The sequence below is a fragment of the Asticcacaulis aquihabitans genome, from assembly GCF_032490435.1.
Classification (GTDB): Bacteria; Pseudomonadota; Alphaproteobacteria; order Caulobacterales; family Caulobacteraceae; genus Asticcacaulis.
In genome coordinates, this window is record NZ_JAVGWM010000001.1 from 1,138,283 (window position 1) to 1,194,925 (window position 56,643).

The following is a 56,643-nucleotide window of genomic DNA, read 5'->3' on the forward strand; positions in this document are numbered from 1 at the left end:
TTGGCGATCGATGCGCTGTAACCGCTGGCCGATGCGTAGAAGCTGGTAGCGAAGGTGCGGTCGAGCGCGAACTGGGTCGTCTTGATCTTGTTGGTATAGGCGGTCGCCGTCGACAGGCCGGTATAGACCTCGACGTGGATATGCGGCATCCGGCCGGAATAACAACCAGGAATTACGGTCACGAAGGTGACGTAGCCGTCCGCGTCGGTCACCTGAACCCCGCGCAAATAGTTCTGGTTGGTCACGGTGTAAAGGGAGTAGCGGCCGTCGTCGGTGCAGTGCCACAGGTAGATGGCATAGCCGGTAAGCGGCGTGCACCCCAGATTGGTGTTCACCAGGCGAATCTTCAGCGTCAACTGTGTGCCTGACGCGGTGCCGGAATAGCTGCCGATAGAGGTGCGGATGTCGCTGCGCACGATGCCGCTGAGGGTCAGGACGTTGACGATGGACCCCGATGCGGAATTCGACCCGTCGCCCGGATAGGGGCCGGCCGTTTCTTCCGGCAATGTGGTGCAGGTGCCGCTGGCCGAAGAACTGGATGAACTGCTCGACGACGAACTGCTGGACGAAGAACTGCCGGACGAAGAACTGGATGAAGATGAAGACGAACTCGATGACGTTCCGGTCGATACCGTCGCCGATACGCTTGACGATGATCCGTCACCGCCGCACGCCGACAGGGCGCTAGCCGATAGGGCGGACGCCCCCAGAAACCAAAGTGTCTTGCGCCGTGACGGCAGGGCCGAAACGATGAAATCCTGGAGTGAGCCCTCGTCCTTGTGGGCAGGTTCATTATCGTGATGATGCATGGTGTAGTCCCCGGAATTGCAATTGACACGCAATCGATAACCAGGGATTGCGGCAAAAAAGCCGTGAGCTTTGTGTCAGCTCCGTCACCCCTTTTCGGTCATGACATACTCTTTTTGCCGACGAGCCTACGTCCCGCACGGCAGGGCGACTTGGCAATCGAGCCCCAATTTTTCTTATACCAAACCCCAAATCTTATCGTTTGCGTTAATGGAATTTTCCCCGCTAAACCGTCTCCACCAAGGAGAACGCCATGAAAAAATATATAGCTTTTGGCGCCACTGTGCTGGTGCTGACAACGATGACGCCTGGCTTGGCGCAGGCGCAAACGGACCCCGACTGGACCGCGCCGGTCGCGCCGTTCCGCATTGCGGACAATGTCTATTATGTCGGCACCAAGGGGATCGGCGTCTATCTGATCGCTGCCAACCATGAGGCCATCCTGCTCGACGGGGGTCCGGAAGCCGCCGCGCCGCTGATCGAACAGAACATAAAAGCGCTGGGCTTCAAACTGAGCGACATCAAGATCATCATCAACACACACGCCCATCTCGACCATGCCGGCGGCATCGCCCGGCTCAAACGCGATACGGGTGCCACGGTCTACGCCTCGCCTGGCGATCGCTGGGCGCTGGAACACGGCACGCATGACGGAGACACCAACTATCCGACCGGCCATTTCCCGCCGGTGCATGTCGATCATGTGCTCAAGGATGGCCAAAGCGTCGCCCTCGGCGGGGTGCGCATGATGGCTACCTTCACACCCGGCCACACCCGGGGCTGCACCACTTGGTCGACGCAGGTGATCGCGCCGAACCGGGTGCTGAACGTCGTCTTTCCGTGCAGCCTGACGATCGGCGGCAATATTCTGGTTGGGAACAGGCGCTATCCCGGTATTGCCGGGGATTATGAACGCAGCTTCGCCCTTACCCGCGCGATGAAGGCCGATATTGTGCTGACCAACCACCCCGAAATGGCCGACGTGCTGGACCGCGAAGCCCGTGCGAAAGCCGGCCAGGCCAACGCCTTTGTCGATCCGCAACAACTGGGCCGGATCGCCGCTAACGCCCGCGCGGCCTTCGAAAAGGAGCGCGCCAAGGAGATGCGGCGCAAACGGTAGATTGCACCTTCCCTTGTGCCTTGGCTCATGTGTGTCATGCCCGTCATCGCTTTTCGGCCACGACATACCGTTTTTATTGACAAGGCGGGTTATGCGGGCATTCCTAAGGCATGACCTATTTAGACATCGCCGCGCGCGGCAAGAACACCCTGTGGCGATATATTGTGGCCTGGCCACTGGCGCTCGTATTCTGGCTGATTTTCGTTCTGCTGTTGCTGATGCCGGTCACGCTGATGCACCTGATCCGGCCGGAACAGTTGCAGGCTGAATCGGCGGGCGATCATCCCATCCTGTTCTTCGCCCTCCAGGGAGTCGTGTTCGCAGGGCTGATCGCCGGCTTCACCCTGGCGGCCCTGCTTATGCACCGCAAACGCTTTGCCGATCTATGTGGCAACTGGTCATGGCGCCAGGTCGGAATTGGCGCCGCCGTGTGGCTGGTCATGCTTATCGTCGGGACGATCATCGACTGGGGACTGGCGCCGAAGGGATTTACCTTTACCGCCGGCGGGCTAACGCCCGCCCTGGTCCTCACCACGGTCGTCTGCCTGGCGGTCCAAACCTTCGCGGAAGAATTTATCTTCCGCGGCTACCTGACCCAGAGTCTGCTGCTGGCAAGCAAGCAGCCGGTCATAGCGGCGGCAATCAGCGCGCTTGTCTTCGGCGCGCTGCATATTCCCAACGGCACGCCGCAGGCGGTAAACGCCACGGTCATGGGGTTCGTCCTCGCCCTCATCGCCATTCGCACCGGCAGCCTAGCGCTCGGCTGGGGCCTGCACTTCGTGAACAACCTCTTCGGCGCCGTCGTCGTCGTTTCAGCAAACGATGTGTTCAAGGGCACGCCTGCCCTCATTACCCAAAACACGCCGGACCTGTTGTGGGTGGATACCGCCTTCGGTCTGATTGCCCTGGCGGTGGTGGCTCTGCTGGTTTTCAAAGGCGACCGGCTTATCGCACCGGCAAATCAATATCCGAAATAAGCCGCTCGCCACCGTGGCGTGACAACTGCACCACCACGTCGATGAGCGAGGCGCAATAGCTCAGCGTCTCCAGGCGCGACAACTGCGTCCCCGACTGCATGACCATCAGCGCGATCTGTTCCAGCGCACCGGCGGGTGTATTGGCGTGGACCGTGGTGAACGAACCGGGGTGGCCGGTATTGATGGCGCGCAGGAAGGTGGTCGCTTCCTCGCCCCGAATTTCGCCGACGATGATACGGTCCGGCCGCAGGCGCAACGACGCCTGCATGAGGTCATTGATCGTGACGCGCGCCTCACCCATCTCGCCCTTGACGGCCACCAGACGCAGGCTGTTGGCATGGTTATCGGCAATTTCAGGCGTGTCTTCGACCAGGATAATGCGTTCATGCGCCGGAATGGTCTTGAGCATCGCGTTCAGGAACGTCGTCTTGCCGGAGGACGTGCCCCCCGAAATCAGGATCGTCTTGCGCGCCTGCACCGCCTCTTTCAGGAAGGCGATGGGGTGTTTGCGTGCATAGGTCAGATCGTCGTGCTTGCCCTTTCCGGCGATGTCGGGAATCGGTCCGCGGTCATAGGCGTCCAAAGACAAATCGACCATGCGATGGCGGCGAATGGCCATTGCCCAATGCTTGGCGGCGGGCGGCCCGACAAGCTGCACCCGTTCGCCACTGGGCAAGGACGCCGACAGAAGCGGGTTTTCGCGGTTGATGCCCTGATGCGCCACACGCGCGATCTGGGCCGCCAGACGTGCCAGAAGCACGTCATCGACCTCCGGCAGCAGGATGCGTTCCATATGGGGCCGGCCCGATATTTCGATCCATACCTCGCCCGGCTGGTTGACGAGAATTTCCGTCACATCGTCGCGCTCGAGGTACGGCAGGAACGGCCGCAAATAGGTCCGCAGATAGACACCGTCACCAAGGGGGGTGAAGTTGTTTTCGGGACTGTCTGCGGTCTTCACGGCTGCCATGGGACGCCTTACTGGTTGAAGTCGAGATCGCGCGCGGCGAAGACCTGGATCGGCGCGCCCTGAGGCACCTTGATCGTCGGCGGAATCTTGATGTCGTTTTGCAGGGCCTCGCCCATAATCCCCTGGGCGTCCTTCGACGTGCCAATGACGATGGTATTGTTCTTGTTGCCGCTGAGCGCGCTGGACAATCCATTGACGACGGACAGCAGCATGGCCGAACCGAACCGCTTGGCAAAATGGGTATCCACCTTGCCGGTCGCGCCCGCCTGCCCCAGATCGTCGGTGGCCGGCGACGCCAGTTGCACCGACAGTCCGTCGGGACGGATCAGGCGGTTCCAGATGATGAAGGCGCGGGTTTCCCCGCTGGTCAGTCCGGACTTATATTGACCGACCAGACGCGATCCACGAGGGATCAGGATGGTCGTGCCGTCGAAGGAGCGGATATCGCGCGACACGATGGCGCGCGTATAGCCCGGCAGATCGGAATTGATGGCGGTTTCCAGTACGGCCGGAATAACCGCGCCCTGTGGCACGACCTTGGACGGATCGCCGATCTTCCACGCCCGTTGCGACACGTCAGCGGTTTGCGATGCCATAAAGGCGTCGTTGGCATTGGCGGGCGGCTTCGCCGCGGCGGCGGCCTGGGCCTGAGCGGCGGCCTGGGCACCCGGGACGGAATTATCGACGATGAGAGCCGGCGCACGGGTAGCGTTCGGATCGACGGCCACCGGCGCAGGTGATTGTTGTGGGATCATCTGCGGCTGAGTCAGCAGGGCCGGTTGTTGCGGCTGGGGCTCGATGATGGGATTGACCGTTGGATCGATCGGCGGCAGGACGCTCGGCGCCGGCGGCTGTACCGGTTGCTGAACTGGCGGGGGCGGCATCTGGCGCTGAGGCGGCGGGCTCGACAGGCCAAGCCAGGTAATAGCGCCCAAACCCAGGACGCCGATGACTCCGGCAATGAGTACCAGACCGTCGTTCATGCTGCCCGTGCGCGCCACCTGCGGCATGGCCTGGGTGTTGGCGGCATCCAGTTCGTCGGCATCGATCTTCAGGCGCGGGTCATTGCCCGGCGGCAGGCGGGAACCGGCAACCATCTACTTGGCGCCTCCTTTGCGCGGCTTGGGTGACAGGGCATCGAGCCCCTGCACCACATAGGTATCGTTGTAAAGCACGGCCTTCATGTCGCCACGCCGCAAGACAAACCCCCGCGCCACCTGTTCGATGACGAAGTAGTCCCCGCGCGAGGCATAGTTGATAAGGCTTTCCGTATCGTCCGAATTCAGGGCGTAGACGGCGGGCGTCGTCACACCGGCCGCCCACTTCATGTAGGTCGAGGTGCCGTCATCGAAGACGCGCACGGGCACCAACTCGGTCGCGCCGGAATAGGTATAGGCCGCATTGCGCTTTTCCGGCACGGGCAGGAAGGCATTGGGGTCGGCCGCCGCCTTCGGACCCGCGTCGGGTGCGGCTGGCGCGGGCGGATAGCGGAAGCGCAGTTCGTAGGTCAGGCGTCCAGCGGCGCAGTCGGCCTTGGCCGCGGTGCGTAGCTCAAAATTGTAGTTCCGCTTGTCCGACACGACGGTCATGTTGGTATAGCCGCGTTCCGCCACCGCCTTGACGAACAACAGATTGCCCCGCTTGTTCGGCATGACCTGCCAGGCAGCGCTGTCGCCCACGCCGACATTTTCGACGCGTTCGTCGGGCGCCAGGGTGATCATGGTCTGGAAGTTCTGGCACCCTTCCAGTTTGACCACCGCTTTCGGATCGTAATCGAGGGTACGCAGGCGCGTGTCGGCCTCGTACTGCTGAGCGGACGCCATTGCCGGCACGAGCGCCAGAATCAGGGGAAAAGCAAATATCTTCATGGATTACTGACCCCTTTTGGGGTGGTGGGTGTCATGTTGACGACCGGCTGGCTGCGGAAGCGCTGGCCCAGGCCCTGAACGCGCGCAAAGCGGTCGGGGCTGGTCTGGCGGGCCTGCGGATCGTAGAGGCCAAGCGCCTCGGAACGGTTGATGGTCACATTGCCACCGGCCTGGGCGGCGATATCGGCGCTGCGGCTCATGGCCGACATCATCGGGGCGGTACGTTCGTAGGCGTCGGAAATGCTCCCGCCGCCCTGACGCGCCACAAGGGCGGCCGCGGCCTGCGATCCCTGAGGCGGATAGAGGCTGGCCGGAACCGGCGTATCCGTGGCTGATTTTTCGCGCAACGCTGCCTGCCAGTCGCGCACCAGCGAGGCCGCCACCCACATGAGGACGAACAGGAAGGCGGCATAGATCAGCGAGCCGATGAACAGAATGACCATTGGCTGCACCGCGACCACGGCGGCTTGCGGATCATTCCCGATGGCTTCGATCAACGGTGTGAACAGCATGAGCGCCGCCGTGCCGCCGAGTACCGTCAGCAGCGGGGCCAGGGCAAAGACCAGCGTCGTGCGCAGCCAGCCGTTGAACAGACCGCGCGTCTGCGGGAACAGGGCCAGGACGATGAAGATCGGCCCCAGGATCAATAGCAGATAGAGAACCAGCCGTGTCAGGATCAGAATGCCGAGCGTCGAGACAAGCAGGCACAGGCCTGACAGCCAGAACAGCTTTACCGGCATGGATTGCGGCAGGGTCATGACAACCTGTTGCGCGGCCGTGGTGGCGACCTTACCCGCATTGGCGCTATAGGCCGGGTCCAGCCGTTTGGCGATGTCCGCGAACTTGACGAACAGGCCGTCGAGGTTCTGGGCGAAGTTCATAACCGCACTGCCTTTTTGCCCAAGCAATGCCGCCGCCACCTCATCCGGGCCACCCATCATCAGGCCATAGAAGACGGCGTGATAGGCCGGCCAGAAGGTCACGAAGGTGAGGACCAGCACCATGGTCATGACACGCGGCGACAGCATGACCAGGGTCAGCCGCGTCCGTCCGGTCAGGAAGCCAATGGCAATCAGCGCAACATAGATGATGAGCAGCGCCTGCAAGGCCAGGCCAAATGCGCCACCGCTACCGAACAGACGGTCGTACCCGGTCTGGACCGCCGAATTGATATGGCAGTCCATGGCATAGAGCGACCCCGATACCGACGTCTCTCCGACCAGGGATATGGCGGGGCAATAGCTGGCCTGCAACATCAGTTCGCCCCCTCCTGCCGGCCCCTGCGGCCGATACCTTCAGGATAGGGCTGGCCAAGCAGATGCGGCCACCAGGCCTCCGGCGCGTCGCCGTACTGGGCGCGCAGATCGTCCAGTTGCCGCACGCTGGTCTCGCGCCCCGACAACAGGGTCAGGATATCGGGCATGGCCGACAGGTCGAGCCGCGCCACGACCGAATGGTTGCCGTGCTTGACCAGGAAGGCGCGCGCCTGGGGCGGCAAGGCGCGGATCAGGTCCAGTTCGTGTTCGGTCAGGCCAAATCCGTCGCAATAATCTTCGGCCTGGGCGCGCGGATTGGGCATGAATATCTGGGTAGCCGCCTGTTCGATGATGGCCGATGAAATGCGACTGTCCAGCGCATCGCGCGCCGACTGGGTGCCGAAGCCCAGTATGGCATTGCGCTTTCTCAGGGTCTTCATCCAGTTGCGGATGGCGGCGGCGAATACCTCGTCGTCCAGCGCCTTCCAGCCCTCATCGATGATGAGGATGGTCGGCGTGCCATCCAGCCGTTCTTCGACGCGCTGGAACAGGTACATCATGGTCGGCGTCCGCAAGACCGGCTCATTGAGCAGCTGGGTCATGTCGAAGCCGAGGGTCCGGGCTTCCATGTCCAGTTCGTCGTCGGCATTGTCGAACAGCCAGGCGTGCTCGCCCTCCCCCACCCACGGATTGAGACGCGCGGCCAGGTCGCCGTGCGTGGGACGGCGGACCCCGCCCAGCAGTTCGCGGAAGAAGCGCAGGCGACGATATTGCGGTTCCTGTTCGAAATTGGCGTCCACCGCCTCGGAGATGATTGCCTCTTCCTCGGAATTGAGCGGCAGGTCCGGGCGGTGCAGCAACTGGGCAATCAGGCTGCGCAAAAAGGCACGGTTGCCGGGGTTATCGGCCAGTTGCAGCGGATTGAAGCCCGTCGGTTCGCCGGGCCGCAGGGTGGCATAATGCCCGTCAATGGCGCGAATGAAGATTTCCGCGCCGCGATCCTTGTCGAACAAAACGGTGCGCGGACGAAACTTCTGCGCCTGGGCCGCCAGGAAGTTGAGCACCACCGTCTTGCCGGAGCCCGATGGCCCGATGACGGTGAAATTGCCCAGATCGGCCTTGTGGAAGTTGAAATAATAGGGCGTGCCGGACGAGGTTTCGAACACCGTGACCGCCTGCCCCCAATGGTTGCCTTCCGGCTGGCCGATGGGGAAACCGTGCAGCGAGGCGAACGACGCGTAAGCCCCGGTGCTGATGAGCGCCTTGCGCGCAATATAGCCTTCGTTGCCCGGGAACTGCGCCCAGAAGGCGGGCTCCAGATTGATGTCTTCACGCACCGCCACGGCGCCCAGATCGGCCAGCGCCGCCAGGCATTGCGCCGCCGCCGGATCAAGGGCGTCAATCGATTTGGCGCGCACCAGCAGGCTCATATGGTGCTCGCCCAAGCCCATGGCCCCGGTCGACAGATCGTCCTTGGCCGCCATCAGCCCCTGACGCAGCGACATCGCTTCTTCGTCGGCGGCGCGCATACGGCGCAGTGCCAGATTGATGCGTTCCAGGCCGATCTGACGATCGACAAAACCGAAGCTTTCGGTCAGGGTCATTTCGAACGGCAGGCGCAGGATGGCGTCGCACATGCCGGGCGTCGCCTGGGGCGGATAATCCTTGAGCGACAGGATCGCCGCGAAGTCCTTGCCATGGCCCAGGCTCGACTGCTCCATCGCCTCCAGCCCGAAGCTGATGCGGCGGTAAGGCAGGTAATTGCCCAGGTCCGTCGCCGGACGCAGCACCGGGCGCATCTCGCCGTTATAGATGGCCGACAACAGTTCCAGCGGTTCGGAACAGCGCCCGTTGGCGGTTTCGTATCCGCCCAGCACGCGCGGGCCATAGGCCTGCAACGCTGCGGTCAGGGCTTCGGTCGCTGCCTGCAATTCCTTGTGGTCGCGCGCCATGCCGGCGGCCTGGCTGTTTTCGCCCATGCCGCGCCCGAAGAGGTTGGCAAGGTTTTCGGCAACGCCGACCTTGCCCTTGGGGTTGCGGCGCACGATGGTGATGAACAGGTCGTTGACGAACAACTGGCGCGACGCCAGCTTGTCCTGCCACTTCTGTTGGATCAGGTTGCACACCGGATCGTCGAAGGTCGAATGCAGACCGACGCTGACCCGACGGCGAATGATGTGATGATAGAGGACGAAACGCGACGAGCCGATGGCGCGCAACGCGGCCGCCCGCACGATCTGGCGGTGATTGACCTCTTCGGTATCGGCCGTTTCGAAGGCAAATCCTTCGAGGTAGAGGGATTGCATCAACGCGCCATCGCGCAGCACGATCGTCCGGTCGTCGAGCAGCCGGTCATAGGGCAGCCGGTCGCCGACGCGCTGTTCCTTATCGAACCAGCGGGCGAAACCGCTCAATGTCTTGGGGCCATCGGCCATGGGCGAAACACTCAGGAGAAACAGACGTCAGGATGATGAAGGTTACGGGTGATAGGAGTTGCAGCGCCACAGGCGGTAATTGCGAACCCGCGGGCAACGCGACACCTTGGTCAGCCACAGGTCGAAGATGCGCGGCTCACGCAAGCACGCCAGGTAGCCTACGACGTGCACAATGGCCGCTACGGCGAAGGCCCAGAAGCTGCGCGTGATCAGAAAGGCTTCCGTCGTCACCACCGCATTGATGATGAAGTAGGAATAGGTCACGCCGGCGAACATCTGCGGCTGGGTCAGCGCCTTGAACACCGGCGATTTGATCAGATCGGTCATGATGTCGGACGCTTAATGGGCCACCGCCTGGATTCCACCGACAATGGTCGCTGCGCCGAACAGGATGAAACAGCCGATGATGACCGTGGCCCCGAACCGCCAGTTCATACGGCCGGTCAGCATCATGAAACCGACCGCCGCGACGGCGATAACGGCGACGGTCGTCGCCACCTTGCCCATCAGCGTGCCCTGTATCCAGTCCAGCGCATTCGAAATCGGTGACGATCCCTGCGGGTTCGCCATAGCCTGCGCGTGCGCCTGGGTGGCGAGGCCCGTCAGGGTAGCGGCTACCGCCATCAATGTGTGAGACAAACCGGACTTCATAAATAACTTCCCCATATATGGCGATCTGAGTTGGCGTCGCGACGCGGCCGTGCCGACGAATTTCTCCAGACGCGCGATTGGCGCTACTCTTGCCTAAACCCACGCGTTGATCAAGGTTCCGCATGACACAGACGCGTGATTCCGCATGCGCTTTTTATGGAATACGCATAATCACGCCGCTTAAAAGGCTTGACGATATCACGATGGATACAATTTCGCCGCCTCACGGCAACGGCGAGATCGAATATCCAGGTTACGCGCCGGCGAAAACGACGGTCACGCCCTTTTTCTTGAAATAGGACTGCATCAGCTTGCGGCCCTGACGATTATTTTGCGCCAGACGTCCCGGTTCGACCACGGCTTCTTTTTTGCCCTCGGCCGCCAGCGCCACCTTCAGATCCTTGATGGCGTCGTCCAGGCCGGCATTGTCGGCAGCGAGGGACTCGTAGATTTTTTCAAGGGCTTCGGCAGCGGTCACATCAGGTCTCCAGATTTCGAGCCCTGTTACCAGCTTTCGCCCCCACTGTTCAAGGCTTCTTGATATTGTTCAGTGTCGCCTGCTGGCCTTTGGTGAAACCGGCGGATACGACCTCAACCTTCACCGGCGCCTTTTTAGGCTTGCGGATTTCCTTGCTGCTCTTCTTTTGACCCTTGGCCATTGTCGTTCCTTAAGCACCGGAAGGGTGCCAAACGACTATGACAGGTATCGCCCGACATAGCCCGTTAAATCGGGATCAGCTATGGATATCGATGTTGAGCGCCGTCAGGATAGCCTCGTCAATGGTCTGATCCGTGGACAGAAAATCCGCCCACGGATCCCCCTTTACCTGTGCCAGACGTTCGGCCATGGTGCCAATATTATAGTCGGACGGTTTCAACCTGGCCGACAATTCGTCCCAGAACAAAGGCGTCGCCACGCCCGCCCCTTCGCGCGCCCGAACTGAAAACGGCGCCACGGCAGTCGCGGTCAGATCGTTACGCAGATAGTCGACAAAAATCTTGCCCTTGCGCGCCGCCTTGGTCGCAACCGCGATATAGCGGTCGGGCGCGTCATGCGCCATGGATTGGGCAATCGCCTTGGTGAACGGCTTTATGGTCGCCCAGGTGTGTTTAGGCGTCAGGGGCACCACGATATGCAGCCCCTTGCCGCCCGTGGTTTTCAGGAAAGACACCAGGCCAAATTCATCCAGGCGAGTTTTGACGTCGCGCACACCCTGGATAACGGCCTCCCATGAGGTTTCCGGATCGGGATCGAGGTCGAATATGATCTGATTGGGTGTATCCGGCGTCGCCGCCATGGCGCCCCACGGGTGAACCTCGATGACGCCCCATTGCACCATGCTGATCAGGCCCGATACGTCCTTGATCATCACATAGTCTTCATCGCGCCCCTTTACCTTCACGCCGGTATCGTAGAGGTGCTTCATCTCGCCACGACCGATATGGCGTTGGAAGAAGCAGGTATCGGACACCCCTTCCGGACACCGCAGCATGGAGATAGGGCGATTGATCACATAGGGCAGCATGTGGTCAGCCACGCTGTGGTAATATTCCGCCAACTGAAGCTTGGTTGCGCCCAGCGCCGGAAATATGATCCGGTCAGGGTGCGAAATGCGAATACCGGCAACCTCCGGGTCTTTGGTCTTTTTAGCCGACGTCGATCGACCGGTGGCTTTCGGCTCGGGCATGGGTTTGTCATCCCCAGGTTTGGCTTCGATAGCGGCCTTTGTAACATGCAAAGCTTGATCGCGCCCGATCTCCTGCGCCGGCTTGTCTTCACGTATACCCTGAAAGGACGGATGCCGTAGCCGCCCGTCAGGCGTCCATTCGGTAAATTCGACCTCGCAGACGATACGGGGCTCGACGAAATGGGCGCCACGCCGCGCATCTGCGGGCAATGTGTCGTCATAGGCGCTCTTGGTCACTTCTATGGCGTCTAGCCTCTTACGCAAGGCAACCGATGTGTCGCGGTCGAAGCCCGTGCCGCATTTGCCGGCATACACCAATTTTTCTTCGTTATAATAGCCGAGCAACAGCGCCCCGATTCCGCGTTCGGCATGGGTAGGCTCTGAAAAGCCGCCAATAACGAATTCCTGGCGCTTGTGGCACTTGACCTTCAGCCACGCCTTGCCGCGCCCGCTGGTATAGGGGGCATCGGCGCGTTTGCAGATAATGCCTTCCATTTCCAGCTTGCAGATGCTGTTCAAAAATCCCTTGTCGGCTTCGACGAAATGATCACTGAAGATGACGCGCCCGCCTAAGTCGCGATCCTTGAGCAGCGTCGCCAACCGCGCCTTGCGCTCGACCAGCGATAAACGGCGCAAATCCTCACCATTCAAATACAACAGGTCGAAGACGTAATATTGCAGATCGGCGGATTTTCCCGCCGACAGGGCATCCTGCAAGGTTTTGAAACTCGACCGTCCCTCCGGTGTCGTGGCGACCATTTCGCCATCGATGATCGCCGAGTCGACACCCAGATCGCGCAAAAGATCGGCGGTATGACGAAACTTAGGCGTCCAATCCAGGCCGGTCCGCGTCATCATGCGCACATCGTCGCCGTCGATATAGGCCAGGGTTCGGTAGCCGTCGAACTTGACCTCGTGCAGCCAGTCCTTGCCCGTCGGCATGGCGTCGGCCAGGGTCGCCAGTTGCGGTTCGATAAAGGCCAGTCGGGAGCCTTGCGATGCTTTAGTCGGGGTCTTCGGAGCGGACTTTTCTGCCCGGCCTTTGCGCCAGACCGTCTCACCGCCCTCACCCGCCGCGATCTGCGCCATTGTGCGGCCGGTCTTGATGCTGGTGGTGTTGTCATTAAGGACATGGTCGGCATCACCCTCGACCTCAAAAGCGTCGTGGTGCTTGATCAGCAGCCAGTTATTCTGGCCGCGGTCTTGAGGACGCGGCTTCATACGGACCAGAACCCATTCGCCTTCCAGCCGCTTGCCGTGCAGACGAAATTTGAAATCGCCCTTTTCCAGACTCTTGTGGGGATCACCGATGGGCTCCCATGTGCCTTCGTCCCACAACATGACCGTGCCGCCACCATATTGCCCCTTTGGGATGGTGCCTTCGAAATCGCCGTAAGACACCGGGTGATCTTCAACCTCCACGGCCAGGCGTTTGTCGGCGGGATCGAGGCTTGGCCCCTTGGTCACTGCCCACGATTTCAACGTGCCGTCCAATTCCAGGCGAAAATCGTAGTGCAGACGTGTCGCGTCATGCTTCTGGATCAGATAGCGATTGCCGGTCGTGGCCTTGACCTCACCTTTCGGTTCGGCGGTTCGTTCGAAATTGCGCTTCTGGCGATATTTGTCGAGAGTGTCGGGCATCAACTGGCCTTTCAGGCGGTCGCCTTCTTTGGCCTGGCAGGCGTTTTCTCGCTAACCGTTGCCGACTTGCCAGAGGATGATTTGCCAGACGACGACTTATCAGACGAAGACGGGGGCTTGGCCTTGCGCGTGCGTTTTTGCGGCGCGGTCCGCGTGCGCGACGGCTTCGCCTCGTCGGCCGGCGCCTCGCTCTCCTTGCTGCGCAGCGACTGACGCAGCGCATCCATGAGATTGACCACATTGGCCGTGGGTCGCTCTTCCACTACCTCACGTGGCGCACGGTTTTCGACGCGGGCATTGATCAGTTCCTGCAAGGCATCGCGATAGTGGTCATGAAACTTGCCCGGATCGAACGTCTTCGTCTTGCGCTTGATCAGTTCCTGCGCCAGTTCGACCTCTTCTGAGTCCGGCTTTCGGTCACGGATATCGTCGAAATACGGGTCGTCTTCGCGAATTTCCTCTTCGTAGCGAAGGGTTTCCAGTACCATGCCGCTACCGAACGGTCGGATCAGGCACAGTCGCTCGCGCCCGGCTATGGCCAACTGGCCGACCGCCACCTTCCGCGATGACCTAAGGGCGTCGCGAATGACCGCGAAGGTCGCATCATTGCCCTTGCCGTCCGGCGCGATGTAATAGGGGGTTTCCAGATAGACATCGTCCACCTCATCCCGGGCGACGAATTCCACGATGTCCAGAACCTTGCTGGACGGTATTTTCAGCGCCTTGATTTCGTCAGGCTCTATCAGGACATATTCGCCTTTTTCGACCTCGTACCCCTTTACGATATCGTCGCGATCTATCTCCTTGCCGTCAGCGACCAAGTGATGCTCGACGCGTTCACCCGTGGGACGATAGATTTCATGGAAGGCGACGGTCTTCTGGCGGTTGATGGCGAGATACATATTTACAGGCAGAGAGACCAGCGACAGGCGGATCGTGCCGCTCCAGTAGGGACGCAGGGCCATGTAAGTCCTCCTTGTTTCGCCGCTCAGCCTACGCGCGCACAGGTAAGGATCGCAGCGTGAACATCAATAAGGCCGATAAAATTAAGGTAAGGCCGATCGGTTGATATGGATGCCGACATTTATCTTCCGACTATTATTCACTCAGGCCTTCCCTATTTTCTTTCCCGATCCAAAGCCGCAGGTTCGGTATCATGAAAACAGCCGCGCTCTTAAATCTGGAAACAGTCGAACAGCCCCTTGAAGGACCGATTGGCAAGACAGAGGACTGCATCGCCCAGGCAAAGGCGCAGGGCCTGCGTTACGTCACGGACGCCAAACCGGGCTTCACGCGCAAGAAGCGCGGCAAACACTTCATCTTCTTCGATACCCACGGCGAACGGATTCGCGACGAAGCGACCATCCAGCGTATCCGCAAACTGGCTATTCCGCCCGCCTATACCCAGGTGTGGATTTGCCCGCATGCCAACGGACACATGCAGGCGACCGGGTTCGACGCGCGCGGTCGCAAGCAATACCGTTATCACCCCGAGTGGCGCAATTTCCGCGAGGCGAACAAGTTCAGCCATATCCTCGCCTTCGGTGACGTCCTGCCCCGCCTGCGCGCCGTGACCGCGCAACATATGTCGCAACGCGGCCTGTCGCGTGAGAAGGTTCTGGCCACCGTGGTTAGCCTGCTGGAAAAGACGCTTATCCGTATCGGCAATGACGAATATGCCCGCACCAACCAATCCTACGGCCTGACCACCCTGCGTCACAAACATGTCGATGTCAGTGGTGCTACGATCCGCTTCCGGTTCAAGGGCAAGTCCGGCAAGGAATGGAATCTCAAGCTGAACGATCGCCGCATCGCGCGCGTTGTTAAAGCCTGCGCCGACATTCCGGGCCAAGAGCTGTTCAAATATGTCGATGAAAATGGCGCCGTACGCGACGTCACCTCCGGCGACGTCAACGACTACCTCAAAAGCGTTACCGGCGAGGTGTTCACCGCGAAGGATTTTCGCACCTGGACAGGTACGGTGCTGGCCGCCATCGCCTTGCAGGAATATGCCAGTTACGATTCGGCGGCTCAGGCCAAGAAGAACGTCGTGGCGGCGATCGAACATGTGTCGAAAAAGCTGGGCAACACGCCCACCGTCTGCCGCAAGTCCTATATCCATCCCCAGATTATCGACGCCTACATGGATGGCAGTCTGATCGCGCAGATATCCGGCGAAATCGACCATTCGCTTCAGGCGCAGTATGAGCAGTTAACGCCGGAGGAAATCCTGGTTCTGGCGTTTCTCAAACAGCGCCTGAATCCATCCTGACCGCTTCGCCTCTTGGCATGGAGGGCTCGCGGCCCTAGGTTAGATCTCGTTGCGTTTTTCGTGACCACGTTTTTCGGGGCCGCGTTTTTCGGGCCGATGACCGGTCAAGCCCAAATGAGGAGAGCCCCCATGAGTGATATTTCCGTTGCCGTTATTATCGGCAGCCTGCGTTCGGCGTCCATCAACCGCAAGCTGGCCCAGGAAGTCGTCAAGCTGAACGCGCCGGGTCTCAGGTTTGATATCATCGAAATCGGCGATCTGCCGCTTTATAATCAAGACTTCGAAGAGGCCCCGCCCCCGGCGGTTACCGCCTTCCGCGACAAGGTGAAGGCCGCCCAGGCCGTTCTGGTCATTTCGCCGGAATATAACCGATCACTGCCCGGCGTGTTGAAGAACGCCATCGATGTCGGCTCGCGTCCTTACGGCCACAATGTCTGGGGCAACAAGCCCGGCGGCCTATTCGGTGCCTCGCCCGGCGCTATCGGCACCGCCGTCATGCAGGCCCATGCCCGCGATGTCCTGGCTGCGGTCGGTGTGACGGTATTTTCCGGCCCTGAAGTGTACCTAACGGTCAAGGACGGCTTCTATGACGAAGCCGCCAACCTGAACCCCGGCACCGCCAAATTCCTCCAGGGCTGGATGGATGGCTATGTCGATTTCGTGAAGAAAATGCTGGCCTGACCGGCGCGGCCGACGGCGGATTTATTCCGCCGTCGCACCCGTTGGGACGTGTGCCCAGAATTCGATTTCGACCGTGGCGTCATAGGCCAGGTTGGTGACGCCGAAAGCCGTACGCACCGGCAAGCGTGCCGGATGGAAATAGGGCTTATAGAGCCGATTGAAATCGCCCCATTTCGAAATATCGGTCAACATCACCGTCGCCTTGAAGATGTGTTCCATCCCCAGGCCGTAGCGCTTCAGGATTTCGGCGGTATTGGCCATGATCGCCTTGACTTCGTTGTCGAAGCCTTCGGCCAGCTTGCCGTTCTCGTCGAGGCCGATCATCGCCGACAGGTACAGGGTCTGACCGACCTGAACGGCTTCCGAAAACGGCGAACGCGGATGCGGATGCAGGTAATAGGTGATGCCATCGGCCGGGATCGGGTTGATGACGGGGCGGTTTTCGGTGTTGGTATTGTTCATGAGCCTAATTTTAGCTGTCTTCGCATCGCAACTTCAACCCCTGAAACGATCATAATTGTCAGTAGAGCGTATCCCGATCCGACTGAAGCAGATCGGCGCTCTACTTCCTTGATTTTACGCGCTTTTTTATCCGAAAGTGCATCACACTTTTAGGAAAGCGCTCTAACAGCCTCCCCGTACACCGGTTGGGCACCGGGAGGCCGTCAAGGATGTCCTGTATCAGTTCATCGTATCGCCGATCTTCTTGGCCTGGTTGCCCGACCACAGGTAAAGACCGACGACGATGATGGCCGCCAGGCCCAGCGCCAGCCACATGCCGACATGCTCGGACCACGGATGGGGCAAGGTAAGGATGCCGGGCTTCCGCGTCCCGGCGATCAGGCCCGCATAGAAGACATTGAACAGGCTTTCCCCAACGATGAAGCCCGAGGCGACCAGCACGCCCAGACGGTCTGCAATATCGCGCGTCTTGAGTTTCGACACCAGCTTGATGAACAGCCAGCCGGCAACGGCGCCGATGACAACCGGCGAGGTCACGCCGGCGGGCAGGTAAATAGCCAGGCCGACACCGAGCGGCGGCAGGCTGAAACGGCCCTTCGACGCGATGCGCAATCCTTCGTCAAGGGCGACCAGAATCGCGCCAACAACCAGGCCGATGCCCAAAAGGCCGATCGGCAGCTTGCCACCGATGGCGCCCTTGGCCAGGGTCGATATCAGGGTCGCCTGAGGCGCGTTGAGCGTACCGCCCGCCACGTCGATAGCGTGGAAGTTCGGGTCGCCGGCAAAGCCCCAGACATTATTCAGCAGATTGAGCGCCACAGGCACGACGCAGGCGCCAGCCAGAACGCCGATGATCAGGCCGACCTGCTGCTTCCACGGCGTCGCGTCAACCAATTGGCCGGTCTTGAGATCCTGGAGATTGTCGTTACCGATAACGGCCACGGCCAGAACGACGGTCGTGACCATGAGGGTAAAGGCAATCAGGGCGGTTTCGACATTCGGTCCGGTGAATTTGTAACCAATCATACCGATGATGACCGCCGCGCCCAGCACGGCCAGGATGGCGATGCCCGACACCGGCGAATTGGACGAGCCAATGAGGCCGGCCATATAGCCGCAGACGGCGGCGGCCAGAAGCCCGGCCACAAGGATGTAGAGAACGCCGGCGATGACCAGCGGCAACGCCAGTTGGCTCAGGGGCCCGCCCGACAGGAAGGCAAACAGCAGCCAGCCCGCCGGCACCATGGACAGCATGATGACCAGTCCGACGATCCACACCGGCAGGTCATGTTCGGAGCGCGGCAGATCGACATCGCCTGCCTTGCGTGCCCGCCCGGCTTCCAGCGCCGACATCAGGCCGCCCCAGACGGGCACGATCAGCTTACCGATCGTCCAGATGGCGGCCATTCCGATCACACCGGCACCGATAAAGCGAATTTGGCTCGAGCGGATGCCTTCGGCATATTCGCCGACCGCAACCGCCGGATCGGGATGAGCGGCGACCAGATGCGGCACCAGGCCCGCCCATTCAATGGTCCAGGTCGACAGGACCGGCACGCCGACACCCCAGGTCAGGAACAGACCAAAGAACATAGCGATGCCAACCGTGATACCCATGAGATGGCCTGCGCCGATCAACGCCAGGGACGAAGAGCCCGCCATGCCGGAAACACCACCGGAACTGTTCACTTTGAAATAGGTCGAAATTTCCCCGGCGAGGACTTTAGAGGCGGCACCGGCGGCATAAAGCGCCGAGGCGGCGGAGGCGAGCAGGATGGCCATCAGCCCGGCGGAGCCTTCTGCCGCGCCTTCCCGCGACGTCGTGCCGACACGCAGCACTTCGGCAGCGGCGACGCCTTCCGGATACGGCAGGGTCGACTGCGACACCAGGGCCCGGCGCAACGGCATGGTGTACATAACACCCAGTACGCCCCCGATGGCGCAGGCGCCAAATGTGATGAAGAAGGGCACATCGCGCCACCAACCGATGATGATTAGGCCCGGCAGGACGAAAATGACGGACGCCAGCGTGCCCGCCGCCGAAGCGATGGTCTGGACGATATTGTTTTCCTGGATGGTTGCTGTCTTGGCGAAACGCAGCAGCGCCATGGAAATAACGGCGGCGGGAATGGAGGTGGCGAAGGTCAGGCCGACCTTCAGGCCAAGATAGACCTGGGCGGCGGTAAAGATAAGCGTGATCAGGATACCGAGGATAACACCGCGTACGGTAATTTCCTTCGGATGGGCTGTGGTGGGGAGGTTCATCCTCTGCTCCGGTTATGTGATGTTGCGCAGATACTGCCCAAAAGCACGCAGAACACAAGCTTTAGATACAAATTCAACTAAAGGCCTGGCGATCAAATCCCTTAAAAATAGGCGTCAGCTTATAAGGATTGCGCAATGGCGCGCCTTAACTCATTCGACACACGGCGACAGGAATCGATCACTGAAATCTTACACGCGCGGTCATATTCTCACAGGAAATTGACCTGACGGTGATGGCGGACCGGATCAGGTAACACGAAGAGCAACCACAATGATCCATACGGCGCACCCCAGCACCTATTCCATCTATTGGGAAGCAAAAACGGAACACACCCGTCGGCCGCCCTACGCCCTGCTGATCAGTCTGGCGGCGGCGGTCCTGGCCATTTTTACCAGTGGCTCGGTCGTGGCGACTCAGCTGAACCGCCTGCCCGATCCGGAACAAATTGCTATAAAGAATATTGACACCGGCACCCCACCGACCGGTTACGACGCGACCGTCACCGCCCTGCCCGGCGCTACGCGTCTGGCGGCAAACTAAAGCGCTTTCCGAGCCCGCCTAATGACGAATGTGGTCAACCGTTTCACGTAGCTGCTTGGACAGGGCGTCGGCGGTGTCGCCGCGTACCTTGCCATCAATGAACACGCGGGCGATGACATCCTTGTATTCGCGATAATTGCGCAGTTCGTAGGCCGCTGCCATCTTGTCGGCCGTGGGGCCATCTGATTTGGCCAGTTGTTCCATGATAGCGTAGAAGCGCTTATAGCGTTCATGCCGGTTGCGTTCGGCCTGGATGAGCACGAACCAGACAGCCGCCCATGCCAGCACGATCAGAGGCAGAACCAATAGGCCCCACGCAACCATGTCCTGATAGCTCGACAACATTCCATCACCATTCGCCATTGCAACCGACAGCATAGACCAAAAAAGCCCTGGTCACCCAAGGCTTTCCCGTAACTGGTGTGTTATTTGACCGTCACGATGCCGTGGGCGGGACCGTTTCGTCCATCAGCAGGGAATCACAGGTGCCGCGCAGTTCGTCGAGCTTCATCGTGCCCTTGGTGACCTCTTCCTTAAGCGCCGCGTCAACGCCGGAGATTTCAGCGTCCGCCTTAGTGTCGTCATTGCCGGAGGCTTCCATGTAGATGGAGCGGGCCAGGGTGCGGGCTTCTTTGATTTTCTCGGTTTGCGGTCCCGCCGGTGCATCCGCCAGCACCAGGTCATAGGTGGCCACGCACACAATCGCGACATTCATGATGTCTTCGTTGCTGACGTCGGAGTCGCCAGATGCGGACGAAGACGCGCCCGGCGCGGTTTGCGCGAAGGCGATCGGGCTGGCGGTCATGGCGATAGCGGACATGACGGCAACGCCGGTTTTAAGCATACGGTTCATAAACTGCCAGGCCTCGCTGGCCTGCTCCTGGGAGGTGAAGGCCCTTTAGCCCTTGCCAAAAGCTATGGCACATCCCTGGCAGGCCGCATAGATCATCCGCCCCGCCAGGTCGCAATATTCGCCGCAAAATTCAAAGACAGCGAGGTTACCACCACCGCGCCGGCTTGGCCGAGAAGCCCGCGGCCTTTTCCAGCACCGATGCAATCGTCAGCACCGTACCTTCGTCGAGCGCCTTGCCGATGACCTGCAGACCAAGCGGCAAGCCCTGGCTATCCAGGCCGGCGGGAACGCTGAGGCCTGGCAGTCCGGCCAGGTTGGTCGTCACCGTGAAGACGTCGTTGAGATACATCTGAACCGGATCGGCGGCCTTGGCTTGGTCGCCCAATTCGAAGGCGGCCGACGGTGTGGCGGGCGTAAGGATGACGTCGCAGCTTTCATAGGCCTTGGTGAAGTCCTCTGCGATGCGGCGGCGGACCTTCAGCGCCTTGACGTAATAGGCGTCGTAGAAACCGGCCGACAGCACATAGGTGCCGATCATGATGCGCCGCTTGACTTCCTTGCCGAAGCCTTCGGACCGCGACATCTCATAGGTATCGGTCAGCGACTGAATACCGGCGGCGCGGTGGCCGTAGCGCATGCCGTCATAGCGCGCCAGGTTGGACGACGCTTCCGCAGGCGCGATGATATAGTAGCACGGCAACGCATACTTGGTGTGCGGCAGGGAGATGCGGACGATTTCGGCGCCGGCGTCTTTCAGCCAGGCAATGCCCTGTTCCCACAGGGTGTCGATCTCGGCCGGAATGCCGTCGAGACGGTATTCATCAGGAATGCCGATGCGCAGGCCCTTGACCGACTTGCCCAGGAAGCTGGAAAAATCAGGCACCGGCAGGTCGAGAGACGTCGAATCCTTCACATCGTGCGAACACATGGCCTGAAGCATGATCGCCGCGTCTTCGACGGTCTTGGTGATCGGGCCGGCCTGATCGAGCGATGAAGCGAAGGCCACCATGCCGTAACGCGAGCAACGCCCGTAGGTCGGTTTGATGCCGACCGTACCGGTGAAGGCGGCCGGTTGACGGATCGAACCGCCGGTGTCGGACGCCGTGGCGGCCAGGCACAGATCGGCGGCGACGGCCGATGCCGATCCACCCGACGATCCGCCCGGCGTCAGGTCTGCATTAGAGCCCCGCGATTTCCACGGATTGACGACATTGCCCCACTTGGAGGTTTCATTGGAGGATCCCATGGCGAATTCGTCCATGTTGAGCTTGCCCAACATGACCGCGCCCTGATCCCACAGGTTCTGGGTCACGGTCGATTCGTAGGTCGGCACGAAGTTTTCCAGAATGCCGGAACAGGCCGTCGTGCGCACGCCGGCGGTGCAGTACAGGTCCTTGATACCCAGCGGCGCGCCTTCCAGCGCCCCGCCCTCGCCGCGCGCCAGCTTGGCGTCGGAGGCGGCAGCCTGGGCGCGCGCCTTGTCGAAGGTGGTTTCGACATAGGCGTTCAGCTTCGGGTTCGCCGTCTCTATGGCGCCGATAAAGGCGTCAGTCAGTTCGGCCGAGGAAAAGGTTTTGGCCTTCAGGCCGTCGATCGCCGACTTCAGCGTCAGTTTCGTCAGTTCAGTCATAACTATTCAACCACCTTCGGGACGACAAAGAAGCCATCGACCGACTTCGGGGCATTGGCGACGATTTCCGCGACCTTGTCACCGTCGGTGACCACGTCTTCGCGCATGGGCTGCGGCATCTCGATCGCCGTGGTCATCGGCTCGACGCCGGTGACATCGACTTCATTCAACTGCTCGATCCAGCCCAGTATGCCGTTCAATTCGCCGGCAAGCGATTGCAGGCGTTCGTCACCTTCGCGCAGGCGCGACAGGCTCGCTACTTTTTTGACCGTTGCCACATCGATGGCCATGACCAGACTCCATATAATCTTGTGGGTTCCGGTTAGCGATTGAGGCTGGATTTGGCAAGACGCTTTTGAAAAACAGACCCTAATTCTAGGCGGCGAGCCTGCGTGGCCTCAGAGCGTATCAAGGACATGAAAAAGGGCGCCGGCTTGCGCGCGACGCCCCTTTGAAGACGGTTGATTAGACAACAGGGGGATTTGCCCTATCTGCGGGCGCGGTAAGTGGTTGCGCCCTGAGAGGCAATCTCGCGCTTGTGCAAACGTCGCATTTCCTGGCTGCCAAGATTGGCGATAGCCTCGTCCATGGCCTGTTCTTCGCAGGCCCTATCATCGTCCGCCCGGTACCTGGGGCCGGCCTGCACCGTATCGCAGACCCGCTGCACGACTTTGTAAAGCCGGGCATAGGCCGCTTCGCTGCGGGCCGGGTCGTTGAGGTCCCGGTTTTCGAAGGTGACCGGAATGCGGGAAACATTGCCTTCCGCCGCCGCCGCGCCAAAGGCGCAAACCATCGTCCCGGCGCAAACGGCCGCGGTCAATATCTTGTAAAACATGGGAGATATCCTTTGCGATCGGGGAACGGGCCCCGCTTACAGCCGGCGACTATTCGCGGGTGTCGACAACGGCCATGCTACGGGCGCTGCCGCCACGGTTATTGACCTTGTCATCCATGGCGCTGAGTTGCGGTGCATTGATCTGGCGGACCGCATCGGTAACGGCCTGGCGTTCGCAATCCCGTTCGGCGCGATAGTGAGTGATCATCGAACCGGTGGTGCGGGTGTCGCAGACTTCGGCGGCAGCCTGGGACAGGCGACCGTAGAAGACCTTGGCCTGACGGGCATCGTTCAGGTCGACATTATTGGTGCTGACCGAGATTTGCTCCGGCTCCTGGAAGTTCGACGTACCGGCATTGGCGGTAGAGGCCAGCGAGAGGGCGGCGGCGGAGATCAGGGCGATAGTGGCGATAGAGCGGATCATGACTTGTTTCCTTTGTGACGTTAAAGCGTGAGGAGGAGTACTCGTTGAGAACTGAGGAGACATTTACTCTCGTCAAAATAAAAATGGAACATTTATATTGTTAAATCGGATTCATGTATTACGTCATGTTCATTAATTACATTGATGTAATTTATTACAGAATTTTAATCTATTAATATCCAATGTAATTATTAACCGAACGACAGTATCCGTCGCAACGAACACGGCCCACATAGAGCGGTCTCGTGACACCCATTCGGCAATTGCCTGATGATTGCGTGACAGTCTGTTGACTCCGGCCCGCTTAGGGGGCAAAGCAGCCGCTTATGGCCGTTATTGACATCACCGAACTGGCGGGAGCCCTTCCGCCGCGCCGCGCCCTGCTGGGTCTCGACCTGGGCGAAAAGACGATTGGGGTTGCTGTTTCGGACATTTCCCTCACCATCGCCTCGCCGCTGGAGCTGATCCGCAAGTCCAAATTCACCCTGGAGGCCGAACGCCTGTTCAAACTGATGGACAGCCGCGAGGCCGCCGGACTGGTGATTGGGTTGCCGGTCAATATGGACGGCACCGAAGGTCCGCGCTGCCAGTCGTGCCGCGCCTTCGCCCGCAACCTCTTGCGCCTGCGCGACCTGCCGATCGCGTTCTGGGACGAACGCTGGTCGTCGTCCGTCATGAACCGCTTCCTGATCGAGGAAGCCGACCTAAGCCGCGCCAAACGGGCGGAAGTCATAGATCGCAACGCCGCCGCCTATATCCTGCAAGGGGCGCTCGACCGGCTGAGGGGCCTGTCCGCGCCTATTGGCCAGACAGACGGCCAGGTGAACGGATAACGATCACGATGACCCCGAACCTGATCCTGAACGGTATCGTCCCGGTCTTTCTGCTGATCGTTCTCGGTTACGCCCTGAAAAAATCCGGATTCCTGCCGCTCAATGTCTGGCCGCCGATCGAGAAATTCGCCGTATACGTCCTCTACCCAGGCTTTCTGATCCCGGCCATCTGGCACGCCGACCTGTCCGGATTTTCCACCGGCCCGATCAGCATCGCCGTCGTCGGGGCGGTGGTCATCGCGGCCGCTGTGGGCTTCGCGCTGAAGCCCTTCCTGAACCTGTCGGGCCCTACCTTCACCAGCGTCTTTCAGGGGTTGATGCGCTTCAACTCCTTTATCTTCGTACCCGTGGCCGCGTCGATTTTCGGCCCCTCGGCCAACGGCCTGTCGGCGGTGGCCATCAGCGCGCTGATTCCCGCCAGCAACATGATCTGCATCCTGGTTCTGGCCCGCTGGGGCGAACCGGAAGGCGAGGTTCCCGTGCGCACGCCTGCGTGGTTTGCCCGTACGCTGCTGACCAATCCGATCTTCGCCTCCTGCCTCGTAGGCTTGCTGCTCAACTTCCTGCGTATCCCCTCCCTGCCGTTCGTTGAAAAATCGCTCGGCATGCTGGGCGAAGCGGCTATTCCGACCGGACTGATCCTGGCCGGCGTGGGCTTAAGCTTCGGCTATGTCTGGCGGCGGCCGTTCCTCGTTGGCGCCGTTTCCCTGTTCAAGGTTCTGGTCATGCCGGTTATGGCCTGGGCCATCTGCTACGAACTGGGCGGCGACCGGATGGCGCAGGGAATCGCCCTGGCCTGCGGGGCGGCCCCTTGCGCGGCGGCTGCCTATGTCCAGGCCCGCCACATGGGCGGAGATGCGCCATTGATGGCCGGCATCGTCGCCCTAACCACCTCGCTGAGCGCCTTCACCATGCCCCTTCTGCTCTTTATGTTTCACCTTGTTTAGCCTGCGAATGATAGCTGCGCGGCACGCTTGCCAAAATCATGCCTCGCGGTCATTACAGTTTGCAATTCATCCGGACCTGCCCAATGACTGATGTAAACGATCTGATCCGAACACGCCTGACGGCCTTTCCGAAACGCCACTTCCTGGCTGCGCAGGACCTCGATCCGCCCGATATCGCCAATCTGCTCGATCTGGCCGATGTCTTTGTCGACCTGAACCGGCAATCGACCAAGAAGCTCGACCTGCTGCGCGGACGCACCCTGGTCAACATGTTCTTCGAAAACTCGACACGCACCCAGTCGAGCTTTGAACTGGCGGGCAAGCGCCTCGGCGCCGACACTATTAATATGAGCATGAAGACCTCGTCCGTCGCCAAGGGTGAAACCCTGATCGACACGGCGGTGACGCTGAACGCGATGAAGCCCGACCTGCTCGTCGTGCGCCACTCCGCATCGGGTGCGGCGGCCCTGCTGGCCCAGAAGGTCGGCTGTTCTGTCGTTAATGCCGGCGACGGCCAGCACCAGCACCCGACTCAGGCCCTGCTCGACATGCTGTCGATCAGGCGCGCCTTCGGTCATGTCGATGGCCTGACCATCGCCATTTGCGGCGACGTCCTGCATTCGCGCGTCGCCCGCTCCAACGTCATCCTGCTCAACGCCATGGGCGCCAATGTCCGCCTCGTCGGACCACCGACCCTTATTCCCGGCGATGCGGATCAGTGGGGCACCGAGGTCTACCACGACATGCGCGAAGGCATTGCCGACGCCAATGTGGTCATGATGCTGCGCCTGCAACTGGAACGCATGGACGGCGCCTTCATCCCGTCCACGCGCGAATACTACCGCTTCTTCGGGCTCGACCGCGAAAAGCTGGCCGTTGCCGCCAAGGGGGCCAAGGTCATGCACCCGGGCCCCATGAACCGAGGTGTCGAAATCGATTCGGAGATCGCCGACGACCTCAGCGTCTCCCTCATCCAGGATCAGGTCGAAATGGGCGTGGCCGCGCGCATGGCCGTCCTGGCCTCCCTTGCCGCCCGTTTGGAGAATGATCCCCGCCTGGAGACTGTACGATGAGCGCCATCGCCTTTGTCAACGCCCGCCTCATTGATCCGGCCACCGAATATGACGGTCCGGGCTCCGTCATCATTGCCGAAGGCGTGATTGCCGACGTGATCTACGGTCATGAGACGCCGAGCGGTCATGCCGGCATTCGCGTCATCGACTGCGATGAAAACGCTATCCTGCCCGGCCTGATCGATATGCGCGTGCGTACCGGCGAACCGGGGTCTGAGCCCAAGGAAACCCTGAAATCCGCCTCGCTGGCCGCCGCCGCCGGGGGCGTCACCTCCTTCGTGGTCCAGCCCGATACCGATCCGTGCATCGACGAACCGGCCATGGCCGACTTCATCCTGAGGCGCGCCCGCGATATCGAACTGGTTCACGTCTACCCGGCCGGAGCCGCAACCAAGAAGCTGGAAGGCCGCCAGATGGCGGAAATCGGCCTGATGGCCGAAGCTGGCGCGCTCTATTTCACCAATGGCGACGAACCGATCGTCAATTCCAAAATCCTCAGCCGCGTTCTCAACTACGCCAACGGGTTCAATGCCTTGATCGCTCACCGGCCCAAGGAACCGTGGCTATCGGAAGGCGCGGTCGCCACGTCGGGCGAAATGGCGGCGCGCATGGGCCTGTCCGGTGTTTCCGCCCTGGCCGAACGGATCATGATGGAACGCGATCTGGCCCTCGTCGAACTGACCGGCGCACGCTTCCTGGTCGATCAGGTCTCGACACGCGAAGGGCTGGGGTCGTTGGAACGCGCCAAGGCCAAGGGGCTGGAAGTCTTCGCCAGCGTCTCGATCAACCACCTGATGTTCAACGAACTCGATATCGGCGATTACCGCACCTTCTTCCGGCTCGATCCGCCCCTGCGCGCCGAACGCGATCGGCTGGCCCTGATCGACGCCGTCGCCTCGGGCCTGGTCGATGTCATCGTGTCGAACCATACGCCGGAGCCGGCCGAGCACAAGCGCCTGCCGTTTTCGGAAAGCACGCCCGGCGCCATTGGTTTGCAAACCCTGCTGCCGGCGCTGATAGGCCTGCATCATGAAAACGATATTCCATTGATCGACCTGTTGCGCACGGTGACGCAAAACCCGGCGCAACTGCTCGGCCTCGATGCCGGTCGTATCGCCAAGGGGGCGCCCGCCGACCTGCTGCTGGTCGACATAGATGCACCGTTTGCGTTGCGTGAGCGCGACATCCTGTCGAAATCGAAGAACTCACCCTTTGAAAACCGCACGCTACAGGGCAAGGTGCTTAAAACCCTCGTCGACGGTCGAATCGTCTACGAAATCTGAAAACGCCCCGATACGGCCCCATAAATAACTGTCTCATAAATAACAGGCGGAACCCATAGCGTGACCACGCCCTACTCCTTCGATGCCTTCATCTATATGGCGTCCATCATCGGTGGCTATCTGCTCGGCTCGATTCCGTTCGGCTATATTGCGGCCAAGGCGGCGGGCATCGACATCCGCACGGTCGGGTCCGGCAATATCGGCGCCACCAACGTGCTGCGCACCGGCCGCAAGGATCTGGCCGCCATCACCTTCATCGGCGATACGGGCAAAGGAGCGCTGGCCGTCGGTCTGGCCTTCCTACTGCTGATGAAGGGCGACCTGCAAACGCGTCAGACCGCCATGGCGCTGGCCGGCGCGGCTGCCTTCCTCGGTCACCTGTTCCCGGTCTGGCTGAAATTCAAGGGCGGCAAGGGCGTAGCCACCTTCTTCGGCACCCTGTTCGCCGCCTGCTGGCCGATGGGCCTGATCGCCGCCGCCCTGTGGTTGCTGACCGCCTTTATCTTTCGCATATCCTCACTCGGCGCCCTCGTGGCCGCGGCGCTGGTCGTACCGATTGGCTTCCTGTTGCATGTGGCGCCCTACCCGTTCCTCGGCATGGCGCTGTTCATGGCGGTGCTGATCTATATCCGCCACCATGAAAATATCCGCCGCCTGCTTAAGGGCGAGGAACCGAAGATCGGCAGGAAAAAAGAATAATATTCTCTTCGACAGAAACCAAATTATACCAGGATCGCATTCAGCCAATAAGTAATGAATATAATCGCTACCACGCACAGCACCATGGCGGCGATAAATACCCCGTCGGCGAAGCGTTCCAGCATGTAAATCCGCCGACGGCGGCGCGTTCGCAAAGCCCAATAAGCGCTCAGGGCTGAGATCAGAAACATTACCGCATCCACGGTCACGATATCATCGGCCAGGGTTTCCATCTTGTGGATCGCCTTGACGATATGCAGCAGCCCCACCGCCGTCAGGCACACCCCGACCATGCCGGAGGAAACGGTAAAGATATGTATGCAGATATCCTCTTCCAGAGGGGGGCGGGGCTCAATATCACTCATCAGATCAGTCCTTTTCGTCTCGTATACAAGCCCATGCCGCGAAGCCTGGCAATAGGCTTGAGCCCTTCCCGAAAGCCTGTTAGCGTCACACGATGACAGGGGGAACTTGCAACCGTGGGCTTTGACCGCATTCCGGCCGCCGCCGATCCATCCGAACGCATCGCGCGGCTGCGTCTGGCACGCACGCAACGCATCGGCCCGGTCCATTTTGGGCGCCTGATGCTGCGCTTCGGGTCGGCCGTGCACGCGCTAGAAGCCTTGCCCCATCTCGTCAAACGCTCGGGCGGCTCACTGACCCCCTACCCGCTCGTCAAGCTGGACGCCGAACTGGCTCGCGCCGACGCAGCGGGGGCGCAGCTGATCATGTTGGGCGACGCCGACTATCCGGCATTGCTGAAGCAGATCGACGCCGCACCGCCGGTCCTGTGGACCATAGGCACAGTGGTGCCGCGCCGTCAGGCGATTGCCATGGTCGGCGCCCGAAACGCCTCCGCCGTCGGACAAAAGATCGCCCAATCCCTGGCCCACGACCTGGGGGCGGCGGGCTTTCACATTGTGTCGGGCCTGGCGCGTGGCATCGACACCCGCGCCCACGAAATGAGCCTGAAAACCGGGACCATAGCCGTGCTCGGCGGCGGCGTGGACGATATCTATCCGCCGGACAATCAAGGCCTCTATGAACAGATCGCCGCCCACGGCCTGCTTGTGTCGGAAAGCCCGGTTGGCCACCGGGCGCGCGCCGAAGATTTTCCCCGCCGCAACCGATTGATCTCAGGCCTCAGCCTCGGCACCATCGTCGTCGAGGCCGAACTGCGCTCCGGGTCGCTGATCACGGCGCGGCTGGCGGCGGAGCAAAACCGCGAGGTCTTCGCCGTGCCGGGATCGCCCCTCGACCCGCGCTGCCGCGGTACGAACGACCTCCTGCGCCAAGGCGCTAACCTGTGCGAAAACGCCGACGACGTCATCCGGATGCTGGAAGGCCAGATGGGATTCGAGGCACCGACGCCGTCCGGATTGATACCGGACCCGCTCAGGCCTGTCGAACGCGCCCCCGCCGAAGACGATATCGCCCGCGTCGGCCGTACCTTGTCCGGCCTGGTAAACGATACGCCGATCCATCGCGACGATCTGCTGCGCCTGAGCGGTGCGCCGACCTGGCTGGCTCTGTCGGCGCTGAGCGAACTGGAAATCGCCGGCGTGGTCGTGGCGGATGACGGCGGATATTACCGGCGGGCATAGGGGTACTGGGGCGTCCCACACCTACGACCCGTCCATTAAAAGGCGCAAAACGCCATAAATCTATTTTAAATTGTGCTTGGCTTTTATTTTATTGTCGTTGACAGAAATTGAATCGCTCAGCATGTATGCGGCCGGTTAGACGCCTTGATTATTCTGTGTGGCGCATAATCTAAGGTCGCATACACCCTCCTTTTCCGACTGAGCTTCGGCGATTTTTCGCCTGACAAGAGATTTTATGACCGTTGTTATCGTAGAAAGCCCGGCCAAGGCCAAGACCATCAACAAGTACCTGGGCAAGGGTTTCACTGTTCTGGCCAGCTTCGGCCACATCCGCGATTTGCCGTCCAAGGATGGCAGCGTCCGACCGGATGAAGATTTCGCCATGACCTGGGAAGTCGATCCGAAGTCCGCCAAGCGACTCAACGATATCGCCGACGCCATAAAAGGCGCTGACCGCGTGATTCTCGCCACCGACCCGGATCGTGAAGGAGAAGCGATTTCGTGGCACGTGCTGGAAGTGCTCAACAAGAAGAAGGTCCTGAAGGAAAAGATCGTCCAGCGCGTCACCTTCAACGCCATTACGCAATCGGCGGTTCAGCAAGCCATGGCCGCCCCGCGCGACATCGACATGGAACTGGTCGATGCCTATCTGGCCCGGCGCGCGCTCGATTATCTCGTCGGCTTCACCCTGTCGCCCGTTCTGTGGCGTAAGCTGCCGGGCGCCCGCTCGGCCGGCCGCGTCCAATCCGTGGCGCTGAAGATCGTCGTCGATCGCGAAATTGAAATCGAGAAGTTCAAGACGGAAGAATATTGGACGGTGGACGCCGAGGTATCGGCCAATTCCCCGCCCTTTAACGCCAAGCTGTTCACCCTGAACGGCAAGCGCCTGGGCAAGTTCGACCTGCCCGACGAAGCGTCTGCCTTCGCGGCCCGCGACCTGATCAAAGGCTCACAGTTCACCGTCACCGAGGTCGAACAGAAGCCCGGCAAGAAATCGCCACCACCGCCCTTCACCACCTCGACCCTGCAACAGGAAGCCGCCCGCAAGCTCGGCTTCTCCGCCAGCCGCACCATGCAAACCGCGCAGAAGCTGTACGAAGGCGTCGATATCGGTGGCGAAACGGTCGGTCTGATCACCTATATGCGTACCGATGGTGTCTATATCGAACCCTCGGCCATCAGCGAGATGCGCAAGCTGATCGGCGAACGGTTCGGTGCCGCCTACGTGCCGGAAACCCCGCGCCAGTACAAGGCCAAGGCCAAGAACGCCCAGGAAGCGCACGAAGCCATCCGCCCGACTTCCGCCTTCCGCCGTCCGGATACCCTGCGCCTTGATGGCGATCAGGCGCGCCTCTATGAACTGATCTGGAAGCGCACCCTGGCGTCCCAGATGGAGCAGGCGCGCGTCGAAAACACCACGATCAACCTGTTTAGCGCCGACAAGCAGACCTCCTTGCGCGCCACTGGTCAGGTGGTGACCTTCGACGGCTTCATGGCTGTCTACGAAGAAGGCCGCGACGACGACACGGACGACGAAGGCGGCCGCCTGCCCGCGGTCAAGGCCGGGACCCTGGCCGACATCCATACCGCCAAGGCCGACCAGCACTTCACTGAGCCGCCCCCGCGCTATTCCGAAGCCACGCTGGTCAAGAAACTGGAAGAACTCGGCATCGGCCGCCCGTCGACCTATGCCTCCATCCTGACCGTGCTGCGCGACCGCGCCTATGTCCGCATGGACAAGAACCGCTTCATTCCGGAAGACAAGGGCCGTCTGGTCACCGCCTTCCTCGACCAGTTCTTCCATCGCTACGTCCAATACGACTTCACCGCCGACCTGGAAGAAAAGCTCGACCTCGTTTCCGCCGGCGAACTGAACTACAAGACGCTTCTGGCTGATTTCTGGAAGGATTTCCACGCCGCCGCCGAAGGTATGACCGAACTGCGCACCACGCAGGTGCTCGATGCCCTGAACGAAAGCCTGGGGCCGCTCATCTTCCCGGACAAGGGCGACGGCAGCAATCCCCGCGCCTGCCCGACCTGCGGCACCGGCCTGCTCAGCCTGAAGACCTCGCGCTTTGGCGCCTTCATCGGTTGCTCCAACTATCCCGAGTGCAAATATACCCGGCCTGTCGGCGCACCCGATGCCGAAAACGGTGAAAACGGCGCCAATGGCGACCGCGATCTCGGCACCGATCCGGAAACAGGCAAGACCGTGGCGCTGAAAATCGGCCGCTTCGGCCCCTATGTGCAACTGGGCGAACCCGAATCCAAGGACGACAAGCCCAAGCGCTCCAGCCTGCCCAAGGCCTGGCCGGCGGCGTCCATCGACCTGGAACGCGCGCTCAAGCTCCTGTCGCTGCCGCGCACGGTGGGCATCCATCCGGAAGACAAGACGACCATCGTCGCCGGGCTCGGCCGCTTCGGTCCGTTTATCGAAACCGGCGGCACCTACGCCAATTTGTCCAGCCTGGACGAAGTGTTTGAAATCGGCATCAACCGCGCCGTTGACCTGATCGCTGAAAAGCGCGCGGGCGGCGGTGGCAAGGGTCGCGCCGCGGCGGCCGCCCCCTTGCGTGAACTGGGGACGTTTGGCGAAGGCGGTGACAAGATTTCGGTCATGGCTGGCCGCTACGGCCCATACGTCAAGTGCGGCAAGGTCAATGCCACCCTGCCGAAGGACGTGACACCGGAAACCGTCACCCTGGAACAGGCCATCGACCTGATCAAGGCCAAGGGCGGCGCTTCCACCAAGAAGGCCCCGGCGAAAAAAGCCGCTGCCAAAAAGCCCGCTGCAAAGACAGGCACCAAGGCAGCTCCAAAGACGGCAGCCGCGAAATCGACCGCCACCAAGGCCACAGCCGCCAAAAAGCCGGCCGCAAAGAAGGCGCCCGCAAAAAAGACGGCCTAACGGCGACGCTCTGAGGCCAGCTGACCATATAGCGCCCCGACGGTTTCGCCGCTGGGGCGTTTGTTGGCGCGTTTATTTTTCAAACAGCATAAGCGGCATAGGTGACGGCACGACATCGCGCGGCTGGTCGCGGTTCTGTGGCAAGGTCGCCCAGGCCAGCAGGTAGTGGTGCCCACCGGCATTCAACTCCACCTGATTGAGCTGCATGTCCGCCGGGATATCCATGCCCTTGATTTCAGTGGCGAATAGCGATGGCGGCGCGGGCGTTTCGGCCACCCGTGACAGGTCGGTTGCGCGCAGATGCAACTCGGTGGCGACGCCCTGGCGCGTCACCGGAATGATCACCTCATCGCCACGGGCATAGGGCGCCTTGAGCGTCACCTCGAAACAAGCGACCCGTTGCCGCCGAACTCCCAGCGATAGCCAGTCCAGTTGCTGGCCTGGACCAGATGCCAATGGTCCTCTTCGAAGCGCGCCACATAGATTTGCGTGTGTCCGGCGGCATCATATTTGTGATAGGCGATAAGCGGGCGCGCGTCCGCATCGAACCCGATCAGGGTGTTATTATTGATCATGCCGCCGCCCACGGGAACCGGATCGACAATCTCGGCGCTTCCGTAGGTCATGGGCAGAACGATCGGTGTGCCGTCGGCCTTTTGCCAATGAACCAGATCGGCGCTGCGGGCATAGCTCAAATCGTGGTTGGTGGCGGCGTCGGGCGTTTCGCGCCACACCCAGGTCATGTGAAATTGGCCGTCCGGCCCGATCACCGGCCCGACCGGATAGGCGTTGCGCTTTCCTTCACCGTCGGTCAGAGGCACATTCAGCAAAGGCGCCCAGGCCCGCCCGTCATAGACCGTGTAGATATCGTTGCCGTTCCCCGAGCCGCCATCGCGATATTTGAAAATCAACCGCCCGGCCCGGTCCTTCAGAAAGACGGGATAGGTCATGCGTACTTCCCGCGCCCGGTCGACAAGGACCGGCAAGCGCCTGAGGCTTTCGGCGTCATCCGGCTTGGCCGCCGCATAATAGGTCAGCGGCGACACATGCATATTGGCGGCGACATGCAGCCGCCTCACCGGATCGATGGCCATGGCGATGTAGTTGTGACTGTCCCAGCCCACCGCGATGTCCAGCCGCGTATAGCGCCACGCGCCGCCGGCGATATCGCGCTCCGCTACGGTAAGGCGGCGATCGGCGTCATAGTATCCGACAAACAAATGCCTGTCCGACGCAGCCATAGCGAAGGCAACCGGATGCCCGGCCCATACCTGATCGATGACGTCCGCCCGCGCCGTCACAGGCGATACCGCCAGGCTCAGCACAGCTATCAATCCGGCCATCCAACGCATTTGGGTGCCTCCTTTCCACACGGTTATAGACTTACAACGCCTTGCGAAAGGTCAGATTATATCTGTGCCCGCCTATGGCATGATGGCCGGGTTTCAGGGTGAGAACGCCGTGAAACGCATTGCGCGCCGGACCGCCCCAGACGACGACATCGCCATGATGCAAAACGAGTGTCTCCACCGGATCGCTGCGCCTCAGCCCGCCGAACTGAAACCTCGCCGGCAGGCCCAGCGACACCGACACGATGGGGGCGGAAAAGTCGCGTTCGTTGCGATCTTGGTGCAAGCCCATCCGCGCGCCCGGCGTGTAGAGGTTGATCAGGCAACCGTCCGGCGTGAAATCGAAACCGGCCACTGCCGCCGCCCTTTGCGCCAACCCCACGAAGACAGGCGGCAGATCGGGCCAGCGGCGGCCGCTCACCGGGTCTTCGCGGCTATAACGATAGCCCTGCGCGTCCGTCACCCAGCCGACGCCCGCATTGGTCATGGCCACAGACATCTGGCCGCCGCCCGGCACGGTCATCTGGCGGAAAGGAGCCTCGGCCGCAATGGCGTCAATGGCGGCCACCAAGGCGACGTCATCGCTTTCCGCGAACCGCCGCAACACCGTGACGCCGTCGCGGGCGAAGCTATCGCCGAACAGATCAGGCTGCGTCATGGAATATGATCCCCAACACATGCCGTTGCCCTGACCTAACGCGGGACACACCATGGCGCATGTTGACGCGATAGCTGCCGCGCGTCCCCATGACCGGCCGGTGATGGACGGCGAAAACGACCGCATCGCCTTGCTGCAACGGCACGACTTCGGCCCGCGACTGCATCCGGGGCCGCTGTTCAGTCAGAACGAACTCTCCTCCCGTGAAATCGGCCTGCGGCCGCGACAGCAGCACCGCCGCCTGCAACGGAAAAACGTGTTCGCCGTACAGGTCCTGATGCAGGCAGTTGTAATCCTCGGGCCCGTAGCGAAGCAGCAGCAGTGTCGGTCGCCGCTGGCCAGCAGCATGGCATCGCGCCAGAAAAGTCTCATGATCGGGCGGAAAGCGCGTCTCCAGCCCCATGCGCGCCTGCCATAGATTGGCGATCGGCACCAGTTGTGGATAAAGCCGGTCGCGCAAACCGGCCACCGGATCCGGCAAGGGATAGCTGAAATACTTGTACTCGCCGCGTCCGAATCCGTGGGGTGCCATATGGATGTGACTTCGGAACAGAGGCCGGTCGTAAAGCGCCGCCAGACCGGCGCAATCGGCCGGCGGCACACACCCGGGCAGGATGGCGTAACCGTAGCTGTCGAGATCGGCCTGCATCGCCTCGGGCATCACGCGCCCTCTTTCAGCAGCAGAGCGCGTTTGCGTTCGACACCCCAGCGATAGCCGCTCAGCGCCCCGTCGGTCTTCACCACCCGATGGCACGGAATGGCGACCGCCAGAGCATTGGCCGCACAGGCTCCTGCCACCGCGCGAACCGCCTTTGGAGCGCCGATGGCGTCGGCAACCTCGCTATAGCTGCGCGTCTCGCCTGGCGGGATGGCGCGCAGAGCCTGCCAGACGCGTTGCTGGAAGGCTGTGCCGCGAATATCGAGCGGCAGATCAGGCATCTGATCGCCGTCGATCATGCCGACCACCTGCGCCACCGTCGCCTCAAAGGCGGCATCCGCCCCGATCAGATTGGCCTTGGGAAAGCGGTCCTGGAGATCGGCGGCCAGCGCCTGCGCGTCGTCGCCCAGGGTAATCGCGCATATCCCCTTCTCGCTTTGGGCCACCAGCACCGCACCCAGCGAACACTGGCCGATAGCGAAGCGAATATCTCCCGCCCCGCCGCGCTGAAACTGGGTCGGCGTCATGCCGAGAATGGCATTGGAGCGTTCGTAGAAGCGTCCGTTTGACCCGTAACCGGCATCATAAAGCGCCGTTGTCACCGCCTCGCCGGCTGACAGCCCGTCCCGGACGCGACGGGCGCGATGGGCATCAACATAGGCTTTCGGCGTCAGTCCGGTGACCGATTTGAACAGGCGATGAAAGTGATGGGGCGACAGAGCAGCGCGGGCGGCCATCTGGTCCAGGGACGGCGCGTCTTCGGCGCCTTCGATGAAGCGGCAGACCTCAGCGATCAGACGCGCCTGTTCGGCCTGACGGCTGTCACCACGCGGGCGGCACCGCAGGCACGGCCGGAAACCAGCCGCTTCGGCGGCGTCGCAGCTTGGATAGAAGTCAACGTTTTCGCGACGCGGTAGACGCGAGGCACAGGACGGGCGGCAATAGACGCCGGTCGTTTTGACGCTGTAAAAAAAGTCGCCGCCGGCGCGATTTTTCAAAGCGTCCCATAACGCGTCGGACGATGTGGCGGTTTCAACGGGCATGGACATTAACATAGCAGTTTCCTTACAAGGTGACGATGCCGCACCGTGCCACTTTTCCCGCCGCGCCGAACTCCGCCCCTTGCGCTGCAATTCGTTTATACATTAAGCGAAATAAAACGGGTGGCTGCTAGATTTCCACATCGATTTTTTGCGCACAGGTATCGCACCGAAGAAAACGGTCGCGTCGGTCCGTTGCCGCAATCTGAGGACAGTGCTTATTTTTACCGTCAAAGTCATGACCGTGCTTAATTTGTCGCCTGCGCGCCTTGCGGGCCTCCCGGCCGCCGCCCTGATGATGGCGGGCGGCGCCTTTGCGCAGGCCACGCCGCCCGTCGCAACGGACACCCCCCCGCCGCAAGCCGCTCCGGATACGACACCGATCATCAGCGACGACGCATTTACTGCTGCCCTGCCATCGCTTGACGACACGCAACCGGCATCGCCCGTTCCACCCCAACAGACTCAGACGCCCGAGACTCTGGCACCCAAGGCTCAGGCGCCCGCACAGGGCCAGCCCCAGGCGGCAATGCCCGCAGCCGCCCCGGCGACGACGGCCACAGACCCGCAAGACCCCGACGCCCTGGCGCCCGTCACTACAGCCCAGGACACCACGCTTGATGCGCCCCTGCCGCCCCTGTCAGGCTATGACGTTCAGCCGAACCAAGGCATGGTCGCGACCGAAACCGTCCAGCCTGTGATCACCTATGTCACTGTCGTTGATGGCCTGCATGCCATCAAACTGAACGATGAGTTCAAGGCGCTGAGCTCGCTCGACGCCGGCAAGGGTAAGGCGGTCAATGTCGCCCAGGTTCGCGCCCGCGCGACCGAGGACGAAGCCATCATTCTGCGGATGCTGCAAAGCCGCGGCTATTACGACGGCACAGTCACGACCGCCCTCACCACGCCTCAGGTCGCCGGACAGCCGGTCCAGGCCCATATCGTCGTCGTGCCCGGTCCCGCCTATACCTTCGGGGCCATCAAGGCGGTTGCCAAGCCGACCGAGCCGTCAGATCTGATCCGTAACGCCATTCCGCTTTCGACCGGCGATCCCATCATCGCCTCCAACGTTATTGCCGCCGAAGCCAATGTCAGCGTGGTCATGCAACAGACCGGCTATCCCTTCGCCAAGGTCGGTCAGCGCGACATCCTGCTCGACGGTGCCGCGCATACGGGGGATTACAGCCTGAACGTCGATACGGGCAACCGCTCGCGCTTCGGCGGTTTCAAAAGCGATGGCAAGCAAGCCTTCGGTGCCGACCACGTCGCGGTGATGACGCGCTTCGAAAAGGGCGATCTCTACGACAACCGCCGGGTCGACGACCTGCGTGAAGCACTGGTGGCGACCGGTCTGTTCCGCTCGGTCGCCGTCGAACCCGTAGCCACCGGCACCTTTGCCGATGATGGCACCGAATATGTCGATCTGCTGGTGCACCAGCAACGCGGCCCTTATCGCACCCTGGCGGCGCAGCTTGGCTACAATACCGGCGAAGGCTTCACCGCCACCGCCTCCTGGCAGAACCGCAACATGTTCCCGCCGGAAGGCGCGCTGATAGTGACCGGCTCACTCGGCACTCAGCAACAGGGGCTGACCACGACGTTCCGGCGCACCAACGCCAAAAAGCGTGACCGTACCTTCCAATTGTCGGCGACCGCGTCGCACAATATCTATGACAGTTACGAAGCCTATACCGCCGGAATCAGCGGCCAGGTGTCACGCGTCTCAACGCCCTTGTGGCAAAAGGTGTGGACCTGGTCCTACGGCTTTGATGTCACCGCGTCCCAGGAAGCTACGGGCGGATTCAACAAATATATCGGCAACACGGAAAACTATTACGTTGTCGCCTTGCCGACCCGTATCGGCTACGATCGCTCCGACAGCCTGCTCAACCCGACCCTCGGCTACCGGGCGTCGGTCGAACTGACCCCCCAAGTTTCCTTGCAGGGCGGCAGCGGGTCCAGTGTCCGCACCATTATCGATGGCAGCTATTATTTCCCGGTCAATGAAAAGTCAGTGATCGCCGCACGCACGCGACTGGGCTTCATCTTGGGTGGTTCGCTGGACAAGATCGCGCCATCGCGTCGGCTATATGCCGGTGGCGGCGGGAGTATCCGTGGCTATTCCTATCAGCAGGTCGGACCGCTCGACGACACTTTCAACCCGACCGGCGGTCTCAGCCTGTTCGAAGCGTCGGTGGAATATCGCTATCGCATCGGCAATATCGGCATCGTGCCGTTCGTCGACATCGGCCAGGCCTATATTTCGACGACGCCGACCTTCGACAATCTGCGCGTCGGCGTGGGCATCGGCGCGCGCCTATACACCAATTTCGGCCCCATCCGTATCGATGTCGCCACCCCGATCAACCGCAGCAAGGAAGTGGGCGAGCCCCTGGTCGCCCTCTATGTTGGCATAGGACAGGCATTCTAGCATGGCCCGACGCCCCCGCTCCCCTAAGCCGCCCCAAACGCCTGAAAACAGCGCGCCCGAAAACGGCACACCTGAAAACGGCGCACCCGAAACCTTGCCCGCAACCATATCGCCAGCGCCTGCGGACGAACCGCAATACGAGCCAGAAAGCGGGCCAGAAAGCGGTCCTGAAAGCGAATCGCCCGCCGAACAAACGCCCGCCCCGCGGTCGCGACGCCCCTTCGACTGGCGGCAGGTCAACTGGCTTAAGGTCGGCCGCAACCTGGCCCTGCTGATTGTCGGTCTGGCTATACTGGTCGGTCTCGCCCTCACCTCGCTCAATACCTCGCCCGGCCGCCGCCTGCTGATCCAGTTCGCCACGGGCATCAAGCTCAATTCCGGCCTCCAGGTCGAAATCGGCGATATCGACGGCTCGCTCTACGGCGAAATGACGCTGCACAATGTCAAGGTGAAGGACCTGAAAGGCGTCTTTATCCAGAGCCCAGCCATTCACCTCGATTGGCGGCCTTTCGGCTATCTCACCAAGCACGTCGATATCCGCGACTTTTCCAGCCCGCTGATCGAGATCATCCGCCAACCCGTGCTGAACCCAAGCCAGACCCCGGAATCGAACGGCCCCCTGCTGCCCGATCTGGCCATCGACGTCAACCGCATCCAGATCGACGCGCTTCAGATCGACGCCCCGGTCATGGGCCAGGCCCACGTCCTAACCATCACCGGCGGCACACATATCCGGCGCCAGCGCGTGCAGGTCAACACCCTGGTCGTATCGGAAAAACAGGATCGCCTGCGCGTGGTCGTCGATGCCCGTCCCAATGACAACCGCCTCGACATGAAGGCCGACCTGACCGCGCCGGCCGACGGCGTGGCGGCGGGTTTGCTAAAGTTCGATAAGGCCTTTACCGCGGGCCTGTCGGGCCAGGGCACATGGACACAATGGAACGGCCGCGCCGTCGCCAATTTCGGCGAAGACAACCTGATGGACCTGGCCGTCAACGCCCAGAACGGCGTCTTCCATCTATCCGGGCCGACCCATCCGGATCAGGTGCTGACCGGCGATACCGTCGCCCTGTTGACCCCCGCACTGATGATCGACCTCAAAACCACGCTTAAGGACCGCGCATTGGATAGCGTCATGGCCGTCTGGACCGACGCCGTGCGCATCGACGCCAAGGGCGTCGTCGACCTCGGCGCCAACCATTTCCGCAAGCTGGAACTGCATGGGCGCCTGCTGAAACCGGACGTCCTGGGCAAGGATTTCACCGCATCGGATCTGCGCGCCGACCTGTTGCTGGACGGCGGTTTCAAGACGCCCCGCATCGATTACGACCTGGCCGCCAAGCGCTTCGAGCTGGGCCAGATTCGCCTGATCGGCTTTACCGCCAAGGGCAAGAGCCGCGTCACCGATACCGGCGTCATCGTGCCCATCGCTGCACAACTGACCTCACTCACCGGCATCAACGAACGCGTCGATCCGCTGCTGACGCACCTGACGCTCAACGGCGATGTGCGCCTGGAAAACGGCAAGCTAAGCAGCAATACCGTGCGTCTGGCGTCCGACCGCATCAAGGCGACCGCGACGCTGACTGGTGATCTCAGCGCCAACCGCTACGTCGCCAATCTCAAGGCCAATCTCAACAACTATCCGGTCGCCGAAGTGGGTGTGGTCAATCTGGCCACCACAGCCGCGGTGACGATCAATCACGGCAAGGTCAGCGTCACAGGCCAGGCCAATGCCCAGACGACGCGGATCACCAATGCGGGCCTAAACGGCTTTCTGGGCGGGAATGCCAAACTGTCCGGCGGTTACGCCTATACCGAAGACGGCACGGTGGTGCTCAAGGCCTTATCGGGCAAGGCGCCGAAATTTACCCTGATCAGCGCTTCGGGCCTCCTGACCCGAACGGGCGGCATCCAATTACAGGCCAAGGCCAATTCGACCCAATACGGACCGCTCGATGTCGTGGCGTCCGGATCGCTTGATCACCCCAATGCCATCGTCAAGGCCGCCAATCCGGGGCTGGGAGTCAAGATGGTTGAGGTCACGGCCCGCCTGACCGCCACGCCGCAGGGCTTCCAGGTCAATGCCGACGGTGGCACCGCATACGGCCCCTTCCTGGCCGATGCCCTGGTCATGACCGGCAAACCGCTTAAGATCGATATCCACAAGGCGACCTTCGCCGGCATAGACGCCGCGGGCCTGCTGACCCATACCGATGCCGGTCCGTTCGCCGGCACCTTGGCCATCGGTGGATCGGGCCTGAAAGGCACAGCCGTCCTGAGCAGCCAGGGCGGCGATCAGGCGGCCGTCGTGAACGCCACCGGCAACGGCGTCACTGTGCCCGGCGACATGAAACTCTATGTCGGCCGCGCCATCATCGCCGCCAACGTCGTGCTGCACGACCAGATGACGCTGAACGCTGACGTCCAGATGGCCGACATGCGCTATCAGGATTTTGTCCTGGCCACCGGCCGCGCCAAGCTGGCCATGACCGGCGAAAACGGCACGGTGCAGGCCATCGCCACGGGCAAGAAGGACGTTCCGTTCAACATCGCGCTCAACGGCACGATTGCGCCGGAGACCTACACCTTCGCGGCCCAGGGCAAGGCCAACGATATCGCGTTTAAGCTCAATCATCCCGCCGTCATCCGCAAATCCGGTGACGAGTGGATTTTGAAACCCGTCAAGATCGTCATGAGTACGGGCGATATCGACCTGTCGGGCCGGTTCGGTGACACGCTGAAAGCTCAGGCGCGCCTGAACAATCTCGACCTGTCGCTGGCCAATATGGTCCAGCAGGATCTGGGCCTGACCGGCATGGTCAATGGCGCCATCGATTTCAGCCGTGTCGGTAACGGCTTCCCGACGGCGCGCGCCAATCTCACCATCAGCCGATTTTCGCGCACCAGCGCCGCGGTCGTTTCGGCCCCGGTCGATATCGCCCTCGATGCGCAACTGAACCCCGACCGCCGCCCGGACGACAACTATGTCCACGCCCTTATCCGCCAAGGCTCGGCGACGGTGGGCCAGGCCCAGATCAGGCTGGCGCCCGCCAATGGCGGGGACTGGGTGGCCGATCTGCAATCGGGCGCGATCAGCGGCGGCGTACGCTATAACGGTCCCGCCGGCGTGCTGTTCTCGCTGAGCGGCCTGCCGCGCCAGACCCTGTCCGGCGCCGTCGCCGTGGCCGCCGACGTATCCGGATCGATCAACCAGCCCCATTTTTCCGGGGTCATCAAGGCCAATAGCCTGACCTATGATAACGAAGACCTGGGCACCCGCATCACAGCCATCGCCCTTGACGGCAAATTCACCGATGACCGTCTTGAGTTGACGCGGTTCACCGGTCGCGCGGGTGAAGGCACAGTGATCGGCGCAGGCTGGGTCGGGCTAGCCGCCACGCAGAAATTCCCGATGTCGGTCCATGTCGAAATGACCAATGCCCGCCTCGCCCGCTCCGAATCCATCAATTCGACCGTGTCGGGCACAATCGACATCACCAATACCGAGGCCGATGGCGGCCTGATCAAGGGCGATCTGCGCCTGCCGCAGTTCAAATATGTCATCGTCAAACAAAAGGCGGCCGAAGTACCGGTGCTGGACGGCGTGCGCCGCAAGGGCGAGGACCGCACCCCCGCGCCATCGGCCCAGTCCCTGCCCGCCTTCTGGCGTCTCGATATCCAGGCCCGGGCCGACAACCAGATCTTCGTCTCCGGCATGGGTCTGGAATCGGAATGGTCGGCGCGGATGCACATCAGCGGCACCACCAAGGATCCGCGCGTCGTCGGCACGCTCAAGGTCGTGCGCGGCAATTACACCTTCGCCGGGCGCTCGTTCGATATCGATAACGGCACCATCACCTTTGACGGCGGGCCTGTGACCGATCCCGAAATCAACCTGTCCGCCAGCGCCACCGTGCAGGACATCCAGGGTGTTATCAACGTCACCGGCTCCGCCCAGCGGCCGAGCATCGCCTTCTCCTCCACCCCAGCCCTGCCCCAGGACGAAATCCTGTCGCGTCTGCTGTTCGGTGAAAGCGTCGCCAACATCTCGGCGACCGAAGCTTTGCAACTGGCCTCCGCGGTCAACGGCCTGAATGGCGGCAAAGACTATCTCAATCCGCTCGGCGCCCTGCGCGCGGCGACCGGCATTGATCGCCTGCGCGTTGTCAGCGCAGACGCCAGCACCGGGCGCGGCACATCGCTGGCGGCCGGGAAGTACCTGACGAACAATGTCTATGTCGAAATCGTCACTGATACGAAGGGCTTCACCGCAACCCAGCTCGAAATCGCCCTGTCACGCTCGCTGAGTATCCTGTCCACCATGGGCAATACGGGCTCCGGGGCCAGCGTGCGTTATTCGAAGGATTATTAGGCGCCCTTAATTACGCCGTCATAAACATCAAGGTCACCTGTGGTGAAGCAACAGAAGACGATCTCCTCCAGCGGAGACCGGGCGGCAGTCCGTGTCGCTTCCAAAGCAATCGGCGCCGCATCCCATATCGGATAACCAAATATCCCGGTGCTGATGCTCGGAAAAGCGATTGTCCGCACGCCTGCGTGCATCGCAACTTCAATGGAACGACGATAACAGGCAGCCAGCAGTTCCGGCTCACCATTGTCACCGCCCCGCCATACCGGTCCAACGGTATGGATGACGAATTTCGCCGGTAAGCGGTAGCCGGGCGTGATCTTGGCGTCGCCGGTACGGCAACCGCCCAGCAAACGACAGGCATGGACAAGTTCTGGCCCGGCCGCGCGATGAATGGCCCCGTCCACGCCTCCCCCACCCAGCAACGACGAATTGGCGGCATTGACAATAGCATCGACGTCAAGTCGCGTGATGTCTCCCTTCACCGCCGTAAACCGTACCATTAGGCCAACTGCTTTCTTACATCTTCCAGTATACGACCCAGCCAGTTCTCACCGGTGCCATCCTGGCCGCAACCCCAGAAATAGTCGCCAGGGGCGTTTTCGACAATGGGCCGGTTTCCCGTCTCGCGTAAAAGCGCAGTCAAGGCGGCATGGGTCTGAAATTTCTTGAGGACCGCTTTGCGCATGATATCGACCTTGACAGCCTCCCAATCCGGACGCAGCGGCACGGTTCGATCGCGGCCAAGAGCGGCCGCCTGTTTCGCAGTGGATGCCCGCCGGATTTTTTCGCGATATTGCGGATTTTCAAACTTCTGGGCCTGAAAATAGTGCTCGACCGTCGCCCACCACAGACCATCCATATCTATGCCACGACGCGAGAAGTTGGAGAAATCGCCATAGCTTTCCAGTGGGGTATAGAAATAGACGGGCTCAATCACGCCTGATTTTCCAACCCGCCGAGAAACGCATCGATGGCATCCACCGCTTCGGGTTCATCCAGCATCGGCGCGTGGCCGCGATTGGCGACCGTGACGGCGTGCATGGCGGGGTGGCGCTCCAGCATCTGGCCGAAAGTCGCCTCGGTCAACAGGTCCGACAGCTCTCCGCGAATACCCAGGATCGGCAGCCCTTTCAGAGCGTCCCACAACGCCCACATGTCCGGCGGCGCGACCACAGGCCCGTCGGGATCGAATGCGCCCGAAATCGCCGGATCGTAGGACGACACCGGCAATCCCGCCGCATCGGCGTGATAGGTCCGGCGCGCGAACGCCATCCAGTCAGCCTCACCATAGTCAGGGAAGCAGACATCATTCGTTTGCTTCGCCCGGGCGGCAGCATCGGCCCAGGAGGTAATCGGCGGCGACTTGCCGACATAACTGCGGATGCGCTCCAATCCCTCGACGGCGATTTCCGGCCCGACATCGTTGATGATCAGCCCGGCCACCGACTGGGGCGCCATGGCGCCCATGATCATCGCCATGATCCCGCCCATGGAAGTCCCGACCAATGCGGCGCGCGCCATCCCCAGATCGCCCATCAGTTTGAACATATCCTGCACATAGACGGCGGGCGTATAGTTGGCCGGTTCCGCATCCCATCCCGACAATCCGCGCCCGCGTTGGTCCGGCACAATCACCCGGTAACGCGGTGACAGGTGCGCCGCCAGCCAGTCGAAATCCGCCGCGTTGCGCGACAGGCCATGCATGCAGATGACCGGCAGGCCATTGCCGCCGTAATCGCGCGCATACAGCCTTAGCCGGGCATCGTGGCTGTCGTAATAGATGTCGGAAAAGGCGGCCACGGAGCACTCCTGTTGTCAGATCGTGCCCGAGGCTAAACCAATTCATCCGGCGCGCAAGGCCTGCCCCGTTTCGCTGGACTAGAAAGCCACGTAAGGACCGACCGCGCCGCCGGCCGTGCGCCCGGCAATGGCCGTGTAGACCCGCTTGCCGTAGAAGAACGGCAGGCCGAAATCGAAGCTGCTGGTAAAGGCGTTCAGGCTATCGAAGGCATGCGGATCGCCGCCGATGCCAGGCAAGACGTAATAGGGTGTCTGGACCAGGGTGTCCGCGTTGTCGAGCGTGAAGTTCACCGTCTTGGTGGCGCCGTTCGCACCGCTCAGCACCGCGCTCAGGGCCAGCGAACTGGTCGGGCAGTAGAAGCCCTTGAGATTGCCGGTGCACAAAGGAATGGTTGAATCGGTGAAGCCGTAGAAGTTGGTGCCGCTATCAACGAAGCTGCGGGTCAGGGATTGGCCCTTATAGGTCGAGGTCAGGTAACCGTTGTTGAACTCGCTCAGGATCGTCTCCGTGCCCAACATGTTATTGGACTGGGTATTGATGCCGAAATAAAGCGTGCCGTTCAGTGTCGCGGCGCCTTGGCCCGTCACCGCCGGCAGGACGACAACCGTACCGTTATTGTTGACCGCCATGCGCGCCACCGGGTTAGGAATTTGCAGGGTCGTGGCGAAGGTCGTCTGCGTGCACGATCCGCCGGTGCAGGCATAATAATAGCCATTGCTGGCGGTACTGGCGCAATAGCTGCCGCAATCGAGCACGCTGTCACCAATGCCGATAATGCCATTGGCACCGAACTCCGCGATGGTGTCGTGCGCCGTTCCGCCGGTCGATGAGCAGGCGGTCGGGACGGTGGCATAATCCCCCGTATCGCCAATCACCATGAAGGGCATGGAACTGACGCTTTCTCCACCGATCGTCATGTCCGTCGTGCGCACCGAACCGAAGACATAGCCATCGACATACTGATAGCATTCGCCGACTCCGGCGGTGCCTTGCATGGTCTTGGGCAAGCCCGCGCGCATCTGCGCCGTCAGCGCCTCATATTCGATCCGCAGGCCGGTCGATCCGGTATCCATGATCACATGATCTATGGTCTGGCATGTCACCGTGCCGGGTACGCAGATTGTCACGGTGACAAAGGGAATATTGACATTGCCCGTCGCCTGCGCTGGCCCGGCATCGACCGATATCGCCGTGAAATTGGTCAGTGCGGCGCTGCTGGACGACGAGGAGGAAGAAGAGGACGACGAACTGGTCACGCCTCCACTGCTGCTGCCCCCGCTGCTACTGCCGCCACTTCCGCCGCCACCGCAGGCGGCCAGGATAAGAAAGAAACCGATGCAGAACAGGCGCTTCATCACTGCTCCCCTTCTTGCAGCATCTGCGGGCTGACGCCCGATGGCGCCGCCGAGGGCAAAAAGGCCATGCCCCAGAAGGCGCCGCTGTGGCCGCCGGTGCGGACGAGGAAGTCGCTGTGCGTCGCCGCCAAGGCACGCCGGGCGCGAATGCGGCCCGTGTTCTGGTTATCGGCCTGGAAACGGGTAAAATAGCTGTCGCCGAACAGGCTTTTCAGATCGGGACGTTGCGGCCCGATCCAGCTGACGGCGAACACCGTACCGTCCGTCCGCGTATATTCGCGGACGATCGTGGCGTTTTCCAACGTCATTTCATGGACCGTGTAGCCGATACCCGGCAGTCGTGTCAGACTACGGGGCGCCAGGCGGGCCCGGTCACGTTCAACCGAGTCGAGCTTGCCGCCGAGCGTGGCGTGGGCGGGCGTGGCGCCGCCGACAATCGCCAGGGCGAGCGCGATGACCGGTGGCGTCGAACGCACCCAGGTCAGGCAGGGCCAGGACCGCATACCGTACTCCTACACTAGAGCAAAAAATTAGAGCCATGAGGCGACTCAACTGAGCCGATGAGTGCTCTAAGGTTCGGCCAAAGTATCCGCGATAGCGATTAATGCAATATGATGATTTGCCAGAGCGCTTTCCGAAAAGTGTATTGCACTTTTCGGATAAAAAAGCGCGTAAAACAAACACGTAGAGCGCCGATCTGATTCAGTCAGATCGGCGCTCTACCCGTGGTCGAAGCGAGCGATCAGGCGATAGGCGGCTCCGTCGAACACCTGGCGCACAGTCGTCACGCGTGCCTTATCGCGCCAGGTCCGGCGGTCAACCACCAGGCACGGCGCTCCGGCATCAAGCCGCAGATGCCGCGCGATCTGGCCTTCCGCGACCGCCGCGCTGATCTGGTTTTCGACATGGGTCCACGGCACGGCGCCTAGCAGCCAATGCCCTGGCGATTGGCGCGTGAAATCGATGGTTTCGGCATCTGGGACAGCCTCCAGATTGATCAGCCGGCGCTCAAACGCCAGGGGCTTGGCCGACGCGAAATGCAGGCCGGTCAGGCTGATGACCTGGCCGCTGCCGGCCAATTCCCTCTCTTCGTCGGTACTGGCGGTGCGGATGGTGTAGGAGAGGAGCTCGAAATGATAGGCTTCGCCCCGCGCCGTAATTTCGTGCTGAATGTCCGGGATATCAAGCACGGTGGAGTCAAGACGCGGCAGGCGCACGAAGCTACCGGCTCGCTTGCGACGCTCGATCAGCCCCGCCTCGTCCAGTGGCGTCAGCGCCTTGTTGACCGTCATGCGCGACACGCCATAGTGCGCCATCAGTTCGTGTTCGAACGGGATGCGATCGCCAGGCTTCAATGCGCCAGAACGGATCTGGCCTTCGATATCGTCACGGATTTTCTGGTGCAGAGGCTTCATGCCGACAGCTTTTGCATAAGTTGACGATAGTCGGCAAGAATGGCGTCACGCGCCACATGGCGACCGCCCGAAACCTGCTTACGGCCGAACCGCCACACGCAGTCGATGGGTGAACGCGCCGAGGCGAAGATAAAGGCGTCAAGCGTGCAATCCAGACTTACGATATCCGCCGGCTGGCCGACATCCAGCCCTGCCGGTGCCCCCAGGGCCTGCCCGCCGTCTAGCGCGCGGACATAGAGATTATCCAGCACGTTGCGTTCACGAAGGAACAGGCGCTGGCCATATTCCAGTAGCCGCAACTCTTCGGCGACACCGATCAGCACATTGGAATCCGAACCTATGCCGAAGCGCCCGCCGTGTGCCAGATAGTCACGCGCCGGAAACAGGCCATCCCCCAGATTGGCTTCGGTTACGGGACATAGACCGGCAATGGCTCCGGACTTGGCCAGGCGCTTCGTTTCCGCCGCCGTCATATGGGTGGCGTGCACCAGGCACCATTGCCCATCGACCGGCGCGTGATCGAGCAGCCAGTCAACCGGACGCTGGCCGGTATGGGCGATGCAATCCTCAACCTCACGCACCTGCTCGGCGATGTGGATGTGGATCGGTCCGCCCTCGGCCATCGGAATCAGGGCCGCCAGTTCGCCTGGTGTCGCTGCGCGCAGGCTGTGCGGCGCAATGCCGACGCAAGCGTCATCTAGCCGCGCGACATGGCGGCGGCTGGCCTCCAGCAGGCGCTGAAAGCCGTCCAGGTCGTGAATGAAGCGCGCTTGCGCCGCCGTGGGCGCCTGACCGCCAAATCCGGCATGCCCATAAAACACCGGCAGCAGGGTCAGACCGATGCCGGTCATCTCCGCCGCCATGACGACCCGCGCGGCCATCTCAGCCGGATCGTCGAACCGGCCGGTTTGTGGGCCGGTTTGGGGATGATGCAGATAATGAAATTCGCCGACGCGGGTGAAGCCCGCCTCCAGCATTTCCATATAGGCCATACTGGCGATGATTTGAAACGCGTCCGGGTCGATGCGCGCCTGAAACCGGTACATCTGGTCGCGCCACGACCAGAAACTGTCCGGTTCTGTGCCCCGGCATTCGGTGAGACCGGCGATGACGCGCTGAAAGGCGTGGCTGTGCACATTGGGCATGCCCGGAACGCCGACCGCATGCTGTTCGCCCTGCGGCTCGGTATCGGTGGCAATGGCGGCAATCCGGCCATCGGCAATGGTCAAGCGAACGCCGGCCTGCCAGCCATTTTTCAGCAACGCTTTTTCAAACCATAGTGATGACATGGGCCTTGCATTCGATATGTCTATACATTATTCCGTTATGTATAGACATATTCGTTGCCTCAGGGAAGCCCTCATGCGTTGCGATACGGTTTGGACCCGCGCCCGCCTGCTGACCGCCGCCGGCCAGCCGATCATCGACGACGGCATGATCGCCGCCCGCGACGGCCGCATCGTCCATGCGGGCCCGCCGGCGGATTTCGAGGGTGAGGTTATTGACTTGGGTGGCCGATTGGTCACGCCGGGTCTGATCGATTGCCACACCCACCTTGTCTTCGCCGGCAACCGGGCCAACGAATTCAAACTGCGTCTCGATGGCGCGTCCTATGAAGACATCGCCCTTGCCGGCGGCGGTATCCTGTCCACCGTTGCCGCGACCCGCGCTGCCAGCGAAGAGGCCCTGATCGCTGCCACCTTGCCCCGTCTCGACGCCCTGCTGGCGTCCGGCGTGACGACGGTCGAGATCAAATCCGGCTACGGCCTGACCCTGGAAGACGAGTTGAAAATGCTGCGCGCCGCCCGCGCCCTGGAGCAGCGTCGCCCGGTTCGCGTCGTGACCACCCTGCTCGGCGCGCATGCCCTGCCGCCGGAGTTCAGGGACCATCCCGACGCCTATATCGATGAGGTCTGCACCCGCATGATTCCCGCCGCCGTCGGGTTGGCCTCGGCCGTCGATGTCTTTTGCGAAGGCATCGGTTTTTCCCCCGCCCAGACCGAGCGGGTCTTCGCCGCCGCCCAGGCGCACGGGCTGGCGGTCAAGATCCACGCCGAACAATTGTCCAACCTGCATGGCGCAGCGCTGGCGGCGCGGTATGTCGCCCTGTCGGCCGACCATCTCGAACATCTCGACGCCGACGGGATCGAAGCCCTGCTGGCGGCCGGGACCGTCGCGACCCTGCTGCCTGGCGCCTTTTACACGATGCGCGAAACGGTCAAGCCGCCGATTGAGGCGCTGCGCGCCGCCGGTGTGCCCATGGCCATCGCCACCGACTGCAACCCTGGCACCTCGCCGCTGACCTCTCTCCTGCTGGCGATGAACATGGCCGCCACCCTATTCCGCCTGACGGTGGATGAATGCCTGGCCGGCGTCACTACCAATGCCGCCCGCGCGCTCGGCCGCGACGACATCGGCACGCTAAAGCTGGGCAAGAGCTGCGACTTCGCCGTCTGGGACTGCGACCAGCCCGCCGACCTCGTCTATTTCATGGGCGCTTCGCCCCTCCATGCCCGCATCTTCCAAGGTAAAACCGCATGATCCTCATCCCCGGCCAGGTGCCACTCTCCGACTGGCGGCGCATCTATCGCGGTGAAGACGTCCGCCTCGACTCCGCCTGCCTGACCCGGGTCGCCGAAAGCGCCGCCGCCATCACGCGAATTCTGGCCAGGGGGGAACCCGTATACGGCATCAATACCGGCTTCGGCAAACTGGCCTCGACCCGCATCGACGATGCGGACCTGATCACGCTTCAGCGCAACATCATCCTGTCCCATGCCGCCGGTGTCGGTGCGCCCTCGCCCCGGCCGGTCGTTCGCCTGATGCTGGCGCTCAAGCTGACCTCCCTGGCCCAGGGCGCATCGGGTATCCGTGTCGAGACCCTTAGCCTGATGCAGGCCATGCTGGCCCACGACCTCATGCCGGTCATTCCGTGCCAGGGCAGTGTCGGCGCGTCGGGCGATCTGGCGCCGCTGGCCCACATGGCCGCGTGCATGATCGGCGTTGGCGAGATAGATGCCGGCGGGGTGCGCACACCCGCCTTGCAAGCCCTGACTGAAGCGGGCCTGTCGCCTCTGACGCCGGGACCGAAGGAGGGCCTGGCCCTGCTCAACGGCACGCAGTTTTCGACCGCCAACGCGCTGGCAGGGTTGTTCGAAGCCGAATCCGTGCTGCAAACCGCGCTCATTACCGGTGCTTTGTCGACCGAGGCCGCCAAGGGGTCCGACGCTCCGTTCGATCCCCGCATCCATGCCTTGCGCCGCCATCAAGGCCAGATCGACACCGCCCACGCCTTGCGCAACCTGATGGACGGGTCGGCCATCCGGGCCTCTCACCTCAAGGGCGATGAACGGGTTCAGGACCCCTACTGCCTGCGCTGCCAGCCGCAGGTCATGGGGGCAGCGCTCGACGTGTTGCGCCAGGCCGCCACGACCCTTGAAACCGAAGCCAACGGTGTCTCCGACAATCCGCTCATCTTCACCGATCCCGACGAGGCCCTGTCCGGCGGCAATTTCCATGCCGAGCCCGTGGCCTTCGCCGCCGACATGATCGCCCTGACCCTCTGCGAAATCGGCTCCATCGCCGAACGCCGGATCGCCATGCTGGTCGATCCCGCCCTGTCGGGCCTGCCCGCCTTCCTGACGCCAAAGCCGGGCCTCAATTCCGGCTTCATGATCCCCCAGGTCACCGCCGCCGCCCTGGTGTCCGAAAACAAGCAGCGCGCCTATCCCGCCAGCGTCGATTCCATCCCGACCTCGGCCAATCAGGAAGACCATGTCTCCATGGCGGCCCATGGTGCGCGCCGGCTGATGGACATGGCGGAAAACACCTTTGCCGTCATCGCCATCGAACTGCTGGCGGCGGCGCAGGGCTGCGATTTCCACGCGCCCCTGACCTCGTCCGACGCCCTGGAACGGGTCCGCGCCCTTATCCGCGCCGCCGTGCCCGCGCTCGACCACGACCGTCATTTCCACCCCGACATGGCCTTGGCCATCGATCTGGTCCGTTCCCGGGCCGTAACCACCGCCGCGAACATCCCACTGCCGACCGTAGAGCCGAAGTAAGAACCCCACCCCATTTTTCGGCCATCCTGAGCCCATACTGAGCCCATACTGAGGATTGCAAGGACAAGAAGATGACCCGTCTCGATAATTCACGCGTGATCACCCCGGCCACCGGCACGCAGCTGTCCGCCAAGTCCTGGCTGACCGAAGCCCCCTTGCGCATGTTGATGAACAACCTGCATCCCGACGTGGCCGAACGGCCGGAAGAACTGGTCGTCTATGGCGGCATAGGCCGGGCGGCGCGCGACTGGGAAAGCTTCGACCGCATTGTCGCGACCCTGAAACGCCTAGAAAGCAACCAGACCCTGCTGATCCAGTCGGGCAAGCCGGTGGGCGTGTTCGAGACCCACGAAAACGCGCCGCGCGTCCTGCTTGCCAATTCCAACCTGGTGCCGCACTGGGCCAATTGGGAGCATTTCCACGAACTCGACCGCAAGGGACTGATGATGTACGGCCAGATGACGGCTGGATCGTGGATCTATATCGGCACCCAGGGCATTGTTCAGGGTACGTACGAAACCTTTGTCGAGATGGGCCGCCAGCATTATAACGGCGACCTGAGCGGCAAATGGCTGCTTACCGCGGGCCTTGGCGGCATGGGCGGGGCGCAACCACTGGCCGCCGTCATGGCGGGTGCGTCCTGTCTGGCCATCGAATGCCAGGCGTCGCGCATAGAGATGCGCCTGCGCACCGGCTATCTAGATTACCAGGCCAAGGATATCGACGATGCCCTGGCCATGATCCACAACGCCACCAAGCCGATATCGGTTGGCCTGCTCGGCAATGCCGCCGACATCCTGCCCGAGCTGTTCCGCCGGGGTGTGCGCCCGGACCTGCTCACCGATCAAACCTCCGCCCACGATCCTGTCAATGGCTATCTGCCCTCCGGCTGGACGGTCGAGGACTGGCTGGACCGACGCGAACGCGATCCGCAGGCCGTCGCCAGAGCCGCCAAGGCCTCCATGGCGCAACATGTCCGCGCCATGCTCGGTTTCCAGGCGGCCGGCGTGCCGACCGTCGATTACGGCAACAACATCCGCCAGGTCGCGTTCGACGAAGGGGTCAAAAATGCCTTCGATTTCCCCGGTTTCGTCCCGGCCTATATCCGGCCGCTGTTTTGCCGCGGCATAGGCCCGTTCCGCTGGGTGGCCTTATCCGGCGATCCCGAAGACATCTACCGGACCGACGCCAAGGTCAAGGAACTGATCCCCGACAATCCGCATCTGCACAATTGGCTCGACATGGCCCGCGAACGTATCAAGTTCCAGGGGCTGCCCGCGCGCATCTGCTGGGTCGGGCTGGGTGATCGCCACCGACTGGGCCTCGCCTTCAACGAAATGGTGCGAAACGGCGAACTGAAGGCACCCGTCGTGATCGGACGCGACCATCTCGATTCCGGCTCCGTCGCCTCGCCCAACCGCGAAACCGAGGCCATGCGCGATGGTTCGGACGCCGTATCCGACTGGCCCCTGCTCAATGCCTTGCTCAATACCGCCTCGGGCGCGACCTGGGTCAGCCTGCATCACGGCGGCGGGGTCGGCATGGGCTACTCGCAGCACGCCGGCATGGTCATTGTGGCCGACGGCTCGGACGACGCCGCCAAACGGCTGGGCCGCGTCCTGTGGAACGATCCGGCGACCGGGGTCATGCGCCATGCCGATGCCGGTTACGACATCGCGCGCGAGTGCGCCCGCGAAAAGGGCCTCGATCTGCCGGGCGTACTGTGATCCGCCATCTGACCGCCGCCGGACGCGTCGCTGTCCCATGGAAAAACGGCGGCGGCGTGACGCGCGAAATCGCCGTTTTCCCTGAGGGCGCGAACATGGATGAGTTCCTGTGGCGCGTCAGCATGGCCGATGTCACCGAGGCCGGTCCGTTTTCACGCTTCGACGGCATCGACCGCCACCTGACCGTCCTGGCGGGGCGCCTGCAACTCGATCTGTCCGATAACCGCCGCACGCTTCAAGCGGGAGATAGCCTGGCCTTCGACGGCAGCACGCCCGTCCATGGCACGCCCCTATTGCCCGTGACCGACCTGAACGTCATGACCCGGCGCGGCACCTTTCGGGCGAGTGTTGACCGGATTCTGGAAGGCCGGACCGAGGGTGCGACACTTCTCATCGGCACCACCGTCACGGCGGTTCACATGAACGGTCAGGTCTTCGCGCTGGAGCCGTTCGATGCCCTGCTCTGTGATGGGGCTCACGATTTCACCGCTGATAACGCCCTGTGGCGCGTCGCGCTGTCGGCGATTTAAACCAATTCCACAGCCACGGCGGTCGCTTCGCCACCGCCGATGCAGACGGCGGCAATGCCGCGACGCCCGCCCGTCTGTTTCAGGGCATTGACGAGGGTGACGAGTATGCGCGCCCCGCTGGCCCCGATGGGATGGCCAAGCGCACAGGCGCCGCCATGAATATTGAGTTTGTCGTGGGCAATCCCCAGATCATGCATGGCAATCAAGGCCACCACGGCAAAGGCTTCGTTGATCTCGAACAGATCGACCTCATCGATCGACCAGCCTGTCTTGGCCAGCACAGCCTGGATCGCGCCGACCGGGGCGCGGCTGAACCACTTCGGTTCCTCGGCATGACTGGCATGGGCGACAATGCGGGCCATCGGCGTCAAGCCCTTCGCTTCGGCATCGGACTCACGCGCCAGCAATAGCGCCGCCGCGCCGTCGGAAATCGAACTGGCATTGGCCGCCGTCACCGTGCCGGCCTTGGCGAAGGCGGGCTTAAGGGTCGGTATCTTTTCCGGCCTGGCCTTAGCGGGCTGTTCGTCACGGCTGATCGTGCCCGCCTTGGTGTCCACCGACACGATCTCGGCGCTGAAGTCAGCTTTCAGCGCCCGGTCGAGGGACGCCAAGGCATAATCGTCCTGCATCCAGCGGGTGAATTGGTAGTGGGTGGCGGCCTCTTCGGCGAATGACCCATCAGACGGCCTTTTTCATAGGCGTCTTCCAGGCCATCGAGGAACATATGGTCCTTGACCTCGCCATGGCCCATCCGCATGCCGCTGCGCGCCTTTGGCAGGAGATAGGGCGCGTTCGACATGCTTTCCATGCCGCCGGCGATGACGACATCGGCCGATCCGGCCCGGATGGCGTCGAACCCCATCATGACCGCCTTCATGCCGGAGCCGCACATCTTATTGATTGTGGTAGCGGGCACGCTCACCGGAAGCCCCGCCCCGAGTGATGCCTGACGCGCCGGTGCCTGCCCCAATCCCGCCGGCAGGACGCAGCCCATAATGACCTCGCTGACGATATCCGGCGCCACTGACCCCAGCGCAGCGCGAATGGCGACGGCGCCGAGTTCAGGCGCGGTCACGGCAGCAAAATCGCCCTGAAAACCGCCCATGGGCGTACGCGCCATTCCGGCAATGACGATGGAGTCTGAAGGCATCTGGGGCATTTCATTTCCTGCGGCTTTTTTGTTTATGACGCCATCATGCGCCAAAACCATTCGTCAGGATAGATGCGAAAGATACTATTTCAGCCCCTCACTCCGCCCACCCCTACAGATCGGTCAGGGTCTCATCCTCGCCCAGATCGTTCGGATTGTCACCGTCCGGCTGGTCGGCGTCGCCGTTTTCAATATCACGCGACGCCCGGTCAATCGTATCGGTATTGGCCCCGCCGACATCCTCGGTATTCACACCGGCATCGTCAGCATCGATATCAGGATCGTCTTCGTCGATAATCAGGTTGGAAGGCATGGAACATCTCCGTTTCAGTTCTATGGCCATCCTATTGAGACGGACATAAAAACGCGCCGCGTCATGACCGGTTGCGCATAAAGGGACGATAGAAACGGTGGGGGACAGGCGCGACCGTCAACAAGCATTGACGCGGGGCGCGAGCCTACTACTATGACAAATAGAATTTCTATTTTTCCCGACGAATCCGGCGCACTGCCTGCTGAGATTCCTTGCCCTGACAGTGATTTACCGCCGCCCATGCACGTCGACAAAGAAACCGATTCGAGCGCCCTTCTGGGCCGTAACCTGACGGTGGGCCTGCTCGATCATTTGGGTAAGGCCATCGTCACGGGTTTTTACGACAATAAGGTCTTTCCGACCGAAGCCCAACTGGCCGAACAATATCGCGTCAGCCGCTCAGTCACGCGCGAAGCCGTCAAGATGCTGACGGCCAAGGGCCTGCTGACCGCGCGGCCGCGCCAGGGCACGGTGATCCAGGCGACGCGGCAATGGAACCTGCTCGACAAGGACGTGCTGCGCTGGTTGCTGGAACGCAAGTTCTCGCTGCAACTGCTGCGGCAATTCACCGAACTGCGGGTTTCCATCGAACCGAAAGCCGCCGAACTGGCCGCGAACAACGCCACCTACGACGACCTGCAACGCATGAAGGCGGCGTTTGATCGGATGGTCCTGGCCGATGGCGGCGAAGGCGATCCGACCCAGGCCGACATCGACTTCCACGTCTCGATCCTCTATGCCTCCGGAAACCCGTTTTACTATCAGTTCCAGGAAATGATCCGGACGGCGCTGACCACCTCGATTTCATTCACCACCCGCGTAAACGGCGTGACACCCAATATCGAGGCGCATGAAAACATCATGAAGCCCATCTTCGACCGTGACGCGCGCCGCGCCTACGACGCCATGCACCTCATCGTCAACGACGTGCTGACCGTCATCTATGAGCAGGAAGCCCAGAACAGGCTTAAGGGGTGATCACCGGCTTGCCGTCCACCCAGTCGAGCGGCGAAATATACATGGCGCGGTAACGCTTGCGCGGGTCGCCATCATT

At 61.8% G+C, this 56,643-nt stretch carries 54 protein-coding genes and 1 pseudogene (2 of these 55 only partly in view); 19 read left to right on the plus strand and 36 right to left on the minus strand.

The window, feature by feature from the left end:
• Positions 1 to 809: the 5' portion of a dioxygenase family protein gene (locus RCJ00_RS05415; protein ID WP_316220730.1), read on the minus strand. It extends 139 nt beyond the left edge of the window; 809 of the gene's 948 nt are visible here — the first part of the coding sequence; it begins with the start codon at positions 807 to 809; the stop codon falls past the left edge of the window.
• A gap of 251 nt (positions 810 to 1,060) precedes the next feature.
• On the opposite strand from RCJ00_RS05415, the gene bla reads away from it, so the two are divergent.
• Both bla and RCJ00_RS05425 read left to right on the plus strand, forming a co-directional pair.
• Positions 1,061 to 1,927, plus strand: a complete 867-nt coding sequence (bla, locus tag RCJ00_RS05420; RefSeq protein WP_316220731.1) for a subclass B3 metallo-beta-lactamase — start codon at positions 1,061 to 1,063, stop codon at positions 1,925 to 1,927.
• 110 nt (positions 1,928 to 2,037) lie between these two features.
• Positions 2,038 to 2,904 carry a CPBP family intramembrane glutamic endopeptidase gene (locus tag RCJ00_RS05425; protein ID WP_316220732.1) on the plus strand — a complete coding sequence of 289 codons (867 nt, stop codon included), beginning with the start codon at positions 2,038 to 2,040 and terminating at the stop codon, positions 2,902 to 2,904.
• Here RCJ00_RS05425 and virB11 read toward each other — a convergent pair.
• The 11 genes from virB11 to ku form a co-directional block, all read right to left on the minus strand.
• Positions 2,873 to 3,874: a P-type DNA transfer ATPase VirB11 gene (gene virB11 / locus RCJ00_RS05430; protein WP_316220734.1), complete on the minus strand. Its 1,002-nt coding sequence runs from the start codon at positions 3,872 to 3,874 to the stop codon at positions 2,873 to 2,875. The two genes, RCJ00_RS05425 and virB11, sit on opposite strands and share 32 nt — an antisense overlap.
• An 8-nt stretch (positions 3,875 to 3,882) precedes the next feature.
• Positions 3,883 to 4,971 (minus strand): type IV secretion system protein VirB10, encoded by a 1,089-nt coding sequence (gene virB10 / locus RCJ00_RS05435; RefSeq protein WP_316220735.1) that lies wholly within the window; start codon positions 4,969 to 4,971, stop codon positions 3,883 to 3,885.
• Positions 4,972 to 5,742: a TrbG/VirB9 family P-type conjugative transfer protein gene (locus tag RCJ00_RS05440; RefSeq protein ID WP_316220736.1), complete on the minus strand. Its 771-nt coding sequence runs from the start codon at positions 5,740 to 5,742 to the stop codon at positions 4,972 to 4,974. It lies immediately after the preceding gene.
• Positions 5,739 to 6,998, minus strand: coding sequence for a TrbL/VirB6 family protein (locus RCJ00_RS05445; protein WP_316220738.1), 1,260 nt, complete (start codon positions 6,996 to 6,998; stop codon positions 5,739 to 5,741). The genes RCJ00_RS05440 and RCJ00_RS05445 overlap by 4 nt, the downstream gene beginning before the upstream one ends.
• Positions 6,998 to 9,433: a VirB4 family type IV secretion/conjugal transfer ATPase gene (locus RCJ00_RS05450; protein ID WP_316220740.1), complete on the minus strand. Its 2,436-nt coding sequence runs from the start codon at positions 9,431 to 9,433 to the stop codon at positions 6,998 to 7,000. The genes RCJ00_RS05445 and RCJ00_RS05450 overlap by 1 nt, the downstream gene beginning before the upstream one ends.
• Before the next feature lie 42 nt (positions 9,434 to 9,475).
• Positions 9,476 to 9,760 (minus strand): VirB3 family type IV secretion system protein, encoded by a 285-nt coding sequence (locus RCJ00_RS05455; protein ID WP_316220741.1) that lies wholly within the window; start codon positions 9,758 to 9,760, stop codon positions 9,476 to 9,478.
• A gap of 12 nt (positions 9,761 to 9,772) precedes the next feature.
• Positions 9,773 to 10,084: a TrbC/VirB2 family type IV secretion system protein gene (locus RCJ00_RS05460; RefSeq protein WP_023458067.1), complete on the minus strand. Its 312-nt coding sequence runs from the start codon at positions 10,082 to 10,084 to the stop codon at positions 9,773 to 9,775.
• Between the two features lie 253 nt (positions 10,085 to 10,337).
• Positions 10,338 to 10,562, minus strand: a complete 225-nt coding sequence (locus RCJ00_RS05465) for a hypothetical protein (RefSeq protein WP_316220742.1) — start codon at positions 10,560 to 10,562, stop codon at positions 10,338 to 10,340.
• A 49-nt stretch (positions 10,563 to 10,611) separates the two neighbouring features.
• Positions 10,612 to 10,743, minus strand: a complete 132-nt coding sequence (locus RCJ00_RS05470) for a hypothetical protein (protein WP_023458065.1) — start codon at positions 10,741 to 10,743, stop codon at positions 10,612 to 10,614.
• 75 nt (positions 10,744 to 10,818) lie between these two features.
• Positions 10,819 to 13,413 (minus strand): DNA ligase D, encoded by a 2,595-nt coding sequence (ligD, locus tag RCJ00_RS05475; protein WP_316220743.1) that lies wholly within the window; start codon positions 13,411 to 13,413, stop codon positions 10,819 to 10,821.
• Between the two features lie 11 nt (positions 13,414 to 13,424).
• The gene (gene ku / locus RCJ00_RS05480) at positions 13,425 to 14,378 is read right to left on the minus strand and encodes a non-homologous end joining protein Ku (RefSeq protein WP_316220744.1); all 954 of its coding nucleotides are present in this window, start codon (positions 14,376 to 14,378) and stop codon (positions 13,425 to 13,427) included.
• A gap of 191 nt (positions 14,379 to 14,569) precedes the next feature.
• On the opposite strand from ku, the gene RCJ00_RS05485 reads away from it, so the two are divergent.
• Together RCJ00_RS05485 and RCJ00_RS05490 are read left to right on the plus strand one after the other, a co-directional pair.
• Entirely contained in the window at positions 14,570 to 15,685 is a 1,116-nt protein-coding gene (locus RCJ00_RS05485) for a DNA topoisomerase IB (protein WP_316220745.1), read from the plus strand.
• A gap of 129 nt (positions 15,686 to 15,814) precedes the next feature.
• A complete protein-coding gene (locus tag RCJ00_RS05490; protein WP_316220746.1) occupies positions 15,815 to 16,366 on the plus strand; it encodes an NADPH-dependent FMN reductase in 552 nt (183 codons plus the stop codon).
• Positions 16,367 to 16,387: 21 nt separating this feature from the next.
• On the opposite strand, the gene RCJ00_RS05495 is transcribed toward RCJ00_RS05490, so the two are convergent.
• Together RCJ00_RS05495 and RCJ00_RS05500 are read right to left on the minus strand one after the other, a co-directional pair.
• Complete coding sequence (locus RCJ00_RS05495; protein WP_316220747.1) at positions 16,388 to 16,828, minus strand: RidA family protein; 441 nt, start codon at positions 16,826 to 16,828, stop codon at positions 16,388 to 16,390.
• Between the two features lie 219 nt (positions 16,829 to 17,047).
• A complete protein-coding gene (locus RCJ00_RS05500; protein ID WP_316220748.1) occupies positions 17,048 to 19,093 on the minus strand; it encodes an OPT family oligopeptide transporter in 2,046 nt (681 codons plus the stop codon).
• Between the two features lie 271 nt (positions 19,094 to 19,364).
• Between RCJ00_RS05500 and RCJ00_RS05505 the strand changes: the two genes are divergently transcribed.
• A complete protein-coding gene (locus RCJ00_RS05505; protein ID WP_316220749.1) occupies positions 19,365 to 19,634 on the plus strand; it encodes a hypothetical protein in 270 nt (89 codons plus the stop codon).
• 18 nt (positions 19,635 to 19,652) lie between these two features.
• On the opposite strand, the gene RCJ00_RS05510 is transcribed toward RCJ00_RS05505, so the two are convergent.
• The 6 genes from RCJ00_RS05510 to RCJ00_RS05535 form a co-directional block, all read right to left on the minus strand.
• The gene (locus RCJ00_RS05510; RefSeq protein ID WP_316220750.1) at positions 19,653 to 20,012 is read right to left on the minus strand and encodes a hypothetical protein; all 360 of its coding nucleotides are present in this window, start codon (positions 20,010 to 20,012) and stop codon (positions 19,653 to 19,655) included.
• A gap of 58 nt (positions 20,013 to 20,070) precedes the next feature.
• On the minus strand, positions 20,071 to 20,487 hold the full coding sequence (locus RCJ00_RS05515) for a hypothetical protein (protein ID WP_316220751.1): 417 nt from the start codon (positions 20,485 to 20,487) through the stop codon (positions 20,071 to 20,073).
• Positions 20,488 to 20,632: 145 nt separating this feature from the next.
• Entirely contained in the window at positions 20,633 to 22,117 is a 1,485-nt protein-coding gene (gatA, locus tag RCJ00_RS05520) for an Asp-tRNA(Asn)/Glu-tRNA(Gln) amidotransferase subunit GatA (RefSeq protein WP_316220752.1), read from the minus strand.
• A 2-nt stretch (positions 22,118 to 22,119) separates the two neighbouring features.
• Positions 22,120 to 22,407, minus strand: a complete 288-nt coding sequence (gatC, locus tag RCJ00_RS05525) for an Asp-tRNA(Asn)/Glu-tRNA(Gln) amidotransferase subunit GatC (RefSeq protein WP_316220753.1) — start codon at positions 22,405 to 22,407, stop codon at positions 22,120 to 22,122.
• A gap of 197 nt (positions 22,408 to 22,604) precedes the next feature.
• Positions 22,605 to 22,952, minus strand: coding sequence for a UrcA family protein (locus RCJ00_RS05530; protein WP_316220754.1), 348 nt, complete (start codon positions 22,950 to 22,952; stop codon positions 22,605 to 22,607).
• Between the two features lie 49 nt (positions 22,953 to 23,001).
• Positions 23,002 to 23,376, minus strand: coding sequence for a UrcA family protein (locus tag RCJ00_RS05535; protein WP_316220756.1), 375 nt, complete (start codon positions 23,374 to 23,376; stop codon positions 23,002 to 23,004).
• A 326-nt stretch (positions 23,377 to 23,702) separates the two neighbouring features.
• On the opposite strand from RCJ00_RS05535, the gene ruvX reads away from it, so the two are divergent.
• From ruvX to plsY, 5 genes are all read left to right on the plus strand, one after another.
• Positions 23,703 to 24,209 carry a Holliday junction resolvase RuvX gene (gene ruvX / locus RCJ00_RS05540; RefSeq protein WP_316220757.1) on the plus strand — a complete coding sequence of 169 codons (507 nt, stop codon included), beginning with the start codon at positions 23,703 to 23,705 and terminating at the stop codon, positions 24,207 to 24,209.
• 8 nt (positions 24,210 to 24,217) lie between these two features.
• On the plus strand, positions 24,218 to 25,156 hold the full coding sequence (locus tag RCJ00_RS05545) for an AEC family transporter (RefSeq protein ID WP_316220758.1): 939 nt from the start codon (positions 24,218 to 24,220) through the stop codon (positions 25,154 to 25,156).
• Between the two features lie 83 nt (positions 25,157 to 25,239).
• On the plus strand, positions 25,240 to 26,229 hold the full coding sequence (locus tag RCJ00_RS05550; protein ID WP_316220759.1) for an aspartate carbamoyltransferase catalytic subunit: 990 nt from the start codon (positions 25,240 to 25,242) through the stop codon (positions 26,227 to 26,229).
• Positions 26,226 to 27,512, plus strand: a complete 1,287-nt coding sequence (gene pyrC / locus RCJ00_RS05555) for a dihydroorotase (RefSeq protein ID WP_316220760.1) — start codon at positions 26,226 to 26,228, stop codon at positions 27,510 to 27,512. Before RCJ00_RS05550 ends, pyrC begins: the two co-directional genes overlap by 4 nt.
• A gap of 96 nt (positions 27,513 to 27,608) precedes the next feature.
• Complete coding sequence (gene plsY / locus RCJ00_RS05560) at positions 27,609 to 28,211, plus strand: glycerol-3-phosphate 1-O-acyltransferase PlsY (RefSeq protein ID WP_316221086.1); 603 nt, start codon at positions 27,609 to 27,611, stop codon at positions 28,209 to 28,211.
• Between the two features lie 23 nt (positions 28,212 to 28,234).
• On the opposite strand, the gene RCJ00_RS05565 is transcribed toward plsY, so the two are convergent.
• A complete protein-coding gene (locus RCJ00_RS05565; protein WP_316220762.1) occupies positions 28,235 to 28,576 on the minus strand; it encodes a hypothetical protein in 342 nt (113 codons plus the stop codon).
• Between the two features lie 114 nt (positions 28,577 to 28,690).
• On the opposite strand from RCJ00_RS05565, the gene dprA reads away from it, so the two are divergent.
• Complete coding sequence (dprA, locus tag RCJ00_RS05570) at positions 28,691 to 29,815, plus strand: DNA-processing protein DprA (protein WP_316220764.1); 1,125 nt, start codon at positions 28,691 to 28,693, stop codon at positions 29,813 to 29,815.
• 235 nt (positions 29,816 to 30,050) lie between these two features.
• Positions 30,051 to 32,723, plus strand: coding sequence for a type I DNA topoisomerase (gene topA, locus RCJ00_RS05575; protein WP_316220765.1), 2,673 nt, complete (start codon positions 30,051 to 30,053; stop codon positions 32,721 to 32,723).
• 72 nt (positions 32,724 to 32,795) lie between these two features.
• Here topA and RCJ00_RS05580 read toward each other — a convergent pair whose 3' ends face one another.
• The 5 genes from RCJ00_RS05580 to ada are packed head-to-tail and all read right to left on the minus strand — an operon-like array spanning position 32,796 to position 36,443.
• Complete coding sequence (locus RCJ00_RS05580; RefSeq protein WP_316220766.1) at positions 32,796 to 33,104, minus strand: hypothetical protein; 309 nt, start codon at positions 33,102 to 33,104, stop codon at positions 32,796 to 32,798.
• A complete protein-coding gene (locus RCJ00_RS05585) occupies positions 33,101 to 34,075 on the minus strand; it encodes a BNR repeat-containing protein (RefSeq protein WP_316220767.1) in 975 nt (324 codons plus the stop codon). The genes RCJ00_RS05580 and RCJ00_RS05585 overlap by 4 nt, the downstream gene beginning before the upstream one ends.
• Before the next feature lie 31 nt (positions 34,076 to 34,106).
• The gene (gene alkB / locus RCJ00_RS05590; RefSeq protein WP_316220768.1) at positions 34,107 to 34,730 is read right to left on the minus strand and encodes a DNA oxidative demethylase AlkB; all 624 of its coding nucleotides are present in this window, start codon (positions 34,728 to 34,730) and stop codon (positions 34,107 to 34,109) included.
• Positions 34,717 to 35,391, minus strand: a complete 675-nt coding sequence (locus tag RCJ00_RS05595; protein ID WP_316220769.1) for a 2OG-Fe(II) oxygenase — start codon at positions 35,389 to 35,391, stop codon at positions 34,717 to 34,719. The genes alkB and RCJ00_RS05595 overlap by 14 nt, the downstream gene beginning before the upstream one ends.
• Complete coding sequence (ada, locus tag RCJ00_RS05600; protein ID WP_316220770.1) at positions 35,391 to 36,443, minus strand: bifunctional DNA-binding transcriptional regulator/O6-methylguanine-DNA methyltransferase Ada; 1,053 nt, start codon at positions 36,441 to 36,443, stop codon at positions 35,391 to 35,393. Before ada ends, RCJ00_RS05595 begins: the two co-directional genes overlap by 1 nt.
• Positions 36,444 to 36,666: 223 nt before the next feature.
• On the opposite strand from ada, the gene RCJ00_RS05605 reads away from it, so the two are divergent.
• Both RCJ00_RS05605 and RCJ00_RS05610 read left to right on the plus strand, forming a co-directional pair.
• A complete protein-coding gene (locus RCJ00_RS05605) occupies positions 36,667 to 38,859 on the plus strand; it encodes an autotransporter assembly complex protein TamA (protein ID WP_316220771.1) in 2,193 nt (730 codons plus the stop codon).
• 1 nt (position 38,860) lies between these two features.
• Positions 38,861 to 43,234 carry a translocation/assembly module TamB domain-containing protein gene (locus RCJ00_RS05610; protein WP_316220772.1) on the plus strand — a complete coding sequence of 1,458 codons (4,374 nt, stop codon included), beginning with the start codon at positions 38,861 to 38,863 and terminating at the stop codon, positions 43,232 to 43,234.
• On the opposite strand, the gene RCJ00_RS05615 is transcribed toward RCJ00_RS05610, so the two are convergent.
• The 7 genes from RCJ00_RS05615 to RCJ00_RS05645 all read right to left on the minus strand — a co-directional run bounded on the left by RCJ00_RS05615 (position 43,231) and on the right by RCJ00_RS05645 (position 49,094).
• Positions 43,231 to 43,734, minus strand: a complete 504-nt coding sequence (locus RCJ00_RS05615) for an O-acetyl-ADP-ribose deacetylase (RefSeq protein WP_316220774.1) — start codon at positions 43,732 to 43,734, stop codon at positions 43,231 to 43,233. The genes RCJ00_RS05610 and RCJ00_RS05615 overlap by 4 nt on opposite strands.
• The gene (gene ybiA, locus RCJ00_RS05620) at positions 43,734 to 44,171 is read right to left on the minus strand and encodes a riboflavin biosynthesis intermediates N-glycosidase (RefSeq protein WP_316220775.1); all 438 of its coding nucleotides are present in this window, start codon (positions 44,169 to 44,171) and stop codon (positions 43,734 to 43,736) included. The genes RCJ00_RS05615 and ybiA overlap by 1 nt, the downstream gene beginning before the upstream one ends.
• Positions 44,168 to 45,034, minus strand: coding sequence for an alpha/beta fold hydrolase (locus RCJ00_RS05625; RefSeq protein WP_316220777.1), 867 nt, complete (start codon positions 45,032 to 45,034; stop codon positions 44,168 to 44,170). The genes ybiA and RCJ00_RS05625 overlap by 4 nt, the downstream gene beginning before the upstream one ends.
• A gap of 78 nt (positions 45,035 to 45,112) precedes the next feature.
• Positions 45,113 to 46,390, minus strand: coding sequence for a DUF3443 domain-containing protein (locus RCJ00_RS05630; protein ID WP_316220778.1), 1,278 nt, complete (start codon positions 46,388 to 46,390; stop codon positions 45,113 to 45,115).
• On the minus strand, positions 46,390 to 46,893 hold the full coding sequence (locus RCJ00_RS05635) for a DUF2844 domain-containing protein (RefSeq protein WP_316220779.1): 504 nt from the start codon (positions 46,891 to 46,893) through the stop codon (positions 46,390 to 46,392). Before RCJ00_RS05635 ends, RCJ00_RS05630 begins: the two co-directional genes overlap by 1 nt.
• Positions 46,894 to 47,109: 216 nt before the next feature.
• Positions 47,110 to 47,805 (minus strand): histidine utilization transcriptional repressor HutC, encoded by a 696-nt coding sequence (gene hutC / locus RCJ00_RS05640; RefSeq protein ID WP_316220780.1) that lies wholly within the window; start codon positions 47,803 to 47,805, stop codon positions 47,110 to 47,112.
• Positions 47,802 to 49,094 (minus strand): formimidoylglutamate deiminase, encoded by a 1,293-nt coding sequence (locus RCJ00_RS05645; RefSeq protein WP_316220781.1) that lies wholly within the window; start codon positions 49,092 to 49,094, stop codon positions 47,802 to 47,804. The genes hutC and RCJ00_RS05645 overlap by 4 nt, the downstream gene beginning before the upstream one ends.
• A 73-nt stretch (positions 49,095 to 49,167) precedes the next feature.
• On the opposite strand from RCJ00_RS05645, the gene hutI reads away from it, so the two are divergent.
• The 4 genes from hutI (at position 49,168) to RCJ00_RS05665 (ending at position 54,126) form a co-directional block, all read left to right on the plus strand.
• On the plus strand, positions 49,168 to 50,346 hold the full coding sequence (hutI, locus tag RCJ00_RS05650) for an imidazolonepropionase (protein WP_316220782.1): 1,179 nt from the start codon (positions 49,168 to 49,170) through the stop codon (positions 50,344 to 50,346).
• Complete coding sequence (hutH, locus tag RCJ00_RS05655) at positions 50,343 to 51,869, plus strand: histidine ammonia-lyase (RefSeq protein WP_316220783.1); 1,527 nt, start codon at positions 50,343 to 50,345, stop codon at positions 51,867 to 51,869. The genes hutI and hutH overlap by 4 nt, the downstream gene beginning before the upstream one ends.
• A 71-nt stretch (positions 51,870 to 51,940) precedes the next feature.
• On the plus strand, positions 51,941 to 53,596 hold the full coding sequence (hutU, locus tag RCJ00_RS05660; RefSeq protein ID WP_316220784.1) for a urocanate hydratase: 1,656 nt from the start codon (positions 51,941 to 51,943) through the stop codon (positions 53,594 to 53,596).
• On the plus strand, positions 53,593 to 54,126 hold the full coding sequence (locus RCJ00_RS05665; RefSeq protein WP_316220785.1) for a HutD/Ves family protein: 534 nt from the start codon (positions 53,593 to 53,595) through the stop codon (positions 54,124 to 54,126). The genes hutU and RCJ00_RS05665 overlap by 4 nt, the downstream gene beginning before the upstream one ends.
• Here RCJ00_RS05665 and RCJ00_RS05670 read toward each other — a convergent pair.
• Positions 54,123 to 55,276: pseudogene (locus RCJ00_RS05670) on the minus strand (acetyl-CoA C-acyltransferase). The gene RCJ00_RS05665 and the pseudogene RCJ00_RS05670 overlap by 4 nt on opposite strands.
• A 112-nt stretch (positions 55,277 to 55,388) precedes the next feature.
• A complete protein-coding gene (locus tag RCJ00_RS05675) occupies positions 55,389 to 55,589 on the minus strand; it encodes a hypothetical protein (protein ID WP_316220786.1) in 201 nt (66 codons plus the stop codon).
• A 240-nt stretch (positions 55,590 to 55,829) separates the two neighbouring features.
• On the opposite strand from RCJ00_RS05675, the gene RCJ00_RS05680 reads away from it, so the two are divergent.
• Positions 55,830 to 56,567: a FadR/GntR family transcriptional regulator gene (locus tag RCJ00_RS05680; protein ID WP_316220787.1), complete on the plus strand. Its 738-nt coding sequence runs from the start codon at positions 55,830 to 55,832 to the stop codon at positions 56,565 to 56,567.
• On the opposite strand, the gene RCJ00_RS05685 is transcribed toward RCJ00_RS05680, so the two are convergent.
• Positions 56,557 to 56,643, minus strand: the final stretch of a protein-coding gene (locus RCJ00_RS05685) for a glycoside hydrolase family 43 protein (protein WP_316220788.1). It continues 885 nt past the right edge of the window; 87 of the gene's 972 nt are visible here — the last part of the coding sequence; its start codon lies beyond the right edge, outside the window; its stop codon occupies positions 56,557 to 56,559. The two genes, RCJ00_RS05680 and RCJ00_RS05685, sit on opposite strands and share 11 nt — an antisense overlap.

What these genes read in the sequence shown, in the direction of transcription:
- RCJ00_RS05490 (WP_316220746.1), top strand. Translation starts at nt 15,815, where the DNA reads ATGAGTGATATTTCCGTTGCCGTTATTATCGGCAGCCTGCGTTCGGCG.
- RCJ00_RS05550 (WP_316220759.1), top strand. Translation starts at nt 25,240, where the DNA reads ATGACTGATGTAAACGATCTGATCCGAACACGCCTGACGGCCTTTCCG.
- plsY (WP_316221086.1), top strand. Translation starts at nt 27,609, where the DNA reads ATGGCGTCCATCATCGGTGGCTATCTGCTCGGCTCGATTCCGTTCGGC.
- RCJ00_RS05675 (WP_316220786.1), bottom strand. Translation starts at nt 55,589, where the DNA reads ATGCCTTCCAACCTGATTATCGACGAAGACGATCCTGATATCGATGCT.
- RCJ00_RS05505 (WP_316220749.1), top strand. Translation starts at nt 19,365, where the DNA reads ATGATCCATACGGCGCACCCCAGCACCTATTCCATCTATTGGGAAGCA.
- ku (WP_316220744.1), bottom strand. Translation starts at nt 14,378, where the DNA reads ATGGCCCTGCGTCCCTACTGGAGCGGCACGATCCGCCTGTCGCTGGTC.
- RCJ00_RS05630 (WP_316220778.1), bottom strand. Translation starts at nt 46,390, where the DNA reads ATGAAGCGCCTGTTCTGCATCGGTTTCTTTCTTATCCTGGCCGCCTGC.
- RCJ00_RS05530 (WP_316220754.1), bottom strand. Translation starts at nt 22,952, where the DNA reads ATGTTTTACAAGATATTGACCGCGGCCGTTTGCGCCGGGACGATGGTT.
- RCJ00_RS05610 (WP_316220772.1), top strand. Translation starts at nt 38,861, where the DNA reads ATGGCCCGACGCCCCCGCTCCCCTAAGCCGCCCCAAACGCCTGAAAAC.
- RCJ00_RS05595 (WP_316220769.1), bottom strand. Translation starts at nt 35,391, where the DNA reads ATGCCCGAGGCGATGCAGGCCGATCTCGACAGCTACGGTTACGCCATC.
- RCJ00_RS05510 (WP_316220750.1), bottom strand. Translation starts at nt 20,012, where the DNA reads ATGCTGTCGGTTGCAATGGCGAATGGTGATGGAATGTTGTCGAGCTAT.
- RCJ00_RS05470 (WP_023458065.1), bottom strand. Translation starts at nt 10,743, where the DNA reads ATGGCCAAGGGTCAAAAGAAGAGCAGCAAGGAAATCCGCAAGCCTAAA.
- hutC (WP_316220780.1), bottom strand. Translation starts at nt 47,805, where the DNA reads ATGAAGCCTCTGCACCAGAAAATCCGTGACGATATCGAAGGCCAGATC.
- RCJ00_RS05585 (WP_316220767.1), bottom strand. Translation starts at nt 34,075, where the DNA reads ATGCGTTGGATGGCCGGATTGATAGCTGTGCTGAGCCTGGCGGTATCG.
- RCJ00_RS05460 (WP_023458067.1), bottom strand. Translation starts at nt 10,084, where the DNA reads ATGAAGTCCGGTTTGTCTCACACATTGATGGCGGTAGCCGCTACCCTG.
- hutU (WP_316220784.1), top strand. Translation starts at nt 51,941, where the DNA reads ATGACCCGTCTCGATAATTCACGCGTGATCACCCCGGCCACCGGCACG.
- RCJ00_RS05500 (WP_316220748.1), bottom strand. Translation starts at nt 19,093, where the DNA reads ATGAACCTCCCCACCACAGCCCATCCGAAGGAAATTACCGTACGCGGT.
- RCJ00_RS05645 (WP_316220781.1), bottom strand. Translation starts at nt 49,094, where the DNA reads ATGTCATCACTATGGTTTGAAAAAGCGTTGCTGAAAAATGGCTGGCAG.
- hutH (WP_316220783.1), top strand. Translation starts at nt 50,343, where the DNA reads ATGATCCTCATCCCCGGCCAGGTGCCACTCTCCGACTGGCGGCGCATC.
- virB10 (WP_316220735.1), bottom strand. Translation starts at nt 4,971, where the DNA reads ATGGTTGCCGGTTCCCGCCTGCCGCCGGGCAATGACCCGCGCCTGAAG.
- RCJ00_RS05680 (WP_316220787.1), top strand. Translation starts at nt 55,830, where the DNA reads ATGCACGTCGACAAAGAAACCGATTCGAGCGCCCTTCTGGGCCGTAAC.
- RCJ00_RS05615 (WP_316220774.1), bottom strand. Translation starts at nt 43,734, where the DNA reads ATGGTACGGTTTACGGCGGTGAAGGGAGACATCACGCGACTTGACGTC.
- gatC (WP_316220753.1), bottom strand. Translation starts at nt 22,407, where the DNA reads ATGGCCATCGATGTGGCAACGGTCAAAAAAGTAGCGAGCCTGTCGCGC.
- hutI (WP_316220782.1), top strand. Translation starts at nt 49,168, where the DNA reads ATGCGTTGCGATACGGTTTGGACCCGCGCCCGCCTGCTGACCGCCGCC.
- ruvX (WP_316220757.1), top strand. Translation starts at nt 23,703, where the DNA reads ATGGCCGTTATTGACATCACCGAACTGGCGGGAGCCCTTCCGCCGCGC.
- RCJ00_RS05445 (WP_316220738.1), bottom strand. Translation starts at nt 6,998, where the DNA reads ATGTTGCAGGCCAGCTATTGCCCCGCCATATCCCTGGTCGGAGAGACG.
- RCJ00_RS05535 (WP_316220756.1), bottom strand. Translation starts at nt 23,376, where the DNA reads ATGATCCGCTCTATCGCCACTATCGCCCTGATCTCCGCCGCCGCCCTC.
- pyrC (WP_316220760.1), top strand. Translation starts at nt 26,226, where the DNA reads ATGAGCGCCATCGCCTTTGTCAACGCCCGCCTCATTGATCCGGCCACC.
- ligD (WP_316220743.1), bottom strand. Translation starts at nt 13,413, where the DNA reads ATGCCCGACACTCTCGACAAATATCGCCAGAAGCGCAATTTCGAACGA.
- RCJ00_RS05515 (WP_316220751.1), bottom strand. Translation starts at nt 20,487, where the DNA reads ATGAACCGTATGCTTAAAACCGGCGTTGCCGTCATGTCCGCTATCGCC.
- RCJ00_RS05495 (WP_316220747.1), bottom strand. Translation starts at nt 16,828, where the DNA reads ATGAACAATACCAACACCGAAAACCGCCCCGTCATCAACCCGATCCCG.
- RCJ00_RS05485 (WP_316220745.1), top strand. Translation starts at nt 14,570, where the DNA reads ATGAAAACAGCCGCGCTCTTAAATCTGGAAACAGTCGAACAGCCCCTT.
- virB11 (WP_316220734.1), bottom strand. Translation starts at nt 3,874, where the DNA reads ATGGCAGCCGTGAAGACCGCAGACAGTCCCGAAAACAACTTCACCCCC.
- RCJ00_RS05635 (WP_316220779.1), bottom strand. Translation starts at nt 46,893, where the DNA reads ATGCGGTCCTGGCCCTGCCTGACCTGGGTGCGTTCGACGCCACCGGTC.
- RCJ00_RS05440 (WP_316220736.1), bottom strand. Translation starts at nt 5,742, where the DNA reads ATGAAGATATTTGCTTTTCCCCTGATTCTGGCGCTCGTGCCGGCAATG.
- RCJ00_RS05450 (WP_316220740.1), bottom strand. Translation starts at nt 9,433, where the DNA reads ATGGCCGATGGCCCCAAGACATTGAGCGGTTTCGCCCGCTGGTTCGAT.
- gatA (WP_316220752.1), bottom strand. Translation starts at nt 22,117, where the DNA reads ATGACTGAACTGACGAAACTGACGCTGAAGTCGGCGATCGACGGCCTG.
- RCJ00_RS05455 (WP_316220741.1), bottom strand. Translation starts at nt 9,760, where the DNA reads ATGACCGATCTGATCAAATCGCCGGTGTTCAAGGCGCTGACCCAGCCG.
- RCJ00_RS05605 (WP_316220771.1), top strand. Translation starts at nt 36,667, where the DNA reads ATGACCGTGCTTAATTTGTCGCCTGCGCGCCTTGCGGGCCTCCCGGCC.
- RCJ00_RS05425 (WP_316220732.1), top strand. Translation starts at nt 2,038, where the DNA reads ATGACCTATTTAGACATCGCCGCGCGCGGCAAGAACACCCTGTGGCGA.
- RCJ00_RS05565 (WP_316220762.1), bottom strand. Translation starts at nt 28,576, where the DNA reads ATGAGTGATATTGAGCCCCGCCCCCCTCTGGAAGAGGATATCTGCATA.
- topA (WP_316220765.1), top strand. Translation starts at nt 30,051, where the DNA reads ATGACCGTTGTTATCGTAGAAAGCCCGGCCAAGGCCAAGACCATCAAC.
- bla (WP_316220731.1), top strand. Translation starts at nt 1,061, where the DNA reads ATGAAAAAATATATAGCTTTTGGCGCCACTGTGCTGGTGCTGACAACG.
- alkB (WP_316220768.1), bottom strand. Translation starts at nt 34,730, where the DNA reads ATGACGCAGCCTGATCTGTTCGGCGATAGCTTCGCCCGCGACGGCGTC.
- ada (WP_316220770.1), bottom strand. Translation starts at nt 36,443, where the DNA reads ATGTTAATGTCCATGCCCGTTGAAACCGCCACATCGTCCGACGCGTTA.
- RCJ00_RS05545 (WP_316220758.1), top strand. Translation starts at nt 24,218, where the DNA reads ATGACCCCGAACCTGATCCTGAACGGTATCGTCCCGGTCTTTCTGCTG.